Below are 41,531 nucleotides of genomic sequence, written 5' to 3' on the forward strand. Positions count from 1 at the left end.
CAGGATGTAGGGGTAGTAGAAGCTCGACGACAGCCCGCCGAACCCCGCGTCGTTGAGCGAGAGGTCGACGACCAGTCCCTCCCGCATCACGCTGGGGAAGGTCTGCAGCACCATCTGGAAGAAGACGAACATCGCGGCGGTGCCGAACACGACCCTGCTGCGCCACGACAGTTGGTCGGTCACGCGGGGCTCCTACGGTCGGGAAAGTTGGCGCTGAGCGCGCCGCGGCACTATTTTCTCAGGCGTGATCTTCTCCGGTATCGCCCCTGTCGCCGCGCTGGCCCATCGGATCGTGGTGGCCCTGGTGGCCGGGGCCGTCCTGGCCGGACTGATGCCGGCGGGCCCCGCCGGTCCCGTGCGCCTGCTCGCCGACGCCAACCCGCTGGCCGGACGGCCCTTCTACGTCGATCCGATCTCGGCGGCCATGCGCGCGGCGAACAGTGCCGACCCGCCCAGCGCGGAGCTGACCGCGATCGCCAACACGCCGCAGGCCTACTGGCTCGACCATGCCTTCCCGCCGGCCACGGCCGCCAGCACGGTCTCCCGGTACGCCGGTGCGGCGCAGGCCGCCGGCGCCACGCCGATCCTGGCGCTCTACGCGATTCCGCACCGCGACTGCGGCAGCTTCGCGGCGGGCGGGTTCAGCACGGCCGAGGGCTATCGCGGCTGGATCGACGCGGTCGCCTCCGGTCTGGGGTCGATGCCGGCGGCGATCATCCTCGAACCCGACGCGCTGGCCATGGCCGACTGCCTGTCGGCCGACCAGCGCCAGGAACGGTACGACTTGCTCAGCTACGCCGTCGACACGCTGACCCGCAACCCGGCCGCCGCGGTGTACGTCGACGGCGGGCATTCGCGGTGGGTCCCCGCCGGCGAGATGGCCAACCGTCTCAATGCGGTCGGTGTGAGCAGGGCGAGGGGTTTCAGTCTCAACATCACGAACTACTACTCCACCGACGAGCAGATCGGCTACGGCGAGGCGATCTCCGCGCTCACCAACGGATCGCACTACGTGATCGACACCTCGCGCAACGGCGCCGGTCCGCTGCCTGACGCCCCGCTGAGCTGGTGCAACCCCGGCGGTCGCGCGCTGGGGGTCGCGCCGACCACCGACACCGCGGGAGCGCACGCCGACGCCTACGTGTGGGTCAAACGGGTCGGTGAATCCGACGGCTCCTGCGACCGGGGCGACCCCCCGGCCGGGCGCTTCGTCGCCCAGTTCGCGATCGATCTCGCCCGCAACGCCGGGCGGTAGCAACCCAACAGCTTCTCCCGCTGCCGCCGGTGCCGTAGTTTTCAGGCCAGGCGATCTCGGGAGAGGAGCGCGATGAGAGCGTCCTGTTGCGTCGGGCGGGAAAAAGCAGCGGCCCAACGGCGTTCCGCGGCGCGGTCCGCGCCGGCGGCCGCCGCACCCGCTGCCGGCCGGGTCGCCTCGCCGGCGTCTGACCCCGCGCGCAGGACCGCGACCGCGTCGCGACCGGACCCCGAACTCGGGGCCTACGACGCCTCGACGGCCAGCCGCGGCTTCGTCGTGCACGACGCGAACTCCTGGGCGGTGTACTACGGGGTGGCCGACGCCGATCAGGCCGCCCAGATCGTCCAGACCATGGCCGACACCCTGACCACCGACTACGGTCTGCGGGCCGCCGAGGCCGGGGTTCCCCGGTATCCGCAGATCGTGTCCCCGTTCATCAGCAGCTTCTCGCTGCCCGCCAACTACCTGGCGGGCCGGCCCGATCTGGCCACCCAGCAGATGCTGGCGACCTGGGGCTACATGGTCGACACCGATGCCGGCAGCACCACCTGGGAGCGGATCAACCTGCCCGGCGGCAACCTGGCGGGAACCATTCCCTACCTGTTCGGCGACTCGGCGTCGCACGCGTGGAGCACCGGGGCCACCTCGTCGCTGTCGGACTACGTCCTGGGTATCACGCCGACGTCGGTCGCCTACCGCACCTGGCAGGTCAAGCCGTTCCCGGTCGGGCTGACCTTCGCCCAGGGCCGGGTGCCCACCACCGCCGGGGCCATCGCCTCGCGCTGGGAGTTGGGCGAGGACGCCTTCCGGATCACCGTCGAGGCCCCGGACGGCACCTCGGGAACCGTCGCGGTGCCGACGCTGGGCTCCAGTCGGGTGATCTTCCGCGACGGCGTCGAGGTGTGGGACGGCACCGCGGGCGTCGGCGGCATCGACGCGGTGGCAACGGCCGACGGGTACGTCGCGTTCCGCAATGTCACCGGCACCCACACCTGGGCCTGGTCCTCGCCGTGAGGTGCTGACGTGAGCGTGACCCGGCGCGCGGTGCTCACCGGCGGAGTGGTGCTCGCCGGCAGCGCCGTGCTGGCCGTCACGCCGCGGGCCTCGGCGACCGGCCTGCGGCTCATCGACTTCGCCGAACGGCTGGTGGCGCCCGAGCAGATCCGGGCGGCCGGTTTCGACGGGGCGCTGGTCTACGTCTCGCAGTTACGCCCGGGGGCGACGTTCGACTTCAAGCCGGTCACCCGGCAGTTCGCCGACGGAATGCGGGCGCTGGGTCTGCACGTCGTCAGCTGCTATCAGTACGGCAAACCCGGCTGGCCCACCCCGTCGGACTTCACCCGCGGGTACGACGGGGGAGTGGCGGACGCCCAGACGGCGTTGAGCCTGCACGGCGCGGCCGGCGGCCCGGACTCGGCGCCGATCTTCTTCAGCGTCGACGAGCCCATCGACGCCGCGACCTGGGAGCGCACCGCGTCGCAGTGGTTCCGGGGGATCAACTCGGTCCTCGGTGTCGAGCGCACCGGGATCTACGGCGGTGTCCGGGAGTGCGGCTGGGCCATCGCCGACGACGTCGTCGGGCACTCGACGACGCCGGGTTACCGCTGGGCCTGGCAGACCAAGGCGTGGTCGAACGGAAAGCGGGAACCCGCGGCGGTGCTCTTCCAGACCGAGGTGGTCACCGCGACCGATCCCGGTGTGCTCATCGACGGGGTCCACGTCGACGTCGATGACGTGTTGGCACCCGACTTCGGTCAGTGGGATCGGGGCGATCTCGGGAATCCGGCTGGCTGAAGAGCCGCCCGGATCGGCATTTCGCTGCGCCGATCAGAGGCCGCGCGCGGTTACGATGGCCGGGCTCTGCATCGATCCGATCCGAGGTGCCGGTGAAACTCAGGACAGTCGCGATCATGGCCGCCCGGCTCGCGCTGGTGTTCCTCAGTCCGGTGATGGCAGCGACCGCGACAGCCGAACCGACGACTCCCCCGGCTGGCCAACCGTCGCAGTGGATCGTTGTCGGAGTGCCCGCGGCGGACGCGACGACCGGATCGCTCATCGCCTTTCAGCGGTTCGGGCAGCAGTGGAAACCGGTGTTGGGGCCGACGCCGGCCGAGGTGGGCGAACTCGGCGTGGGCGAACCGGCCGACGGGGTGTACCGAACCCCCGAAGGCACGTTCACCTTCGACCAGGCCTTCGGCCGGCAACCCAACCCGGGAACGAAGATGCCCTACTTCCAGGCCACCGACCAGGACTGGTGGGATGAGGACGCCTCGTCACCGACCTACAACACCCATGTCCGCAGTCCCCAAGCCCCGTCGGACATCGTGGAGAACCTCTATGACTCTGGACCGGTGTACGACTACGCGGTGAACATCACGGTCAATCCGCAACGCATCCCCGGCCGGGTGTCGGGAATCTTCCTGCACGTCACCGACGGTGACCCCACCTGGGGTTGTGTGGCGATCGGTCGCGACGAGATGCGGTCGGTGCTGACCTGGCTCGACCCCGCCGCCTCTCCACGCATCACCATCGGTGTCGGTGACCCGGCCTTGATCCCGGCCGGATCCTGACCCCCGGGGTCAGCCGGTGGGCTCGCCGTTCAGCGTCCGGTGAAGCGCGGTGGGCGTTTCTCGTTGAAGGCGCTGACCCCTTCGCGACGGTCGTCGGTGTCGATCAGCCGGTTGTAGGCCTCGACTTCGAACCGCAGGGCCGTGCACAGGTCGGTCTGCATGCCGTGGCGAATGGATTTCTTGACCTGGCGGACCGCCAGCGGCGCGTTGCCGGCGATCCTGCTCGCCGTTGCCACAGCCTCGGTGAGAACCTCGCCCGGCGGGAACACCGCGTTCAGCACGCCCCAGCTCAGTGCCTGGTCGGCGTCGAACGGCAGCCCGGTGAGGATGATCTCCTTGGCGCGCCGTTCGCCGACCGCTCGCGGCAGGTTCTGCGTCCCGCCGGTGCCGGGCATGATGCCGAGGGTGACCTCGGTCAGCGCGAAGCGCGCATCACGGGACCCGTAGGCGAAATCACACGCGAGCACCATCTCCAGCCCGCCCGCGTAGGCGTGGCCGTTGACCGCGGCGATCACCGGGATCGGCAGATCGGTGAGCGCGTCGCTGGCGCGCTCGAAGATCTCGTGCTGCCGGTGCCAGGACTGCGCGCTCATCCCGTGGCGCTCCTTGAGGTCCGCACCGGCGCAGAAGATCCGCTCGCCCGCACCGGTCAGCACGACGCAGCGGATGTCGCCGGCCTCCTCGCCCAGCAGGGTCCACAACCGGTGCAGTTCCGTTCCCATCTCGGTGTTCATCGCGTTGCCCACCGCGGGGCGATCGAGAGTGACCTGCAGGACGTGCTCGGCCGGGGCGGCGCACAGCAGGGTCGAAAACCGCGACGAGACCGCCGGGTGATCGGCTGCGGCCATCAGCCGGCGTGCAGCGGTTCGCTCACGAAGACCGACGTGCCGACGACCTGTTCGAAGCCGTACCGCAGGCTGCGGATCAATTCGTCGCGGTCACCGACCGCCGCGTCGTCGGAACTGACCCCCACGCTGGCCGTTCCGTTGTAGGTCAGCATCGTGACGTTGATCGCCGCGCCGATCGTGCCGACCAGCGGGTACATCCGCAACACCTGCGCCCCGGCCAGCCACACCGGCGCGGGTACGCCCGGAACGTTGGAGGCGGTCAGATCCGAGGTCTGGGCCGCCGCCGACACCAGTTCCGGGGGCAGGAAGCGGCTGAGTTCGGCGAGGTAGTCGGCCAGTTTGAGGGCCGGCTCGGCGCGCCAGCTGCGCACGGTGCGCGCGGCGGCTTCCAGCACGTCGTCGATCGCGTTGCTGACCGGGATCTCGAATCGCGCGATGGTCACCGCGTTGCCCTGGTCCGCCGAGGTCCGCAGCGAGATCGGCATGTTCATCCGCAGTTCGTCGACCGGGCGGCCCATCTGTTCGTGGAACCGGTGCATGCCGACGCTGATCCCGGCGAGGAACAGATCGTTGACGGTGCGGTCGCGCTTCTTCGCGGCGGCCCGGAACGCCTCGAAGTCCATGTCGATCGTGTCGAAGTGATAGTTGATGCTGCGGGCCTGCATGATCGGCGACAGCGGACCCAACGGCAGCGGCACCTTGGTGAAGCGCAACACCGATTCGGCGGTGTCCCGGAAGCGGTTGAGGAATCCCACCGGGTTCTTGATGGTCGCCAGGGCCAGCGGTCCGATGCCCTTGACGGCGTCCTCGGCGGTCTTGGCGACCCACCCGACGTTGTTGCGGATGACCGCCTGCACGAACCCCTTCGTGTCCAGCACGGCCGGCTCCGGCGCCGGCGGCATCGGCCCCAGATCGGTTCCCTCCGGGGTGAAGTCGAGCAGAGCCAGACCCAACTGGACCGCGCCCTGTCCATCGGCGATGGCGTGGTGCAACTTCAGGATCATGGCCGCCCTCCCCTCGGGCAGACCCTCCAGCAGGGTCACCCGCCACAGCGGCCGGTCCTTGTCGAAGTCCGACATGCTCTGCCGCCGGGCGTCGTCGAGCACGTCTGTCCACGTCGAATCCTTGGGCATGGAAAAGCGGCGCATGTGATAGGAGAGATCGAAGTTCGGATCGACGACGATGCGCGGCGTCTCCAGACCCGTTGGCCCCTCCTTGATCACCGAGCGCAGCACCGGGGCGAGTCGGGTCGCGCGTTCGTAGCGCTCGCACATCCGCTCCCAGTCCGGACTCTTCTCGAGCAGCAGCAGACCGATGATCGTCGAACGCATCACCGGGTCGTCGGTCGCCATCCGCCACGTCGCGAAGTCCCAGCCGGAGAGCCGTTTGGCCTCGGTGACCGCATCCCTGCCCCGCAGGGTTTTAGCCCGCGCGGGCGTCTTGGCGGCGGGCTTCTTCGCCGGCGCTTTCTTCGCTGAGGGTGCGGATTTCTTCTTCGGGCTCTCAGCCATCGGGCCTCCTTGCCATCTGCCTGCCGCTACCTGCTCGGTCCCACGCTAACCCCCGGCAGGCGGTTCAGTCACGATCAGCCATCAGGCTTGGCGCCGCGCAGGGCGAAGGCTCCGGGCCCGGTAAACGCGAGGAGCAGGAACGCGAAGCAGTACAGCACGGCAAGCTCGCCGCCGTTCTCGATCGGCAGCAGCGCCTTGGGCTGATGCTCGGTGAAGTAGGCGAAGGCCATCGTGCCCGACCCGATCACCGCCGCCACGCGGGTGAACAGCCCGAGGGCGATCAGCAGGCCCACCGCAAGTTCGATCACCCCGGCCCACCAGTATGGCCAGGTTCCCACCGGAACGGCGCCGCCTTTCGTCGCCGGCCAACCGAACAGCTTCGCGGTCCCGTGCAGCGCGAACAGGAATCCGATGATGATGCGGAAGAGGGCGAGCGCGGCCGGTGCGTAACGGTCCACGCGCTGGTCAGAGCTGGGCGTCATGCGCCGACTATAGACCGGTCAGGCCGGTGCGGACGGGTCTGACATCAAGCTGATACCCAGGTCGACGCCGAGGACGGGCGCACGCGTGCTATCTGTAGACCGGTGAGCATGCTGTCCAGGCGAGGCGTGGCGCGGCTCGCGATGGCCGCCGTGTTTCTTCTCGCGCTGGCGGCCGGGCTGATGATGACGGGCACGTCCGGTCGCGGCGGCTCCGACGACCGGGCTGCCGAGCAAGCCCGGGCTGGCGCCGTGATGAACCGGATCGGCGCCGCATCCGAATCCGCCGAGCATCATCGTCGCGCGGTGCGGCCCCTTTCCACCGAGCGTGAGACCGGCCCGGACAAGGTGACCGCCGGGGTGTACATCTCCAACATCCAGAAGGTCGACCTGCCCACCAACAGCTTCGACGTCGACTTCTACGTCTGGCTGCGCTGGATGAATCCGGACATCGACCCCAGTGAGGGTCTTGAGGTCATGAACGTCTACCAGAGTTGGGGACTCGTCGAGACCCCGCTCTACGACGAGCCGCAGAAGCAGTCGGACGGCAGCCTGCTGTGGGTGGCACGCTTTCAGGGCTCGTTCAATTCGCCGCTGTCGCTGTCGGACTATCCCTTCGAGAAGCAGACCCTCAGGCTGATCATCGAAGAAGGCGAAAACGACATCGCCAGCGTCGTCTACGAACCCGACGCCGACCCGATCGAACTGGACCGGGAGATCACGCTGCCGGGATACAACTTCGGTCAACCCCGCATCGCGTTCGGTCCCTACACGTACAGTTCGTCATTCGGGGAGCTCGATTCGGCGCCCGATTCGCGGACCTACAGCCGGATGACGGTGGAGATTCCGCTGTCCTCACCGGCGGTGTCGGGAATCGTCAAGACCGTGCTGCCGATCTTCATCGTCCTGATCGCCGCGGCGCTGGCGCTGGTCGTCCCCGCGTCCTACGTGGACTCGAAGCTGAACCTGTGCATCACCGCGCTGTTGGCGCTCGTGGCCGGACACTGGGGCGTGTCGTCGGGGCTTCCGCAGACCAGCTATCTGCTGATGATCGACCTGCTCTACATCCTGGCCTACGCCGCGACCACCGCGATGATCGCGGTGTCGGTGATCGGTGCGTGGATCCTGCAGACCAAGGGGGACGGACCCGCCATGGTGATGGAGCGGCGGGCTTTGATCGTGATCGGTGCGGTGTACCTGGCGCTGATGGCGGTCGTCCTGCTGGTGTATCTGCGCTAGAGCCGGCTCAACCGCCGGTGACGTAGGTCCGGAAATCCTCGGCGGAGATGGCGTTGCCGGAGAAGATGTCGCGCACCAGCTCGACGCTGGGCCGCGGGGTCCGTTCCAGCGTGACCGGATCATAGGAGTACAGCCCGTATCTCGGCTCGTAGCCGAGCACCCACTCGAGGTTGTCGGTGAGCGCCCACGCGGTGTAGCCGCGGATGTCCATCCCCTCGGCGATCGCCTTGTTGATCACGGCCAGATGGCGCACGACGTAGGAAGGACGCTGGTCGTCGTCGGCGTCGGCGAGTCCGTTCTCGGTGACCCACAGCGGGATTCCGTAGGAGTTCGCGATGTCCAGCACCGAGCGCAGCCCCGCGGGGTTGATGATCTGCGCGGTGTCACTGCACTCGCTGGCGGGGCATCCCCCGGCGACGACGTTGATCAGCGGTGAGAACTGCGGGTAACCGGTGAGGACCGGCAGGGCCGGGTCGGGCGGCCCGCCGTAGGGCACCACCAGCCCCTGGCTGTAGTAATTGACCCCGAAGAAGTCGGCCTTGCCGGCCAGGTCCGGGTGGATCTCGTCGTCGCCGATCACCCCGTCGAAGTTGGCGTCGATCCGGCCCTGCAGCACGGCGTTGGGGAACCACCGGTTGTAGAAGTCGCTGAAGGTCGCCGCCGCCTGCTGGTCGACCGGGTTGGCCGGATCGGCTCCGCGCCAGGAGTACATGTTGAGCGCGAATCCGACCTGGGCGTCGGGATCGAACTCGTGGATCGCGTCGTAGGCCCCCGCGTGGGCCGCCGCCAGATTGAGCAGGCCGCGCGCGACCAGGTCGGGCCGGAACACCGCGGGCGGGAAGTTGGTCGCCAGCGGGATGGCGTAATAGGACACCAGCATCGCGGTGACCGGCTCGTTGAGCACCAACCAGGTCCCGACCTCGGGTCCCAGCTTCCAGGCGAGATAGCCGGCGTACTTCTCGAACTCGGTGGCGGTCGATTCCGAAACCCAGCCGGCCGCGGTGTCGGGGACTTGCCCGCGCATCGCCGCGGCCCGCGCCGCGGCGGGATCGTGAACCCACAGCGGCAGGGTGAAGTGATTGACGGTCACCATCGGCTCGAGACCGGCTGCGCGCATCGCCGCGATTTCCTCGCGGTAGTGGTCCACCGCGTCCTGATCGGCCAGCGCATCAAGCTCGGCGAGCACCTGCGGGGTGATGCCGGCGCCCGCGTCCACCGACGCCGTCGAGGTGGGGAAGATCCGGCTCCACTCGACGCTGATCCGGAAGGTGTTCGCGCCGACGCCGTCCTTGGCCAAGCCGATGTCGACCGGGTAGCGGATGTACTGGCCCGGGCCGTCCTCGGGCACCGCGCCGCGCCATCCCAGCAACGTGCTGTTGGCCGGGTCGTGCGTCCACTGCCACCAGTCCGAGTTGACGTCCAGCGGAGCGTCACCGCCCATCTCGGCCTGGAAGGCAGCCGTGGACACTCCCCACCGGAAACCGTCCGGAAACTCCAGCGCCGCATCGGTTCCGGTGCCGTCGAAACGCAGCTGGACCGTCGCCGTCGGGTTGGTGCGTGGCAGGTAGTCCGACAGCAGCGAGCCCAGGAACGGAATCGAACGCAGGAATGCGACGGGCGCGTTGGCCAGGCCCTGCAGGCCGTGGAGGTGGACGTTCGTCTCGTCGCTCACCTCGACGGTGAAGGAGTCCTCGCCGCCGTAGGCCGCGAAGTCGACCACCGGGGTGTAGGTGAAGGCGCCGGTATCCCGGTCGAGGCTCACCCGCCCCAGCGTGGGCTGGGCGATCACCGAGTAGATCAACCGGTCCCCGTCGGCGTCGGTGGCCCCCATCGTCCCGGTGACGTCGCCCGACGCGGATTGGGAAGTGACGAGCGGTGCGACAGTGGGGTAGCGGTTGAAGAAGGTGCGCTCGATCTCACGACCGACGGTGCCCAGCAGGGTCCACACGGCGGGCGCGGCAGCCGGGCGCGGAGCGGTCTGCGCACCGGCGCGGTGGGCCCGGCTGGATCCGGCGGCCGGTGCGGCGGGTGTCCGGATCGCCTGGCGCGCGGCCGCCGGACGCTGTCCCGGTGCGGCGTCGCGGGCGCGTCCGGATCGTGTCGCCGTTGCCCGCGGCGACTGCGCGGCGGGTGCGGCGCCCGGATCCTCACCCGGTGCTGCCGGACTGGCCGCGGCGGGGGCCGCGAGCCCGATCGTCAACGCCGCCCCGCCGCCCAGTACGGCGGCGAGCAGACCGGACCGTCGCGCCCCGAGTAACTCCCCCCGTGATTTCCCCCGTGAATTCCCCCGTGAATTCCCCCGTGAATTCCCCCGTGAATTCCCCATAGTGCCCCTATCGACCCGCCGCACGGCCTTCCCGCATGATCCGTCGGCGGGCACCCGGCCGTCAAGCCTGGCGGACTCCCGCGGGTCGGTTCGCCGGCCGATAGTGTGGAGCCGAGCACCCCGGGTCGAGGTGCTGCGAGTGAGAGGCAGTGAACATGGGTGCTCCCTCGGCGGCGGTCTTCGACCGCCTGCGCGAATTGGCGGCGATCGAGGACGTCTCGGCACGACCGGTCAGGACCGTCGATGAGGTCTTCACCGGCAAGCCGATGACCACCATCCCGGTCGGCACCGCCGCCGATGTGGAGGCCGCGTTCGCCAAGGCCCGCGCCGCCCAGGTCGGCTGGGCCGCGACTCCCGTCGCCGAGCGGCTCAAGATCATTCGCCGCTACCGCGATCTGATCGTCAAGAACAGCGGTTTCCTGATGGATCTGCTGCAGGCCGAGGCCGGTAAGGCCCGCTGGGCCGCGCAGGAGGAGGTCATCGACCTGATGGCCAACGCCAACTACTACGCGCGGGTCTCGGCGGATCTGCTCAAACCGCACGACGTGCAGGGGCTGCTGCCGGCGATCGGCAAGACCACGGTCTGCTACCAGCCCAAGGGTGTGGTCGGGATCATCTCGCCGTGGAACTACCCGATGACGCTGACCGCCTCCGATGCCGTGCCGGCACTGATCGCGGGCAACGCGGTGGTGGTCAAGCCGGACAGCCAGACGCCCTACTGCGGGCTGGCGTGCGCGGAGCTGCTCTACCAAGCGGGCCTGCCCCGGGCGCTGTATGCGATCGTGCCCGGCCCGGGCAACGTCGTCGGCACCGCGATCGTCGACCACTGCGACTATCTGATGTTCACCGGTTCGTCGCAGACCGGCAGCCATCTCGCCGAGCACGCCGGGCGCAGGCTGATCGGCTTCTCCGCCGAACTCGGTGGCAAGAACGCGATGATCGTGACCCGCGGAGCCAACCTGGACAAGGTCGCCAAGGCCGCCACCCGTGCGTGCTTCTCCAACGCCGGCCAGCTGTGCATCTCCATCGAGCGGATCTACGTCGAGAAGGACATCGCCGAGGAGTTCACCCGCAAGTTCGGCGATGCCGTGCGCGCGATGACGATGAGCACCGCGTACGACTTCTCCGCGGACATGGGCAGCCTGATCTCCGAGGGTCAACTCAAGACCGTCACAGCTCACGTCGAGGACGCCAAAGCCAAGGGCGCCAAGGTCATCGCCGGCGGTAAGGCGCGTCCCGACATCGGTCCGCTGTTCTACGAACCGACCGTCTTGGCCGAGGTCACCCCGGAGATGGTGTGCGCGGCCGCCGAGACCTTCGGCCCGTTGGCGTCGATCTACCCGGTCACCGACGTCGACGAAGCCGTGGAGCGGGCCAACGACACCGAATACGGGTTGAACGCCAGCGTCTGGGCGGGTTCAGCCGCGGAGGGCGAAAAGATCGCCGCCCGACTCCGGTCCGGGACGGTCAACGTCAACGAGGGGTATGCCTTCGCCTGGGGCAGCCTCAGTGCCCCGATGGGCGGGATGGGCCTGTCCGGCGTCGGCCGCCGGCACGGTCCGGAAGGTCTGCTGAAATACACCGAGCCGCAGACCATCGCCACCGCACGAGTGCTCAACCTCGATCCGCCGTTCGGCGTCCCACCGACGCTGTGGCAGAAGTCGCTGCTGCCGATCGTGCGGCTGGTGATGAATCTGCCCGGGCGGACCTAGACGGCCGATCGCAGGGGAGCTTCGACGCCCTGTCACTGCCGGACACCGACCTCGGCAGCGAGGGACTGGCCGACCCGCCGGGCGCTGCCCGAGGCGGCCAGGGCGACCACCACACCGATGACGCACCAGTACAGCCCGAGAATCGGCGGATCTCGCCAGCCCCCGGCGTCCTTGACGCTGAACCACAGCACCACCGCGATGAACACCACACCGGCTGCCGGCAGCAGGACACCCGCCGTCGGGCTCTCACCGGGATGCATGGAGGTGAACCGGTGCGCAACGGTGAACCAGATCGAGGCGACCTCCACCATCAGGTAGCAGACCATCAGACACACCGATCCGCCGATACCGAACACGAAGTAGGTCGACGTCGATGATCCCCCCGACCCGCCGGTGGACAGGGTGGGACCGCTGACCGCGCTGACGGCGATCGCCAGCGCCACCGCCGACCAGCTCGCCCGCCGGGGATTTCCGGTACCGGAGTCGACGCGCGCCAGCGATGCGGGCCCGAGGCCGTCGCGGGCGAACGCGTAGAGCAGACGACCCGACGTCGCGGCGGTCGCCATGTGACACCCGAAGGCGCCCACCACGGCGGTGAAACTGATCAGCAGGCTGAATGCCTCACCGACATAGCGCTGGGCGAGTGTGCCGAGTGAGTTCTCCGCATTGGCGAACGCTTTCAAGCCCGCGGCGTCGGTGCCGAAGCCGATGGTCTGGGCGAACATCACCACGATGAACAACACTCCGGTCAGAGCGAGAGTCCCGATCAGCGCCCGCGGGATGTTGCGTTGCGGTTCCTGGGTCTCCTCGCCCATCGACACGCAGGCTTCGAATCCGGCCCAGCACAGAAACGCCGCGACCACCCCGCCGAGCACCACCGCGACTGAGGCACCGGAGGGGGTGAACACGCCGAGGTCCACCCCGGTCGACTGCGCTCCGCCGCGGGCGAAGATGACCGCCGACAGCACCAGCATGGCGGCGATTCCCAGCCCCTCGATCCCCAGCAGGATCTTGGCCAGCACGCGGGTGTCCCGCCCGGTCAACAGCAGCGACAGACCTCCGGTCACCACGATCGGGACCAGCCAGGGCAGTTGGAAGGCATCGGGTGATCGCCGCTGCAGTTCGGCGAGGAACGCGTTGGTGAAGGTGGCGGACAGGGCGAGTGTTCCGATGCAGAAGGCGAGGTAGGCGCCCAGCATGGCGAACCCGGAGAAGAAGCCGGCGCGGGGTCCGACCGTCACCCCGACCAGCGCGTAGGCCGACCCCGCGTGGTTGAGGTGTCGGGTCAGGCGCACGAAGCTGTACCCGACCAGCGACACCCCGAGCAGGCCGATGACGAACACCAGCGGGACGGCCCTGCCGACGCTGGACACCAGCCCCTGGCCGTTGCCCGCCATCGCCAGCGTCGGGCCCACCGTGGCCACCGACAGCGCCAATCCGACCCACAGCGGGAAACGGCGGCGCGGCAGCGTCTCGTCGGGTTGGGGTGGTACCGGCATCGGCTCCTCCGGGTGCGCGGTGGTTCAGGGCGGCCTCCAGTGTCACAGGCCAACGTGTGCGAGGCTGACCGGGTGCGCAAAGTCGTCAACAACGAGAGGGTCAGCGTCGTCGTCGCCGACGACCACCCGCTGTTCCGGGACGGACTGGTGCGCGCGCTGACCGGCAGCGGCCTGATCGAGGTGGTGGGCGAAGCCGCCGACGGAGTCCAGGCGTTGGGGCTGATCCGCCAACATCGACCGCAGGTCGCGCTGCTGGATCATCAGATGCCGGGGATGGACGGAGCAGAGGTCTCGGCCGCAGTGGTGCGCGATCAACTGCCGACGCGGGTGCTGCTGGTCTCCGCCTATGCCGATTCGGCGATCGTCTACCGGGCGTTGCAGCACGGCGCGGCCGGGTTCTTGCCCAAGGAGTCCACGCGAACCGAGATCGTCAACGCGGTGGTGGACTGCGCGCACGGGCGCGACGTTGTCTCCGCCGACGTCGCCGCCGGGCTGGCCGCCGAGATCCGCCGCCGAGCCGAGCCCGCAGGCCCGGCGCTGAGTCGGCGGGAACGCGAGGTGCTCACCATGATCGCCGACGGTTCGAGTATCCCGCAGATCGCGAAGGCACTGTTTTTGGCACCCTCGACCGTCAAAACCCACACCCAGCGGCTCTACGAGAAGCTCGGTGTCGGGGATCGCGCCGCCGCCGTCGCCGAGGCCATGCGGCGAGGACTGCTGGACTAGCGGTGCGGCGCACGGTCTCCGCAATCCTCGACTACCTCACCGTCGATCCGCTACGCATCCGCTCGGTCCTGCGGATTGCGCTGGTGGTGCTGATCGCCCTGCTGGTGTCGCTGACCCACGTGTCGCACTGGCTGGACAAAGCCTTCGCCGTGGTGCTCGGCCTTTACGGCGCCGCGGCGATCGCCTGGCTGGTCTACGTCCTACGCCATCCGGGGCGGCGGTGGTTCGGATGGGCGGCGACGGCCGCCGACGTCGGATTCGTCGTTCTGCTGTGCGTGGTTTCCGGGGTCGCAACGATCTGGCTATACCCCATCTTCTTTCTGCTGCCGGTCTCGGTGGCGTTTCTCAGCAGCCCCGCAGCCACCGCAGTTCTCGGCCTGAGTTCAGCGCTGGGCTACCTGCTGGCCTGGATCTTCTTCGCGATGCGCGGTGCGATGCAGACGATGCCGGCGATCCGTTACGACTCACCGACGTGGGGCGGGATCCCCGGTGTGGTCTACGTCCAGGTCGGGTGCCTGCTCTGGTTGGCGACCGCGACGACCGCGCTGTCGTTCACCCTGGCGCGGCGCTCGCAGCGGGTGCAGCACCTGCTCGACGTCCGGCGGCGGCTGGTGGCCGAGTCCGTCCACGCCGAAGAGCGGGCGGATCGGGAGCTTTCCGAGCAACTCCACGACGGTCCCTTGCAGAGCCTGCTGGCGGCCCGGCTCGAACTCGACGAGCTGCGAGAGCGCCCCAGCGGCCCGGGGTTCGACCATCTCGACGCGGCGCTGCGCGACATCGTCACCGCGTTGCGCACGACGGTCAGCACGCTGCACCCGCAGGTGCTGACCGAGGTCGGTCTGTCGGCGGCGGTGGCTGACCTCGTGACTCGCTACGAGCAGCGCTGGGGTGTCACCGTGTCGACGTCGATTGAGGACGTGGGACGGGTTCCTTCCCAGACACTGCTTTTCCGGGCCGCCCGCGAGTTGCTCGCCAACGTGACCAAGCACGCTCGAGCCGCCAGGGTCGAGGTGATGCTGCACCGCACCGCACGGGGCACCGTCCTGACCGTCGCCGATGACGGAATAGGTTTCGATCCCGCGGTGCTCAGTCAGCGCGTCGCTGAGGGGCACATCGGTCTGGCGTCGCTTATGGTCACTGTCGAGGCCATGGGCGGCAGGGTGGACATCGGTTCCGCTGCTAACGGAGGGACGGTCGTCACTGTCATGGTCCCGGATGCCCCGCCAGACGTCGTCCCCGACGACGATGCGCTGACCGACATGCCGGCGCGCAGCTAGGCGGCTGTGCTCACGGCTTTCAGCGCCAGGCGCGGGCGTGAGGTGTCGCTCGCACCCCTGACCCGCACCGAGACCATGGTGCCGGACCGCACGACCCCCAGCGGGCCGCGGGCGGCGAAGCGGATCGCGCCGGTGGACTGCAGGGCGAAACCGAACCGCGCCTGACGGCGTCCCAGTCCCACCCCGGAGGCGAAGAAGAACAGCAGACCGACCAGACCGGGCAGCGCGGCCAGCGCCAACTCGGTCACCGAGACGTTGCGCAGTGCCTCGCGCACGCCGAGGCTGATCTGGGTGGCCAGGTAGGCAAGCCAGCCGCCCCCGGACAGCCGCTCGGGGCCGTCTGTTGTGGCGTTCGCCGACGACAGCAGCAGCGGCGTCATCGCGTCGGCCGGCGGCGCGGGCGTGAGTTCAGGCTCCAGGGTCAGCGGCACCGACAGCATTCCCGCCCCGAGTAACGCTGTCGGCGCGGCCACCGCCATCGGCGTCACCGGGGATTTGTTGGCGGGGTTGGTGCTGGTGTTCGCGGCGTTCACCAGAGACGTCCAGATCAGAGCGATCAGATCGACGGCCGCGGAACTCTCCGCCGGGCCGCTACCGCTCGCGCCGGCGGCTCTGTCGACGGCGAGAGCATCCACTCGGGCGGCCGGCGCGGGGACGGCTGTCGCGGTCTGCGCTGCCGCCGGGGCCGGCGAGATCACCGTGCTCTGGGGGGTGGCCTGGGGGCCCGCGGCGTCTAGCGCCACCGTCTCAAGGGGCCCCGGCTGCGTCGCCGGGGCGGGGCTGAGGGTGTCGGAGACCCGCGCGGCGATCCGCTCGGATATCGCCTCAGACGTTCCGGGGCTGCCGGTGGCGACTGCCGCGGTGCCGGCCGCAGGGTTTCCTGAATCGTGTCGCGTGGCCCCGACGTCGGGGGTCAGTCCGCCGCCGCTCCGGTCGGTGTCCGCACCGGCAACCGTGGTGGCCGGCGACTCCGGGCTGGGCGTGCCGACGGTCGCGCTTTCCGCGGAAGTGCCGCCTTGATCCGTGCCGGTAGCGCTCTGCGCCTCGGCGGCGGTGTCGGCCGAGGCGACGGCCACTCCGCTGGAGACCAAGAGACCGAACCCGAGGCAGGCCGATGCGCCTGCTCGCACTAAGAACTGGACCATCCGCTGCAGCTCCCGCTGTCCGTGGACCCGATGCCTCTCAGGTTATCCCGAGGCTGGTCTCAGCATATATTAAGCCAAGCATCCCCGGAAGTCCGAACTCCCGCCCCGCCGGGCCTGAGACCGGCCTCTAGACTTAGCCCACTTCGGACGGAACCGGACTAGCCGATGACGATCTCCCTGAACCGCTCGGTACTGGGTGCCGGCCTGCTTGCCGCCGGCATCGGGGCCGGTCTGCTGGGCGGTCACCCCACGGCGGCCGCCGCCCCGTCCGCCGCCCCGTCCGACGGGGTTGACTCTGGGCCTGCCGCGGCCAGCCGCGGTGAGGCATCCCGCCCCACGAGCTCAACGAGAGCGACGCGGTTTACGGCCGCCCGCCGACCCGCCGTCGCCGGGCGGGCCGGCGGCGAGCAGACCCGCGCGGTGCCCGTCGGCGCACCGACGTCCGGGTCGCCGACCTCCGCCACCGGTGCCCTCCCGGGTGCCCCCGGTCCGCTGCGTGCGGCGGTCCTCGCGGCGCAGGCTTACATCTACGGTTACCCGCTGATGGAGTACGAGCGGGTGCGGGCACTCTCGACGAACCTCAACACGATCGTCAACCGCACCAGCTTCGCCAGCCCCGAGGATCTGCCGGACCCCTACTGGGGTGCGATCGGCGGCGGCAAGCGTCCCAATGTCGACACCCTCTACTCCATCGCCCAACTGGATCTCGGCGATGGGCCGGTCGTGTTGTCGGTGCCCGACATGGGCGATCGGTACTACAGCTTCCAGATCACCGACCCCTACACCAACGTGGTCGGTTACATCGGTTCTCGCACAACAGGTTCGGCTGCCGGGCAGTACGCGTTCACCTGGGCGGGCGGACCGCAGGTCGACGTACCCGGGGCGCAGACCATCACCGTCGCCGACCGCAGCATCCTGCTGCTGGGCCGGACCCTGGCCGGGGACGCGGCCGATCAGCAGCAGGCCATCGCGCTGATGAACCAGTACGCGATCAGCCCGTCGCCCGGCGGTCTGCCGGTGGTCATCCCGCAGCCACCGCCCGGCATCGGCCTGCTCGACGCGATCAGCGCGGCAATGGAGCTGAACCCGCCGCCGGCGCGCGACGCCGAGCAACTGGCGGCGATGGCGCAGATCGGCGTCGGGCCGGGACTGCGCGTCGCCGACGCGGGCCTGGGCCCGCTTGCGCTGCTGGCGGCTGACCTCGCCGTCAAACTGACCGCGGCGCTGCTGCCGACCCTGGCCGAGGTCCGGCAGCTGGGTGCTGCTTTTCAGAACCGCGGCTGGGCCATCCCGGATCCGGCCATCGGCGACTACGGAACCGACTACCTGCTGCGCGCCGGGGTGGCCGAGATCGGCCTGCTGGCCAACACCCCGCAGGAGGCGACCTACGCGTCGGGCCTGCTGGACGCGAACCTGACGCCGCTGAGCGGGTACAACACCTACTACCTGCACTTCGCGCCGGGCCAGACGCCGCCCGCCGATGCGTTCTGGTCGGTCACCATGTACGACGGGGAGGGATTCCTGGTCCCCAACCCGCTCAAGCAATACAGCGTCAGCTCCAGCCGCCCCGAGGAACTGGTGGTCCGGCCGGACGGATCCGTCGACGTCATTCTGTCGCCCACCGATCCCGGGGATCCCGGCGCGAACTGGCTGCCCTCCCCGCCCGGCCCGAGTAACCCCTACCTGCGGATCTACGTGCCCGGGCCGTCGGTACTCGACGGGACGTGGATAGTCCCCGGCCTTCGGTGGCAGTGGTCGATCACGGCCTCGGCGGGTGTGCGGCCCGGCCGGTAGGGACCGAGCGGGGCTCAGGAGCCGCCGACCTCGGCCGGCAGCGGTGGCGGCAGCGGTGCCGACGACCGTGACGGCGCGGCCGACGTCTTGGGCGCCGCCGCCGTTGCCGATGGTGACGCCGAGGTGGTGGGGGAGACCGAGGCTGAGGTTGTGGGCGCCGAACTTGAGGGACTCGACGATGTGCTCGGCGTCGAACTCGAGGTCGACTTCGCCGGTGCCTGCGGGTTGTTGAAGTCCGTCCACGCTTCGCTGCGCAGCGTGTCATCGCCGAGGCTGACGGTCAACGCCTTCGCGCTGACGGTGTAGGTCACCCCGTCATTCTCGGCGCTGAACACACCGTCTGAGGTTTTCTCGGCGGCGGCGATCAGCTTGGCACCGTCGCGTACCCGCACGCCGCGGTACTGGTAGTCACCGCCCGCGCTCTGGCAGATCGCCACCCGGGAGCTCTCCGTGGTCCCGAAGATGACGGCGGTGTCAGGCTTGGTGCACCGTGCCGTGGAGTCGATGTAACCCTGGCCGTCCGACGGCGGCGCCGCGGTCGGTGCGGCGACGGCGAACGGGATCGCGACGAGCGCCGACAACGCGGCGACCGTCGCGGCGAGGCCGAGCCGGTGCGAGGGCGTAGCAGAGTTCATTGCTTTCATCGCTTTCCACCAGAGCACAGCCGGGAGTAACCCGGCCACCTGCGACGCCCGGCGATGCCGAGCCACAACCCAATCGTTAGACCGCTGAGATCGGGGTGCGGCCGCCGACCCAGTCACCGCGGTGAAGCACCGCGGAGACACTCAGATTCCGGTCGAGGACCACCAGGTCGGCGACGGCCCCGGGAACCAACGCCGGACACGGCAGGCCAACGGCGCGAGCGGGATTGATCGAGGACTGCGCCACCGCCAGGGCGAGCGCGTCACGCTCGGGCAGCCCGCAGTGGGTGAGAGCGAACCGGAAAACACGATCCATCGTCGCGGTGCTGCCGGCGATGGTCGCCGTCCCGGCGAGGTGAGCGACCCCGTCGGCGACCTCGACTGCCAGTGGGCCGATCCGGTAGGTACCGTCGGCCATTCCGGCGGCCGCCATCGCGTCGGTGATCAGCGACACCCGGTCGGGCCCGACGCCGCGGCTGACGAAGCGGAACAGGGCGGCGTCGAGGTGCACGCCGTCGGCAATGAGTTCCACCGTCACCGCGGGGTCTTCCAGCAGGGCGATCACCGGCCCCGGCTCGCGGTGGTGAATCGGCCGCATCGCGTTGAACAGATGCGTGGCCACCGTCGCGCCCGCGGCGACCGCCGCACGGGTCTGCTCGTAGCTCGCGTCGGTGTGACCCACCGCGGCAACCGCACCCGACCCGACGATCCGGCGGATCGCTTCCAGCGCCCCGGCACGCTCGGGGGCCAGCGTCACCATCCGGATCGTCCCGTCGGCGGCGGCCAGCAGCCGGTCGACTTCGGCAGGGTCGGGGTCGCGCAGCAGGGCCGGGTCGTGCGCGCCGCACCGCGCCGCCGCCAGCCACGGTCCCTCGAGATGAATTCCCGCGACCAGCCCCGAGCGCACCGCCTCGCGCAGAGCGACGACCTGATCCACCAGGTCGCCGGGAGCCTCGGACACCAGGGAGGCCACCAGCGAGGTGGTGCCGTGGCGGCGGTGCAGCGCGGTCACCGTGGCTGCTTCGGCGGCACCGCCGGAGAAACTTCCGCCCCCGCCGCCGTGGACATGCGTGTCGACAAAGCCGGGTACCACCGTTGCGGCTCCGAGATCATGATCGACGGGCCGCCCCGGCGCTCCCTGGCCGACCGCGGTGATCGCCGCGCCGGCGACCTCGATCCAGCCCGGCCGCAACACCTCTCGGCCGGTCGCCACCGTGCCGGCGGTCAGCAGCACCTCAGATACCCTGCCAGTCGGGCTTGGCCCGGTAGGTCTCCCGGTAGTAGTCGGCGAGTTGCAGCCGCTGGGCAGCGGCCTCGTCGAGCAGCACCGTGGTGTGCGGGTGGTGCTGGAGAATGCTGGCCGGCCACAGCGCCGTCACCGGTCCCTCCACCAGGTGGTGCACCGCCTCGGCCTTGTTGCGGCCGGTGGCCACCAGCACGACGTGGCGCGCCGCCATGATCGTTCCCAAGCCCTGGGTCAGGCAGTGGGTCGGCACCGCGTCGATCTTGTCGCCGAAGAAACGGGCGTTGTCCATCCGGGTCTGGTGGGTCAGGGTCTTGATCCTGGTGCGTGAGGCCAGCGACGAGCCGGGTTCGTTGAAGCCGATGTGCCCATCGGTCCCGATCCCCAGAATCTGAAGGTCGATCCCCGCTTCGGAGATGGCCCGCTCGTAGTCTTCGCATGCCGCCGGGATGTCCTCGGCCAAGCCGTCGGGCCCCTGCACCGCGCCGGGACCGAAGTCGACCCGCGACACGAAGACCGAGTCGATGACATTGCGGTAGCGCTCGGGGTGCTCTGCGGGCAGGCCGACGTATTCGTCGAGGGTGAAACCCCGAGCCTTGGCGAAGGAGACCTTGCCGGCCGCGCACCGTTCGGCGAGTTCGTCGTAGACGCACAGCGGTGAGGACCCGGTCGCCAGACCGAGGACCGCGTCGGGCTTGCTTTTCAGCAGCGACTCGATCGCGTCAGCGGCGACCGCGCCTATCTCATCCGCGTCACGCAGGATGACCACTTCCATGAGCAGACGCTACTTGTTGGCAGTGAACAGCGTCGCAGTCGTGTCGATTCCGGATCCGGCACCGACTTCGTCGGCGACGACGACATTGGACGGTTCGCGTTCGTCCATGACGACCACCGGGACCACCGGGCTGAATCCGGCGGCGACGATCGCCGGCACGTCGTAGGTGATCATCAGCTGACCGGCCGTCACCGTGTCCCCCTGGCTGACGTGCGCGGTGAACCCGGCCCCCTTGAGCTGCACGGTGTCCAGACCCAGATGGACCAGGACGCCGACATTCTCGGCGGTCATGATCACATACGCGTGCGGCAGGAGCTTGAGGACTTTGCCCGACACCGGAGCCACGGCCTCGACCACCCGGTGCGGTGGATCGATCGCGGCGCCGTAGCCGACCATCCCCTGGGAGAAGACCGGGTCGGGTACGTCGGCCAGCGCCAGCGCCCGGCCTTCGACGGGGGCAAGGACCGGTGTCGAACCCACGGCGTCTCCTTCGTCGGTGTATGGGAAAAGGATAGAGATCGATCGGCCCGCGGGAGGTCAAAACCGGCTCTCACGTCGGGTGATTCTGGTCTAAGCTTCGGCTGAACTCCTTGAAGGAAGGCCCCCAGCCCATGAGCGATGCGACCAAAGCCGCAGGCGCACAACCGAAGTCAGGGCGGCGCATCCCGGGCTTCGCCCAACTGCAGCGGCTCGGCAAGAGCCTCATGCTGCCGATCGCGGTGCTGCCGGCTGCGGGCATCCTGCTGCGGCTCGGGCAGGACGACCTGCTCGGGCGGATCGAGGCCCCCGTCATCGGGCCCTTCTTCCAGGCGATGAGCGCAGCCGGGGGAGCGCTGTTCACCAATCTGCCGCTGCTGTTCGCCGTGGGTGTCGCGATCGGGTTCGCCCGCAAGGCCGACGGCTCGACCGCGCTGGCGGCCGTCGTCGGCTACCTGGTCATGCAGGCGGTATTCAAGACCATGTCACCGTTCGTGCTCGCCGGCGAACTGGACTCCTCGGGTGATCAGGCCCAGATCAACTACAGCGTGTTCGGCGGGATCGTGGTCGGATTGGTGACCGCTGCACTGTTCGACCGGTACCACACCATCAGCCTGCCCCCCTATCTCGGATTCTTCGGCGGGAGGCGTTTCGTGCCCATCGTCGTGTCCCTGGCGACCCTGGTGATCGCCTTCGCCATGAGCTACTTCTACCCGATCTTCGACGCAGGTCTGACCGGGCTCGGGAAGTTCATCGGCGGCGCGGGGGCGCTCGGCGCCTTCGTCTACGGGTTCGCCAACCGGATGCTGATTCCCGTCGGTCTGCACCACATCCTGAACTCCTACGTGTGGTTCATCTACGGCAGCTACCCCACCCCCGAAGGCACGGTGACGGGCGAGTTGAGCCGATTCGCGGCCGGCGACCTGACCGCCGGGCGGCTCACATCGGGGTTCTACCCGATCCTGATGTTCGGCCTTCCCGCCGCGGCCCTGGCGATGATCCACGTGGCCAACGCCCGGCAGCGCAAGGTGGCCTTCGGCATCCTCTCCGCCGCCGGCCTGACCGCCTTCCTCACCGGAGTCACCGAGCCGCTGGAGTTCGCGTTCATGTTCGTGGCGTTCCCGCTCTACATCGTGCACGCGATCCTCACCGGGCTCTCCCTGGCGATCGCGTATCTGCTCGACATCCATCTCGGGTTCTCGTTCTCCGCCGGCCTGATCGACCTGTTGCTCTACGGCACCGCCCCGGCGGCGAAGAACGTTCCGCTGCTGATCGTCATGGGCCTGGTGTTCTTCGCCGTCTACTACCTGTTGTTCCGGTTCGCGATCACCCGATGGAACATGCGGACCCCGGGGCGCGAGCCGGAGTCGGAGTTCGACGCCGAGCAGAAGGCCAACCTCAGCGAGGGGACCGACTCGGCGACGTCGGTCGCCGTCGCCGCCGCCGGTGGTGCGGTGGCGACCGCGCCGCCCGCCGTGGCGAGCAAGGCCGAGCAGCTGATCGCCGCCTTCGGCGGCAGGGACAACCTGGTCACCGTTGACGCCTGCATCACCCGGTTGCGGATGGAGGTCGCCGACACCGCCAAGGTCGACAAGGACGGCCTCAAGGCGCTCGGCGCCGCCGGGGTGATCGAGGTCGGCACCAGCGTGCAGGCGGTCTTCGGCACGCAGGCCGAGGCGCTGAAGAACGACATCCTCGACGCGCTCTGAACCGCCGGCCCGGGGCTAGTGGGCGCGATCGGGCGGATCGGACTCGCCGGGCCGGTCGGGTGGTCGCTGCTCGGAGGGCGGTTGTCGGTCCAGCCAGTCTTTGAGCCGGAACAACTGGCTGGCGACCAGGCCGAGGCCGACCAGCACCAGACCGCCGATGATCAACGCGGTTGTCACAGGCCGACCCCTTCCCTCGACGCGACGATCGCCTGCCGGCGCTAGCCGGTCGCCACCTTCACCGCGCCGGCGTGGGCGACGGCGTCATCGAGCACCAGTTCGGCGACCCGCGACCGGTGCTGTTCGGCACTGCCGAGCAGCGCGGCGTCGGTGGCGGCACGTTTGAAGTACAGGTGCGCGCGGTGTTCCCAGGTGAAGCCGATCCCGCCGTGAACCTGAATCGCGTCGGCGGCGATACGGCTCAGCGCGGCCGAGCAGACCGCCTGGGCGATGCTCGCCGCCAGGGCGGGATCGTCGGATCCGTCGGTGAGCGCCCAGACCGCGTGATAGGCCGTCGACCGGGCGTGCTCGAGATCGACGAGCATGTCCGCCAAGCGGTGCTTGACGGCCTGGAAGGAACCGATCGGCCGGCCGAACTGCAGGCGCGTCTTGGCGTAGTCGACCGACAGGTCGAGAAGCAGTTGCGCCGACCCGACCTGTTCGACGGCAAGCAGCGCCGAACCTACCCGCAGGGCGTGGTCGATCGCGCGCTGCGCCTCACCGGGACCGGCGAGGCGCCGGGCCGGGGCGTTGTCGAACTCGACGCTGGCCTGCGGCCGGGTCAGATCCAGGGTCACCAGCGGGGTCCGCCGGGTTGCGGCGGCGTCGACGACGTAGAGACCGACACCGTCGGAGCCGTTGGCCGCCACCAGGATCCGATCGGCGGACCCGGCGTCGACCACGCGGGGAACGGTGCCGGTGATCGTCACGTCCGAGCCGTCGGCCGTCGCGGTCAGCCGGACTTCGGCGGGCTCGAACGCCCCGGCGCGATCGGCGATAGCGACGGCTGCGGTGTGTTCCCCCTCGACCAGGCAGGCCAGCAGCGGGTCGCGGACCGCGCCGGGCGGGCAGGCCACCAGCGCCGGGATGGCCAGGTAGACCGTGCCGAAGAGCGGGCCGCAGGCCAGTGCGGCGCCGAACTCCTCGACCGCCACCGCCTGATCCACCAGCGAGCCGCCGACGCCGCCGTCAGCCTCGGGCACCGCCATTCCCAGCACGCCCAGCTCCGATCCCAGCCGGCCCCACACCTGCGGATCGAACTGCCGCTCGGACTCCATCGCCGCGCGCACGGCGGTCTCGCTGAAGTTCTCCGCGCAGAACTTGCGCACCGCGGCGCGCAACTGCTGCTGTTCGTCGCTGAACAGGAAGGTCCCACCGGCGCTAGCCACGGGGGATTTCCTTCCACGGCATCCCGGCGTCGGCACGCAGGTCGCCCGGCAGGCCCAGGACGCGCTCACCGAGGATGTTGCGCATCACCTCCGAGGTGCCGCCCTCGATGGTGTTGGCCCTGCTACGCAGGAAGCGCTGCTGGATCGGGCCGCGCCAGTCGCCGTCGGCGTCGCGCCCGCGCATCGCGTAGGTGTGGTAGAGGATGCCCTCGGGCCCGAGCAGATCCATGCAGAACTGGTAGATCTGCTGGTTGAGTTCGGCGCCGACCAGCTTGCCGATCGAGCCCTCCGGGCCGGGGTCGCCGGCCGTCGCCGAGGCGCGGGACCGCTCGGAGGTCAGTCGCTGCGCCTCGGCCCGCAGCCACAGTTGCGCCAGGCGGTCGCGCAGCACCGGGGTGTGCAGATCCGGACGCGCCGCCCACAGCGCCACCGCGTCGGAGATGGTGCCCGCCCCGCGGCGGCTGCCGCTGGCGCCCAGTGCGCTGCGCTCGTTCATCAGCGTGGGCATCGCCACCCGCCAGCCGTCGCCGACGGCGCCCAGCCGGTGGGCGTCGGGGATGCGCGCGTCGGTGATGTAGACCTCGTTGAACTCGGCCTGCCCGGTGATCTGGCGCAGCGGGCGGGTTTCGACGCCCGGGCCGTGCATGTCGAGCACGAAGTAGGTCAGTCCGCGGTGCTTGGGGGCGTCGGGGTTGGTCCGGGCCAGCAGCAGACCCCACCGCGCCCGGTGCGCCAGGCTGGTCCAGACCTTCTGGCCGTTGACCACCCAGTCGTCGCCGTCGGGGATCGCCGTGGTGGCCAACCCGGCCAGATCCGAGCCCGCCCCGGGTTCGGAGAACAGCTGACACCAGATGTCCTCGGCGGTCGCCAGCGGGCGCAGGAAGGACTTCTTGATGTCGTCGCTCTGGGCGTGTTCGCGCACGGTCGGCGCGGCCATCCCGTATCCCATCGGGTTGAGTCCGAGCGGCTCCGGGCCGCCGGCGCCCTGCAGGATCGTGTCGGCGACGGCCTGCAGGCCGCGGGACAGACCGAGCCCGCCCAGGCCGGGGGGGAAGTGCACCCAGGACAGCCCGGCGTCGTAGCACGCGCCGAGGAACTCGGCGACCGGGACTTGCTTGGGGTCGTGTTCGGCGATTACCCCGCGGGCCAGATCGGCGACCCGGTCGGTGTCGGTGAGCGTTGTCATGACGCCACGATACTCACGGGCCCTGCACGTCGGTCCGCTCGGACAACTCGCCGTTTGCGATGCCCGGTGGTGTTAGGTTCGCCGAGATGAGCAGGGGTCGTTCGCTGGTCTGGGTCACGCTGGCCTATCTCGTCGCGCTGGCGGCCGCCGCCGCGTGGCTGGGCCTGGGCCCGCGTACCGGCCGGCTGTGGCTGGACACCCTGATCGCCGACGTGGTCGCGACCCTGGTGGTGTTCGTCTTCAGCCGGGCCTTTCACAACTCGAGCTTCTATGACGCCTACTGGAGCGTGGTCCCGCCGGTCATCCTGCTGTATTGGTGGTGGCAGGGACCGATCGGCCTGACCGACCCGGGATCCCTGCGCTGCTGGCTGCTGGCGGCAGTGGTGTTCCTGTGGGCGGTGCGGCTGACCGGCAACTGGGTGTACGGGTTTCCCGGTCTGCACCACGAGGACTGGCGCTACCCGCTGCTGCGCGAGGGAGCGGGACGCTTCGGCTTCCTCGCCGACCTCTTCGGCATCCATCTGTTCCCGACGCTGCAGGTCTTCGTCGGCATGCTGCCGGTCTACGTCGCGGTCACCCGGCCCGGTGCCGGAATCGGGTGGCTCGCCTGGGTCGCCTTTGTTCTCGGCGTCGCGGCGGTCGCCCTCGAGTTGGTCGCCGACACCCAGATGCACCGGTTCGTCGCCGCCAGCCGATCCGCCGGGGCGTCGGGTCAGGTGATGGACCGCGGTCTGTGGGCGTGGTCGCGCCATCCGAATTACCTGGGCGAGATCGGCTTCTGGTTGTCGCTGGCGCTGTTCGGGGTCTCGGCCGCACCGCGCGAAGCGTGGTGGCTGTTCGCCGGGGTGGCGGTCATGGTGGCGATGTTCCTCGGGGCGAGCATCCCGTTGATGGAGAAGCGCAGCCTGCAGCGCCGCCCGGCCTACCAGGACGTGATCGACCGGGTTCCCCGTCTGCTGCCGCGTCCGCCCCGCAGGATCTGAGGATGGCGCCGGAGGCGAAGCGTCCGCGCGTCGTCGTCGCGGGACTGGGCGACTCCGGACTGCTCACCGCCATCCGGGTGGCACGCTTCGCCGACGTCGTCGGCATCTCGGTCAAGCCCGGACTGGTCAGCGGACAGGAACTCGGGGTGCGCCTCGCGCGGCCCCGCGACTGGGCACGCGACTACTGGGTGCCGTTCGACCGCTACCGCGCCCTTGACCGGGTACGCACCATCCAGGCCAGGCTCACCGGTCTAGATCTGGCCGAGCGGACCGTGCGGGCGGTGCGCGCCGACGGTGAGGACATCGCCGAACCCTTCGACTCCCTGGTGATTTCCACCGGGGTGAGCAATGGATTCTGGCGCCGAACCGACCTGCAGACACCGGCCGAGGTCGATGCCGAGATTCTGGCCGATCACCAACAACTGGCCACCGCGGCCTCGATCGCGGTGATCGGCGGCGGTGCGGCAGCGGTGAGTGCGGCGGCCAATCTTGCCGCCCGATGGCCGGACAAGCGCATCGACCTGTACTTCCCGCGCGCCCAACCCCTGACCGAACACCACCCCAAGACGTGGGACCACCTGCAGCGCAGGCTGATTCGCCTCGGGGTGGGTTTGCACCCCGGTCACCGCGCCGTGGTTCCCGACGGATTCGCCTGTGACGCGATCACCGGCGACCCGGTGCGCTGGAGTAGCGGGCAGGCTCCGGTGCAGGCGGATGCGGTGCTCTGGGCGATCGGCCGGGTGCGGCCCAACACCGGATGGCTGCCGGCCGAAATGCTCGATGAGCACGGATTCGTCACGGTGACCCCGGAATTGCGAGTTCCCGGTCACCGGGGCGTCTTCGCCATCGGCGACGTGGCGGCGACCGACCCGTTGCGATCGTCGGCCCGAAACCGCGCCGACGGCCTTCTGGCGCACAACATCCGCGCCGAACCCGCCGGGCGACCACTGCGCTCCTACGCTCCGCCGCGGCGGCGGTGGGGTTCGGTGATCGGCACCCAGTCCGACGGCGTGGAGGTCTTCGCTCCGAACGGCAGGCCCTTCCGCATCCCCGCGGCCGCGGTCGACCGGGTGCTGATGCCCCTGATCGTGCGGCGCGGGATCTATCGCGGTGTGCGGCCCAACCGGCCACTGGCCTAGCCGGGAACCGCGGGTGAGGTGTTTGCTCAAAACGCTTCCCGCAAAACACTTTTCAGTCACCAACAAGCGCCGGCCGGCGATCCGCAACCGATAATCAGGTGTACACAAACATACCGGAGAATCTGTTACAGATGAGATGAGCGAGATTGCTGGGGCGGATGTCGCTGCCTTTGCTGCGCGGCCGCCCAACCTGAATTGACCGCCCCAGGTGCCCTCGCCATACTGTGCCGATGCATGAAGCCACAGGGGGAGGCTGGCTTAGCGACAGGGAACTCGTCGACTCCGTCTTGCACGAACTGCGCGAGATGAGCGATCGGTGGGAAGCCCTTCTCGCGGAGGCCGAGGCGGTCACTTACAGCGTCGACACCGGCGACATCCAGGCCATCGCAAATGCCGATGGCAAACTTCTCGAACTTACCTTGCAGCCCTCGGTCATGACCGACTACAGCCACGGCGAGCTGGCCGAGCGGCTCAACGTCGTGTTCGCGGCGCTTCGCGACGAAGCCGAAGAGGATTACCGGATGCGCTACGGCGGCACCCCCCGATGAGGGCGGCGGTGCTCGCGGCGAAGGCGGGGGCCCGGCGAGCGTGCCCCTGAATCTGTCGAACCGGGACCAGAGTTCCGGACACCTGTTCTACAACCGGCGGCTGCGAGCGGCGATCACCCGCTTCTCGGTGCGGATGAAACACGATGACCGCAAGCAGCAGGCCGCGCTGGCCCTCGCCACGGTCTTCGTCCTGCTGGGCTGCGGCTGGATGGCGCTGCTGCAGGTCATGAAGCCGGCCGGTCTGGTCGGCCAGTCCGCGATCGTCGGCGACCGGGACACCGGTGCCCTCTATGCGCGGATCGACGGCCGGCTGCACCCCGCGCTCAACCTCGCCTCGGCCCGGCTGGCCACCGGCAGTGCCGCCGCACCGACCTGGGTCACCGCGCGCGAGATTGCCAAGCACCCGACCGGACCGCTGATCGGCATCGCCGGGATTCCGGACAGCTACTCGCCGGCGAGTGCGAACTCGGCGTGGGCGGTTTGTGACACCGCGCGCGGCAGCGGCGGCGGTGATCGACCCGCGGTGACCGCCGTCGCCGGGGATCTGTCGGGCGGCCGGGCCGACCCGCTCGCCGCGTCCGACGCGATCCTGGTCAGCCACGACGGGGCGACCTACCTGATCTGGAACGGCAAACGCACCCGAGTCGACACGGGCGACAAAGCGGTCGGCTTCACCCTGGGTCTGGACCGCGATGTCGTGCATCCGACCGAGATATCCACCGCGCTGTTCGATGCGATCCCCGCGACCGAGCCGCTCGTCGTGCCGCAGATCCCCGGGTTCGGGACGCCCTCGCGATGGCTGCCGGGATCACCGGTGGGGCGAGTGCTGCAGACCCGCGACGCGACCGGTGGCGTCAGTGGCCTTTACGTGCTGCTTGCCGATGGTGTGCAGCAGGTCTCGGCTTTCGTCGCCGATCTGCTGCGCGCGTCCGACAGTCGCGTCAGCGCGCCGCAGACCGTCTCCCCGGATCGGCTGATCCAGATACCCCGGGTGAACTCTCTGGCCATCGACTACTACCCGGACGGCCGGCTGAGATTCGTTGACACCGAGGCCAATCCGGTGACCTGCGTCAGCTGGACGAAACTCGCCACTGATCGGCAGGCGTCGATCTCGCTGCTCAGCGGTCGCGGCCTGCCCACGCCGCAGCGCTTGGACCCCTTCCTGGTCGACCTGGTTCGCGACAATCGCGGCGCGAACTCCGTCGAAGCGGACCGGACCCTGGTCCTGCCCGGGGCGGCCACCCTCGTCGCCTCGACGAGCGGTGTGATCACGTCTGACACCCGGGAGAGCCTGTATCTGGTGTCTTCCCAGGGTGTCCGGTTCGGTGTCGCCGGGGATCCGAAGACGTTGCAGGCGCTGGGAATCGACCCCGCCCGTGCCGTGCAGGCGCCGTGGCCGATGCTGCGCACCTTCGCGCCCGGACCCGAGGTCAACCACGCCACCGCACTGGTGGCCCGCGACGCCTACCCGGCAATCGGACCGATGGTCGGGTCGCCGGAGTCCGAAAGGGGCTAGCGATGTCCAAGAGAGCCTTCCTGCGCGGCCCGCGGGTGGCTGCGCCGACGGCCGCGCCGGTGCGCCTGGTGATCGAGGCGCCACTGGCCCTGCCCGAGCGTGAGCCGCGCAACATTCTGGTGATGATCGCCGCGCCCGCGCTGCTCGTCGGCATCCTCGGGACGCTCGCGGTGATGTACACCTCCGGAGTGCGCTCGCTGCAGTCGGGCTTCTTCCCCCTGATCGGGCTTGTCGGTTTCGGGGTGCTGATGTTCAGCGGACGGTTCGGGCGCGGCCGCCGCATCAGCTGGGGAGAGCTGGAGAAACAGCGACGGGCCTACCTGCGCCGCCTCGACGAGGATCGCGACGAGGTACAGCGGGCCGCACGCCAGCACGGCAGCAACCGCTCGTTCGTGCACGGAGACCCGCAGAACCTCGACATCGTCATCGGCGGGCCCAGGATGTGGGAGCGTCGGCCCTCGGATCCGGATTTCCTCGATGTGCGGCTGGGCATCGGTGTGCAGTCGACGGTGGATTCCGGGATGACGCTGCAGTGGCCGGAGATTCCGGTCGGCGAGGAACTCGAGCCCGTGACCGGCCGCGCCCTTCGCGACTTCATGCTCGCCCAGCGCTCCCTGGCCGGCGTGGGCAAGGTGCTGAGTCTGCGGTCTCGGCCCGGCTTCAGCTTCGTCGGCGAAATAGCCCAACTGCACGCACTGATGAGGTCGGTGCTGTGCTCGCTGGCGGTCTACCACAGCCCCGGCGAGATCAAGCTCATGGTCGTGACCCGACACCCGGAAAGGTGGTCCTGGCTGGTGTGGTTACCGCACAACCAGCACGACGAGATGTTCGACGCGTGCGGGCTGCGGCGTCTGGTGTTCGCGTCGCCGACCGACTTGGAGGATGCGCTGGACGCCGAACTGCACCGCAAGGGCCGCGGGCCGTGGTCACCGCCGGACGGGTCGAGCCCGACGACCACCCCGACACCGCTGGAGTCGACCTCGGCTGCCTCGCTGGGACCGCACTGGATCATCGTCGACGACAGCACCGGCACCCCCGACCAGTGGGAGGGTGTGACCGGCCAGAAGGGAATGGCCGGTATCACCGTGCTGCGCCTGGCGACCCGCCCCGGCATCGGGGTCGGCTTCAGTGACGACCACCAATGTTTCGAGTTGCGCGAAGGCCGGCTGCTGCACCGTGACGCGCCGTTCGCCGTCGCGGACATGCTCGCCGACAGCACAGCCTGCCGCTACGCGCGGGCACTTGCGCGGTGGTCGCCGACGGCCACCGGGGCGCTGTCCGGTGACGACGGCCAGGGCGAGGCGCTGCTGCGCGCGCTCGGGATCAGCGATCCGCGCCAACTCGACGTCGAACAACTGTGGGCACACAGCCGCGGCAGAGGCGACCCGCGCTGGGCGATGGTCCCGGTCGGCATGAAACCCGGAGGTGAAGTCCAGCACATCATTCTGCGTGCCAAAGATTTCGGCGGATACGGGTTTCACTCGGTGGTGGTCGGCACCTCGGGTTCGGGAAAGTCCGAGTACTTCCTGGCCCTGTGCAACGGGATAGCCCTGACCCATTCGCCGGAGAGCTTCATCGTCATCTTCGTCGACATGAAGTTCGAGTCGGCTGCCCAAGACCTCGCCGGCCTCCCGCACGTTGCCGGTTCGCTGTCGAATCTCGGAAAGGACGATCGCCACCTCGCCGAGCGGATGCGCAAGGCAGTCGATGGTGAGATCGCCCGACGCTACCGGTTGTTCAAGAGCGCCGGCGCGCGCGACGCGAACGAATACGAGGAGATGAGACTGGCCGGTCGTGATCTTGAGCCCGTCCCGATCCTGCTGGTGATCATCGACGAGTACCTCGAGTTGTTCCACCACCACCCGGAGTGGATCGACCTGGTGATCCACATCGGGCAGGAAGGTCGCGGCTGCAACGTCTTCTTCACACTGGGCGGGCAGCGACTCGATCTGTCCTCGCTGAGCAAGGTGAAGAGCAACATCGCCTTCCGGGTGGCACTTCGGGCGGAGACGGCCGAGGATTCCCGCGACGTCATCGGCAGCGACTCCGCGCTGCACCTGCCGTCCAAGCAGAACGGCTTCGCCCTGCTCAAGGTCGGGCCGCGTGAACTCGAGCAGTTCCGCTGCTTCTACGTCTCGGCGCCTTTCGTGGTGCCACCCCAGACCCCCGCCGCCGACCGCACCGTCGCCCTCTCGTTCACCCAACCGAAGTCGCTCACCTGGCAGTACCAGCCACTCAGTGAGTCGGACAGTCAGGCCCTTGAGGTTGCCGACGACGTCGATGCTCCTGATGAATTCCTCTATCACGCAGACGGATTCAAGAAGAAGAAGCTGCTCGACGTCATCCGGGAGGCCTTGGCCGCCAACCCCGCGCGGCCGCCCCATCAGATCTGGTTGCCGCCACTGGAGGTCAGCGAGACCGCCGACGCCCTGGTCCGTCGCTGGCGGGGCAGGCCGTGGTGGGAGGACTACGGCGACAACGCGGGACTGGTGTTCCCAGTGGGGGTGATGGACTGTCCGGAGGAGCACGCGCAACGGGTGCACGCCGTCGACGCGGAGATGGACAACGTGATGGTCGTCGCGACCGCGCAGCGGGGCAAGTCGACCACGCTGATGACACTGATCACCACCGCGGCGCTGATGTACCGCCCGGAGCGGGTGACGTTCTACTGCGTCGGAGCCTCGCTGTATCCGGTGGTGGACATCCCCCACGTCGCGGGGGTCGTCAGCATCACCGACAGCGAGGGGGCATCGCGGGTCCTCGCCACGATCGAGGGCCTGATCCGGGCCCGGGAAGCCGCCTTCAAGCGGCACCAGATCGGCGTGTCGGAGTTCCGCCGGCGAGGTTCGGGCGCCGAGGGGACATCGGCCGACGTCTTTCTGGTGATCGACAACTTCAGCGACTTCTACGACAAGGACACCGGCCTGGGCGACCGCGCGATAGCGATCGCCCGGCAGGGCCTTTCCTACGGTGTGCACGTGATGACCAGTGCCAGCGGCTGGCTGGTCGGCCAGAAGCAGGCCCTTCTCACTGTCGCCAACGCCCGCGTCCAGCTGCGTCTGAGCAATCCCGACGAGACCCAGATGGGTTCGGGCATCGAACATCGCCGCGCCGCCCGCCACACGCTGGATCGGCCCGGATTCGGGGTCACCCGCAGCGGTCACGAGCTTCTCGTCGGCGTGCCGGAGCTGACCGGTCCGGACGGCCGGCGCGTCCCGACCCGCGAGGTGGGGGCGGTGATCGCCGCCGCGACCGGGCTGGGCCGGGTGGAAAGCCTGGTCCGACTTCCCGACCGCATCGCCCTGCGCGACATCCTCGCCGGGCTCCCGGTTGGTGATCCAGATAGTGAGCACGTCGCCGACATCCCCTTCGCCATCGGGGAGAGCGCGCTGCAACCGGTCGCGCCGGTCAGCCGGCAGGCCCCCAACCTGCTGGTGGTCGGGCGGCAGGGCTGCGGCAAGTCGACGGCCCTGGCGGCCATCGGGCAGGCGGTCGCCGCCAGGATGTCGCCCGAGCAGGCTCAGATCACGATCATCGACCCCAAGACCACGCTGATCGGCAGGATCCGCGGTCCCCAGGTGCGCGCCTACGCCTACACCCCCGATGACATCGATCGCGCGATCGCCGAGCTCGCCGAGATTCTCGGCGAGCGCCTTCCGCCGTCCGGGTTGACCCAGGAGGAACTGTTGGCGCGCCCGTCGTGGCAGGGGCCCCGGCACATCGTGCTGATCGACGACGAGCAGGAACTTCGGCCGGCCGGGATCGCCGGCCGGCCCGCGGCGACCGCGCCGCTGTGGACCGTGATCGAGCGCAGCCGGGAGATCGGCCTGCACGTCATCACCACCAGGCTGCCGGGCAACTGGGCGGCCGTATCGGCGATGAACCCCCTGATCCAGAAACTTTCCGGCTCGCGGGCATCGACGCTGTTCATGGACAACGACCCGGCGATCAAAGTGTTCGGTCGGGTCAGCGCGCGCCAGCTGCCGCCGGGTCGGGGTCTGCTGGTCAGTATCGAGGGCGCGATGGAGACCCTGCTGGTGGGCACGCCCGATACTGGTTAGGGTTGCCTAAATTGGCGCAGTCCGGCCTGGTTGACATATCGTTTGCAGCAGTTGTGGACCTCGCTCAGCGATGCCGACGGGCAGTCCGGAGCGGGCCACGGCGGGGCCGCCGTCCAGCGACGCACGGGGGTTATCCGACTGACGTGTTGCCACGGACCAATCGCCGCGCGGCAGAAGGCGAGAGAAGAGCAGTCATGCCCCAGAGCGCCGGGTTGTACGACCCCGCCTACGAGCACGACGCCTGCGGTGTCGCCATGGTCGTCGACATGCACGGCCGGCGCAGCCGGGCCATCGTCGATCACGCGATCACCGCCCTGCTGAATCTCGAGCACCGCGGAGCCGCCGGTGCCGAGCCGCACAGCGGCGACGGCGCCGGGATCATGGTTCAGGTGCCCGACCGTTTCCTGCGGGCCGTGTGCCGGGAGCAGGCCGATTTCGAGCTGCCCGAGGAGGGCGGCTACGCCACCGGTATCGCCTTCCTGCCGCAGTCGGCCCGCGACGCCGGTGCGGCATGCGAGGCCGTCGAGAAGATCGTCGAGGCCGAGGGTCTGACTGTGCTCGGTTGGCGTCCGGTTCCCACCGACGACTCCTCGCTGGGCGCGCTCGCGCGCGATGCGATGCCGACCTTCCGGCAGCTGTTCATCGGCGGTGCGTCCGGCATGGAGCTGGAGCGTCGGGCGTATGTGATCCGCAAGCGCGCCGAGCACGAACTGGGCACCAAGGGTCCCGGCCAGGACGGCCCCGGCCGCGAGACGGTGTACTTCCCGAGCCTTTCCGGCAAGACCCTGATCTACAAGGGAATGCTCACCACGCCCCAGTTGAAGGCCTTCTACCTCGACCTGCAGGACGAGCGGATGGAGAGTGCGCTGGGCATCGTGCACTCGCGGTTCTCCACCAACACCTTCCCGTCCTGGCCGTTGGCCCACCCGTTCCGGCGCATTGCGCACAACGGCGAGATCAACACGGTCACCGGCAACGAGAACTGGATGCGCGCGCGTGAGGCGCTGATCAAAACCGAGGTCTTCGGCTCGGACGTGGAGAAGATCTTCCCGGTCTGCACCCCCGGTGCCTCCGACAGCGCCCGCTTCGACGAGGTGCTCGAACTGCTGCACCTGGGCGGGCGCAGCCTGGCTCACGCGGTGCTGATGATGATCCCCGAGGCGTGGGAACGACACGAGTCGATGGATCCGGACCGGCGTGCCTTCTACGCCTATCACTCCGCGCTGATGGAGCCCTGGGACGGCCCGGCTTCGGTGTGCTTCTCCGACGGCACCGTCGTCGGCGCGGTGCTCGACCGCAACGGGCTGCGCCCCTCGCGTATCTGGGTCACCGAGGACGGCCTGGTGGTGATGGCGTCGGAGGCCGGGGTGCTCGACCTCGACCCGTCGCGGGTGATCAAACGCATGCGCCTGCAGCCCGGCCGGATGTTCCTGGTCGACACCGCGCAGGGCCGCATCATCTCCGACGAGGAGATCAAGGCCGAGCTCGCCGCCGAGCACCCCTATCGGCAGTGGCTGTCCGCCGAGCAGTTCCACCTCGACGACCTGCCGCAGGGGCCCTACATCCGGATGCCCCACCACCGGGTGGTGCTGCGCCAGCAGGCCTTCGGCTACACCTACGAGGAACTCAACCTGCTGGTCGCCCCGATGGCGCGCACCGGTGCCGAGCCGATCGGTTCGATGGGCACCGACACCCCGATCGCGGTGCTCTCCACCCGTCCGCGGATGCTCTACGACTACTTCCAGCAGCTGTTCGCTCAGGTCACCAACCCGCCGCTGGACGCGATTCGCGAAGAGGTCGTGACCAGCCTGCAGGCCGCGGTCGGACCCGAAGGCGATCTGCTCAACCCGGTGCCGGAGTCCTGTCACCAGATCGTGCTGCCGCAGCCGATCCTGCGCAACCACGAACTGGCCAAGCTGGTCAACCTCGATCCCGACGACGAGGTCAACGGCCACCGCCACGGCATGCGCTCGGCGGTGATCCGCTGCCTGTATCCGGTCGCCAAGGGCGGGTCGGGTCTGCGTCGCGCACTCGACGACATCCGAGCGGCGGCGTCGAAGGCCATCGCCGAGGGCGCCCGCATCCTGATCCTCTCCGACCGGGAGTCCAACGAGACCTCCGCGCCGATCCCCTCGCTGCTCTCCGTCGCGGCCGTGCACCACCACCTGGTGCGCGAGCGCACCCGCACCCAGGTCGGCCTGGTGGTGGAGTCCGGTGACGCCCGCGAAGTCCACCACATGGCGATGCTCATCGGCTTCGGCGCCGGTGCGATCAACCCCTACATCGCCTTCGAGTCGATCAGCGACATGATCGACCGGGGCGTCATCTCCGGTCTCGATCGCGAGAAGGCGCTGCAGAACTACATCAAGGCCGCCGGCAAGGGCGTGCTCAAGGTCATGTCCAAGATGGGAATCTCCACCGTCGCCTCCTACACCGGCGCGCAACTGTTCCAGGCCATCGGTATCTCGCAGAAGGTGCTCGACGAGTACTTCACCGGACTGAGCTGCCCGGTGGGCGGTATCGACCTGGACGACATCGCAGCCGACGTCGCCGCTCGCCATCAGCTGGCCTATCTGGACCGGCCCGACGAACGCGCGCACCGCGAACTCGAAGTCGGCGGGGAGTACCAGTGGCGCCGCGAGGGCGAGTTTCACCTGTTCAATCCGGACACCGTGTTCAAGCTGCAACACTCCACGCGCACCGGCCAGTACGAGATTTTCAAGCAGTACACCAAGCTGGTCGACGACCAGAGTGAGCGCATCGCCTCGCTGCGCGGTCTGCTGACATTCAAGGACGGCGCGCGCCCGCCGGTACCCCTCGATGAGGTGGAACCGGCCACTGAGATCGTCAAGCGCTTCTCCACCGGTGCGATGAGCTACGGCTCGATCTCGGCGGAGGCGCATGAGACGCTGGCCATCGCGATGAACCGGCTCGGTGGCCGGTCGAATTCGGGCGAGGGCGGCGAAGCGGTCAGCCGGTTCGACCGCGATCCCAACGGCGACTGGCGTCGCAGCGCGATCAAGCAGGTCGCCTCCGGCCGGTTCGGGGTGACCAGCCACTACCTGACCAACTGCACCGACATCCAGATCAAGATGGCCCAGGGCGCCAAGCCCGGCGAGGGCGGTCAGCTTCCCGGTCACAAGGTCTATCCGTGGGTCGCCGAGGTCCGGCACTCCACACCGGGTGTGGGGCTGATCTCCCCGCCGCCCCACCACGACATCTACTCGATCGAGGACCTCGCACAGCTGATCTACGACCTCAAGAACGCCAACCCGTCAGCGCGCATCCACGTCAAACTGGTGAGCGAGAACGGCGTGGGGACGGTTGCGGCCGGCGTTTCCAAAGCGCACGCCGACGTGGTGCTGATCAGCGGTCACGACGGTGGCACCGGTGCCACCCCGCTGACGTCGATGAAGCACGCCGGAGCGCCGTGGGAACTCGGTTTGGCCGAAACCCAGCAGACACTCTTGCTCAACGGGCTGCGCGACCGGATCGTGGTCCAGGTCGACGGTCAACTCAAGACCGGCCGTGACGTGGTGATCGCCGCGCTGCTCGGCGCCGAGGAGTTCGGCTTCGCCACCGCCCCGCTGGTGGTGTCGGGCTGCATCATGATGCGGGTCTGCCACCTCGACACCTGCCCGGTCGGTGTGGCGACGCAGAATCCGGTGCTGCGCGAGAAGTTCAACGGCAGACCCGAATTCGTGGAGAACTTCTTCCTGTTCATCGCCGAAGAGGTCCGCGAGTCCATGGCCCAGCTCGGGTTCCGGACGGTAAACGAGATGGTGGGTCAGGTCGGCGTCCTGGACACCACCCGGGCCGCCGCGCACTGGAAGGCGCACAAGCTCGATCTGGCGCCGGTTCTGCACGAGCCCGACTCGGCCTTCATGAACCAGGATCTGTACTGCAGTTCGCGCCAGGACCACGGCCTGGACAAGGCACTCGATCAGCAGCTCATCGCGCAGTGCCGGGAGGCGCTGGACTCCGGCAAGCCGGTGCGGTTCACCACGAGGATCGCTAACACCAACCGCACGGTGGGCACCATGCTCGGTCACGAGGTGACCAAAGCCTACGGCGGCAACGGTCTTCCCGACGGCACCATCGACATCACCTTCGACGGGTCGGCGGGCAACAGCTTCGGCGCGTTCGTCCCGGCCGGCATCACGCTGCGGGTGCGCGGAGACGCCAACGACTACGTCGGTAAGGGCTTGTCCGGGGGCCGGATCGTGCTGCGTCCCTCCGAGGACGCACCGCAGAGCTATGCGGCCGAGGACAACATCATCGGCGGCAACGTGATCCTGTTCGGCGCCACCAGCGGCCAGGCGTTCATCCGCGGAATGGTGGGGGAGCGGTTCGCGGTACGCAACTCCGGCGCGCACGCCGTCGTCGAGGGTGTCGGCGATCACGGCTGCGAATACATGACCGGGGGGCGGGTCGTGATCCTCGGACCCACCGGCCGCAACTTCGCGGCCGGCATGTCCGGCGGTATCGCCTACGTTCACGACCCGCACGGTCAACTGCCGCAGAACCTCAACGCCGAGATGGTCGACCTTGAGCCACTCGACGACACCGACCTGCAGTGGCTGCACGAGATGCTCCTTGCGCACCGGGAGGCCACCGACTCCGTGCCTGCCGAACGCGTCCTTGCCGAGTGGCCCCGTCAGGCCGGTGATTTCGTGAAGGTGATGCCGCGCGACTACAAGCGGGTACTGAAGGCGATCGCTGACGCGGAACGCAGCGGAGCCGACATCGACCAGGCGATCATGGCGGCCTCCCATGGCTGATCCCAGCGGTTTCCTCAAGTACCCGCAGCGCCAGACGCCGTCTCGGCGTCCGGTGCCGCTGCGCCTGCGCGACTGGCGGGAGGTCTATGAGGAGTTCGATCAGCAGGTGCTCCAGCAACAGGCCGCGCGGTGCATGGACTGCGGAATCCCGTTCTGCCACAACGGCTGCCCGCTGGGCAACCTCATCCCGGAGTGGAATGACCTGGTATTCCGGGATCGCTGGCGCGACGCGATCGAGCGGCTGCACGCCACCAACAACTTTCCGGAATTCACCGGTCGGCTGTGTCCGGCACCGTGCGAGGCCTCGTGCGTGCTGGGCATCAACTCCGACCCGGTGACCATCAAGCAGGTCGAGGTGGAGATCATCGACCGGGCATTTCAGGAGGGCTGGGTAGTGCCCAACCCGCCGCACCTGATGACCGGCAAGTCGGTCGCCGTGGTGGGTTCGGGCCCGGCCGGACTCGCGGCCGCCCAGCAGCTCACCCGGGCCGGCCACGACGTGACGGTCTTCGAACGCGACGACCGCATCGGCGGGTTGCTGCGCTACGGCATCCCCGAGTTCAAGATGGAGAAGCGCCACATCGACCGCCGTCTGGAGCAGATGCGCGCCGAGGGCACCACATTTCGCGCCGGGGTGAACGTCGGCGTCGACATCACCGCGGCGGAACTGCGGGAGAAGTTCGACGCGGTGGTGCTCGCCGGTGGTGCCACCGACTGGCGCGACCTGCCCATCCCGGGCCGCGAGTTCGACGGAATCCACCAGGCGATGGAGTACCTGCCGTGGGCCAACCGGATGACCCATGGTGACCCGGTCGCCGGCGCCGACGGGGAGCCGCCCATCACGGCCAAGGACAAGCGGGTGGTCATCATCGGTGGCGGTGACACCGGGGCGGACTGCCTGGGTACCGCCCACCGACAGGGCGCGGTGACCGTGCACCAGTTCGAGATCATGCCCCGGCCGGGATCCGACCGGGACCCCTCCACGCCGTGGCCGACGTACCCGCTGATGTACCGGGTGTCCTCCGCGCACGAGGAGGGCGGCGAGCGGGTCTTCTCGGTCAGCACCGAGCGGTTCCTGGGCAGCGACGGCCGGGTGACCGGGCTGCGCGCGCACGAGGTCGCCCTGGTCGACGGCCGGTTCGAACGGGTCGAGGGCACCGACTTCGAACTCGCCGCGGATCTGGTGCTGCTGGCCATGGGTTTCGTCGGTCCCGAACGGCCGGGCCTGCTGACCGACCTCGGGGTTCAGGTCACCGAACGGGGCACCGTGGCCCGCAACGCCGATTTCGAGACCTCCGTCCCGGGGGTGTTCGTCGCCGGCGACATGGGCCGGGGCCAGTCGCTGATCGTCTGGGCGATCGCCGAGGGCCGCGCGGCGGCGGCCGGCGTGGACCGCTTCTTGATGGGCCATTCAGCTTTGCCAGCGCCCATCGAGCCCTCAGCAGCTCCGCAACGCTAGCCACACAGACAACATCAGTAACAATCCACCAGCATCGGCGCGCCTTCCCTTTTTCGGATTGTGATGCGGTTCTAATTGCTGGGGTGGGTTGCTGAGGTTTACAGTGATCCCCGGTGCATCCCCGGTTGCCAATGACGTCGACCACAGGAGAGATCCTCGTGTTCCTCAACCCGATCATCAGTCCGTTCACCCAATCGCGCGCCGGGCGGATCGCCTGGTCACTGCTGCGCCACCCCCTCAAGAGCCGTGGGTTTCCGGCCAAACACGAACGGCTCATCACTCCCGCCGAACTGATGCGCTACGGATTCTGAGGCTTCTAGCGGCACAGACCCGACTTGGCGATCGCCTCGGCGAGCGGTTCGAGCATCCGGGGGTCATGCGGTACCGGCAGATAGACGATCGCCAGGTCCAGGCCCTGGGCCCCCAGTGCGATCGTGTCCTCGATGACGCCCCGGGGACCGCGGTCGGCGGTCAGCCGGATGTGCGCTGAGAGCACGATCTCCTTGGGGTCGCGGCCGACGTCGGCGCAGTGCGCGGCCAGGACGTCGCGCTTGCGGGCAAACTCCTGAGGCGATCCCCCGACGAAGTTCCAGTGCTGCGCGTAGCGCGCGGCGATCCGCAGGGTTCGTCGCTCACCGTTTCCCCCGATGCAGATCGGAGGGTGCGGACGCTGTGGCCCCTTGGGTTCGTTGCGGGCGGCCCGCAGCCGGTAGAACCGACCGTCGAAATCGAAGGTGGGCTGGCTCAGCAATCCGATCAGCACCTGGCAGGCCTCCTCGAACCGGTCGAAGCGATCCATGAGGGTGCCCAGGTCGAGCCCGTAGGCCAGGGACTCCTCCTCGTTCCAGCCCGCGCCGACGCCCAGTTCGAGTCGGCCGCCGGAAATGATGTCCACGCTGGCGGCCATCTTGGCCAGCACCGCCGGATGACGATGGTGGGTGGCCGTCACCAGCGCGCCCAGCCGCAGCCGGGTGGTGGCCTGCGCCAGAGCGGCCAACAGCGACCAGCCCTCCAGGCAGGGCCCCGCCGAGTCGGAGAAGATCGGGTAGAAGTGGTCGAACACCCAGCCGGACTCGAAGACCTCGATGTCGTCGGCGACCTGCCAGAGCTTCAGCAGGTCAGCCCACCGGGTGTCCTGCTGCGAGGTTTTGAACGCGAATCGCACGGCGTGGACCGCCCTGACTACGCCGGTGGGGGCGCCGGTGGGGGCGCCGGTGGGTGCTTCCACAGCAGCAGCAGGTGCAGGC

33 protein-coding genes (1 of these 33 running past the window's edge) are annotated in these 41,531 nt (G+C 69.1%); 18 read left to right on the plus strand and 15 right to left on the minus strand.

Annotation, left to right across the window (positions count from 1 at the left end):
• Positions 1-183 carry the beginning of an MFS transporter gene (locus ACKOB8_RS05055; protein WP_526376125.1) on the minus strand. 1,047 nt of this gene lie to the left of the window's left edge, so the window shows 183 of its 1,230 coding nt (coding positions 1-183); it begins with the start codon at positions 181-183; its stop codon lies beyond the left edge, outside the window.
• Between the two features lie 94 nt (positions 184-277).
• On the opposite strand from ACKOB8_RS05055, the gene ACKOB8_RS05060 reads away from it, so the two are divergent.
• The 4 genes from ACKOB8_RS05060 (at position 278) to ACKOB8_RS05075 (ending at position 3,825) form a co-directional block, all read left to right on the plus strand.
• Positions 278-1,255: a glycoside hydrolase family 6 protein gene (locus ACKOB8_RS05060; RefSeq protein ID WP_526376155.1), complete on the plus strand. Its 978-nt coding sequence runs from the start codon at positions 278-280 to the stop codon at positions 1,253-1,255.
• 72 nt (positions 1,256-1,327) lie between these two features.
• Positions 1,328-2,269 (plus strand): alpha-L-rhamnosidase C-terminal domain-containing protein, encoded by a 942-nt coding sequence (locus tag ACKOB8_RS05065; protein WP_526376126.1) that lies wholly within the window; start codon positions 1,328-1,330, stop codon positions 2,267-2,269.
• Between the two features lie 30 nt (positions 2,270-2,299).
• Positions 2,300-3,049: a glycoside hydrolase domain-containing protein gene (locus ACKOB8_RS05070; protein ID WP_526376156.1), complete on the plus strand. Its 750-nt coding sequence runs from the start codon at positions 2,300-2,302 to the stop codon at positions 3,047-3,049.
• Positions 3,050-3,165: 116 nt separating this feature from the next.
• Entirely contained in the window at positions 3,166-3,825 is a 660-nt protein-coding gene (locus tag ACKOB8_RS05075; protein ID WP_526376127.1) for a L,D-transpeptidase family protein, read from the plus strand.
• 29 nt (positions 3,826-3,854) lie between these two features.
• Here ACKOB8_RS05075 and ACKOB8_RS05080 read toward each other — a convergent pair whose 3' ends face one another.
• The 3 genes from ACKOB8_RS05080 to ACKOB8_RS05090 all read right to left on the minus strand — a co-directional run bounded on the left by ACKOB8_RS05080 (position 3,855) and on the right by ACKOB8_RS05090 (position 6,666).
• Complete coding sequence (locus tag ACKOB8_RS05080; RefSeq protein ID WP_526376128.1) at positions 3,855-4,673, minus strand: enoyl-CoA hydratase/isomerase family protein; 819 nt, start codon at positions 4,671-4,673, stop codon at positions 3,855-3,857.
• The gene (locus tag ACKOB8_RS05085; RefSeq protein ID WP_526376129.1) at positions 4,673-6,184 is read right to left on the minus strand and encodes a wax ester/triacylglycerol synthase domain-containing protein; all 1,512 of its coding nucleotides are present in this window, start codon (positions 6,182-6,184) and stop codon (positions 4,673-4,675) included. The genes ACKOB8_RS05080 and ACKOB8_RS05085 overlap by 1 nt, the downstream gene beginning before the upstream one ends.
• Positions 6,185-6,258: 74 nt before the next feature.
• A complete protein-coding gene (locus ACKOB8_RS05090; RefSeq protein ID WP_526376130.1) occupies positions 6,259-6,666 on the minus strand; it encodes a DoxX family protein in 408 nt (135 codons plus the stop codon).
• A 108-nt stretch (positions 6,667-6,774) separates the two neighbouring features.
• Here ACKOB8_RS05090 and ACKOB8_RS05095 point away from each other — a divergent pair, with 108 nt between their 5' ends.
• Entirely contained in the window at positions 6,775-7,902 is a 1,128-nt protein-coding gene (locus tag ACKOB8_RS05095) for a ligand-gated ion channel (RefSeq protein ID WP_526376131.1), read from the plus strand.
• Between the two features lie 7 nt (positions 7,903-7,909).
• Here ACKOB8_RS05095 and ACKOB8_RS05100 read toward each other — a convergent pair whose 3' ends face one another.
• The gene (locus ACKOB8_RS05100; protein WP_526376132.1) at positions 7,910-10,102 is read right to left on the minus strand and encodes a family 1 glycosylhydrolase; all 2,193 of its coding nucleotides are present in this window, start codon (positions 10,100-10,102) and stop codon (positions 7,910-7,912) included.
• A 281-nt stretch (positions 10,103-10,383) separates the two neighbouring features.
• Between ACKOB8_RS05100 and ACKOB8_RS05105 the strand changes: the two genes are divergently transcribed.
• Positions 10,384-11,940: a succinic semialdehyde dehydrogenase gene (locus ACKOB8_RS05105; protein WP_526376133.1), complete on the plus strand. Its 1,557-nt coding sequence runs from the start codon at positions 10,384-10,386 to the stop codon at positions 11,938-11,940.
• A gap of 32 nt (positions 11,941-11,972) precedes the next feature.
• Here the strand turns inward: ACKOB8_RS05105 and ACKOB8_RS05110 are convergent, their stop codons facing one another.
• Positions 11,973-13,439, minus strand: a complete 1,467-nt coding sequence (locus ACKOB8_RS05110) for an amino acid permease (RefSeq protein ID WP_526376134.1) — start codon at positions 13,437-13,439, stop codon at positions 11,973-11,975.
• Positions 13,440-13,511: 72 nt separating this feature from the next.
• Here ACKOB8_RS05110 and ACKOB8_RS05115 point away from each other — a divergent pair, with 72 nt between their 5' ends.
• Together ACKOB8_RS05115 and ACKOB8_RS05120 are read left to right on the plus strand one after the other, a co-directional pair.
• Positions 13,512-14,165 carry a response regulator transcription factor gene (locus ACKOB8_RS05115; protein WP_526376135.1) on the plus strand — a complete coding sequence of 218 codons (654 nt, stop codon included), beginning with the start codon at positions 13,512-13,514 and terminating at the stop codon, positions 14,163-14,165.
• Positions 14,166-14,167: 2 nt separating this feature from the next.
• Positions 14,168-15,442: a sensor histidine kinase gene (locus ACKOB8_RS05120; RefSeq protein WP_526376136.1), complete on the plus strand. Its 1,275-nt coding sequence runs from the start codon at positions 14,168-14,170 to the stop codon at positions 15,440-15,442.
• On the opposite strand, the gene ACKOB8_RS05125 is transcribed toward ACKOB8_RS05120, so the two are convergent.
• Complete coding sequence (locus ACKOB8_RS05125; RefSeq protein ID WP_526376137.1) at positions 15,439-16,518, minus strand: hypothetical protein; 1,080 nt, start codon at positions 16,516-16,518, stop codon at positions 15,439-15,441. The two genes, ACKOB8_RS05120 and ACKOB8_RS05125, sit on opposite strands and share 4 nt — an antisense overlap.
• 234 nt (positions 16,519-16,752) lie before the next feature.
• Between ACKOB8_RS05125 and ACKOB8_RS05130 the strand changes: the two genes are divergently transcribed.
• Positions 16,753-18,381 carry a DUF1254 domain-containing protein gene (locus ACKOB8_RS05130; RefSeq protein WP_526376138.1) on the plus strand — a complete coding sequence of 543 codons (1,629 nt, stop codon included), beginning with the start codon at positions 16,753-16,755 and terminating at the stop codon, positions 18,379-18,381.
• Positions 18,382-18,395: 14 nt separating this feature from the next.
• Here ACKOB8_RS05130 and ACKOB8_RS05135 read toward each other — a convergent pair whose 3' ends face one another.
• The 4 genes from ACKOB8_RS05135 to ACKOB8_RS05150 all read right to left on the minus strand — a co-directional run bounded on the left by ACKOB8_RS05135 (position 18,396) and on the right by ACKOB8_RS05150 (position 21,520).
• A complete protein-coding gene (locus ACKOB8_RS05135; RefSeq protein WP_526376139.1) occupies positions 18,396-19,016 on the minus strand; it encodes a hypothetical protein in 621 nt (206 codons plus the stop codon).
• 85 nt (positions 19,017-19,101) lie between these two features.
• Entirely contained in the window at positions 19,102-20,256 is a 1,155-nt protein-coding gene (gene nagA / locus ACKOB8_RS05140) for an N-acetylglucosamine-6-phosphate deacetylase (protein WP_526376140.1), read from the minus strand.
• 1 nt (position 20,257) lies between these two features.
• Positions 20,258-21,040: a glucosamine-6-phosphate deaminase gene (gene nagB / locus ACKOB8_RS05145; protein ID WP_526376141.1), complete on the minus strand. Its 783-nt coding sequence runs from the start codon at positions 21,038-21,040 to the stop codon at positions 20,258-20,260.
• Between the two features lie 9 nt (positions 21,041-21,049).
• Positions 21,050-21,520, minus strand: a complete 471-nt coding sequence (locus tag ACKOB8_RS05150) for a PTS sugar transporter subunit IIA (protein ID WP_526376142.1) — start codon at positions 21,518-21,520, stop codon at positions 21,050-21,052.
• 131 nt (positions 21,521-21,651) lie between these two features.
• On the opposite strand from ACKOB8_RS05150, the gene ACKOB8_RS05155 reads away from it, so the two are divergent.
• Positions 21,652-23,226 carry a PTS transporter subunit EIIC gene (locus ACKOB8_RS05155; protein ID WP_526376143.1) on the plus strand — a complete coding sequence of 525 codons (1,575 nt, stop codon included), beginning with the start codon at positions 21,652-21,654 and terminating at the stop codon, positions 23,224-23,226.
• 15 nt (positions 23,227-23,241) lie between these two features.
• Here ACKOB8_RS05155 and ACKOB8_RS05160 read toward each other — a convergent pair whose 3' ends face one another.
• The 3 genes from ACKOB8_RS05160 to ACKOB8_RS05170 are packed head-to-tail and all read right to left on the minus strand — an operon-like array spanning position 23,242 to position 25,797.
• On the minus strand, positions 23,242-23,403 hold the full coding sequence (locus tag ACKOB8_RS05160) for a hypothetical protein (RefSeq protein WP_526376144.1): 162 nt from the start codon (positions 23,401-23,403) through the stop codon (positions 23,242-23,244).
• Between the two features lie 41 nt (positions 23,404-23,444).
• On the minus strand, positions 23,445-24,611 hold the full coding sequence (locus ACKOB8_RS05165) for an acyl-CoA dehydrogenase family protein (protein ID WP_526376145.1): 1,167 nt from the start codon (positions 24,609-24,611) through the stop codon (positions 23,445-23,447).
• Positions 24,604-25,797, minus strand: a complete 1,194-nt coding sequence (locus ACKOB8_RS05170) for an acyl-CoA dehydrogenase family protein (RefSeq protein ID WP_526376146.1) — start codon at positions 25,795-25,797, stop codon at positions 24,604-24,606. The genes ACKOB8_RS05165 and ACKOB8_RS05170 overlap by 8 nt, the downstream gene beginning before the upstream one ends.
• Positions 25,798-25,883: 86 nt before the next feature.
• On the opposite strand from ACKOB8_RS05170, the gene ACKOB8_RS05175 reads away from it, so the two are divergent.
• From ACKOB8_RS05175 to ACKOB8_RS05210, 8 genes are all read left to right on the plus strand, one after another.
• The gene (locus ACKOB8_RS05175) at positions 25,884-26,780 is read left to right on the plus strand and encodes a DUF1295 domain-containing protein (RefSeq protein ID WP_526376147.1); all 897 of its coding nucleotides are present in this window, start codon (positions 25,884-25,886) and stop codon (positions 26,778-26,780) included.
• A 2-nt stretch (positions 26,781-26,782) separates the two neighbouring features.
• The gene (locus ACKOB8_RS05180; protein ID WP_526376148.1) at positions 26,783-27,919 is read left to right on the plus strand and encodes an FAD-dependent oxidoreductase; all 1,137 of its coding nucleotides are present in this window, start codon (positions 26,783-26,785) and stop codon (positions 27,917-27,919) included.
• 230 nt (positions 27,920-28,149) lie between these two features.
• Positions 28,150-28,467, plus strand: a complete 318-nt coding sequence (locus tag ACKOB8_RS05185) for a DUF2710 family protein (protein WP_526376149.1) — start codon at positions 28,150-28,152, stop codon at positions 28,465-28,467.
• Positions 28,468-28,507: 40 nt separating this feature from the next.
• Positions 28,508-29,983 (plus strand): type VII secretion protein EccB, encoded by a 1,476-nt coding sequence (eccB, locus tag ACKOB8_RS05190; protein ID WP_526376150.1) that lies wholly within the window; start codon positions 28,508-28,510, stop codon positions 29,981-29,983.
• Between the two features lie 2 nt (positions 29,984-29,985).
• Positions 29,986-34,044: a type VII secretion protein EccCa gene (gene eccCa, locus ACKOB8_RS05195; protein WP_526376151.1), complete on the plus strand. Its 4,059-nt coding sequence runs from the start codon at positions 29,986-29,988 to the stop codon at positions 34,042-34,044.
• Positions 34,045-34,238: 194 nt separating this feature from the next.
• On the plus strand, positions 34,239-38,825 hold the full coding sequence (gene gltB, locus ACKOB8_RS05200) for a glutamate synthase large subunit (protein ID WP_526376152.1): 4,587 nt from the start codon (positions 34,239-34,241) through the stop codon (positions 38,823-38,825).
• On the plus strand, positions 38,818-40,284 hold the full coding sequence (gltD, locus tag ACKOB8_RS05205; protein WP_526376153.1) for a glutamate synthase small subunit: 1,467 nt from the start codon (positions 38,818-38,820) through the stop codon (positions 40,282-40,284). The genes gltB and gltD overlap by 8 nt, the downstream gene beginning before the upstream one ends.
• Positions 40,285-40,415: 131 nt before the next feature.
• On the plus strand, positions 40,416-40,595 hold the full coding sequence (locus ACKOB8_RS05210) for a hypothetical protein (RefSeq protein ID WP_526376158.1): 180 nt from the start codon (positions 40,416-40,418) through the stop codon (positions 40,593-40,595).
• A gap of 5 nt (positions 40,596-40,600) precedes the next feature.
• Here ACKOB8_RS05210 and ACKOB8_RS05215 read toward each other — a convergent pair whose 3' ends face one another.
• Positions 40,601-41,449: an LLM class F420-dependent oxidoreductase gene (locus ACKOB8_RS05215; protein WP_526376157.1), complete on the minus strand. Its 849-nt coding sequence runs from the start codon at positions 41,447-41,449 to the stop codon at positions 40,601-40,603.
• Positions 41,450-41,531 lie beyond the last annotated feature (82 nt).

This window comes from Mycobacterium sp. (assembly GCF_046091765.1).
Lineage (GTDB): Bacteria > Actinomycetota > Actinomycetes > Mycobacteriales > Mycobacteriaceae > Mycobacterium.

Bases quoted from the DNA above. Each gene is read 5' to 3' on its own strand.
- ACKOB8_RS05065 (WP_526376126.1), top strand. From the start codon at position 1,328: ATGAGAGCGTCCTGTTGCGTCGGGCGGGAAAAAGCAGCGGCCCAACGG.
- ACKOB8_RS05075 (WP_526376127.1), top strand. From the start codon at position 3,166: ATGGCCGCCCGGCTCGCGCTGGTGTTCCTCAGTCCGGTGATGGCAGCG.
- ACKOB8_RS05080 (WP_526376128.1), bottom strand. From the start codon at position 4,673: ATGGCCGCAGCCGATCACCCGGCGGTCTCGTCGCGGTTTTCGACCCTG.
- ACKOB8_RS05085 (WP_526376129.1), bottom strand. From the start codon at position 6,184: ATGGCTGAGAGCCCGAAGAAGAAATCCGCACCCTCAGCGAAGAAAGCG.
- ACKOB8_RS05090 (WP_526376130.1), bottom strand. From the start codon at position 6,666: ATGACGCCCAGCTCTGACCAGCGCGTGGACCGTTACGCACCGGCCGCG.
- ACKOB8_RS05095 (WP_526376131.1), top strand. From the start codon at position 6,775: ATGCTGTCCAGGCGAGGCGTGGCGCGGCTCGCGATGGCCGCCGTGTTT.
- ACKOB8_RS05105 (WP_526376133.1), top strand. From the start codon at position 10,384: ATGGGTGCTCCCTCGGCGGCGGTCTTCGACCGCCTGCGCGAATTGGCG.
- ACKOB8_RS05110 (WP_526376134.1), bottom strand. From the start codon at position 13,439: ATGCCGGTACCACCCCAACCCGACGAGACGCTGCCGCGCCGCCGTTTC.
- ACKOB8_RS05130 (WP_526376138.1), top strand. From the start codon at position 16,753: ATGACGATCTCCCTGAACCGCTCGGTACTGGGTGCCGGCCTGCTTGCC.
- ACKOB8_RS05135 (WP_526376139.1), bottom strand. From the start codon at position 19,016: ATGAACTCTGCTACGCCCTCGCACCGGCTCGGCCTCGCCGCGACGGTC.
- nagB (WP_526376141.1), bottom strand. From the start codon at position 21,040: ATGGAAGTGGTCATCCTGCGTGACGCGGATGAGATAGGCGCGGTCGCC.
- ACKOB8_RS05155 (WP_526376143.1), top strand. From the start codon at position 21,652: ATGAGCGATGCGACCAAAGCCGCAGGCGCACAACCGAAGTCAGGGCGG.
- ACKOB8_RS05170 (WP_526376146.1), bottom strand. From the start codon at position 25,797: ATGACAACGCTCACCGACACCGACCGGGTCGCCGATCTGGCCCGCGGG.
- ACKOB8_RS05175 (WP_526376147.1), top strand. From the start codon at position 25,884: ATGAGCAGGGGTCGTTCGCTGGTCTGGGTCACGCTGGCCTATCTCGTC.
- ACKOB8_RS05180 (WP_526376148.1), top strand. From the start codon at position 26,783: ATGGCGCCGGAGGCGAAGCGTCCGCGCGTCGTCGTCGCGGGACTGGGC.
- ACKOB8_RS05185 (WP_526376149.1), top strand. From the start codon at position 28,150: ATGCATGAAGCCACAGGGGGAGGCTGGCTTAGCGACAGGGAACTCGTC.
- eccCa (WP_526376151.1), top strand. From the start codon at position 29,986: ATGTCCAAGAGAGCCTTCCTGCGCGGCCCGCGGGTGGCTGCGCCGACG.
- gltB (WP_526376152.1), top strand. From the start codon at position 34,239: ATGCCCCAGAGCGCCGGGTTGTACGACCCCGCCTACGAGCACGACGCC.
- gltD (WP_526376153.1), top strand. From the start codon at position 38,818: ATGGCTGATCCCAGCGGTTTCCTCAAGTACCCGCAGCGCCAGACGCCG.
- ACKOB8_RS05210 (WP_526376158.1), top strand. From the start codon at position 40,416: ATGACGTCGACCACAGGAGAGATCCTCGTGTTCCTCAACCCGATCATC.